The organism is Streptomyces sp. NPDC056503 (assembly GCF_042794995.1).
Taxonomy (GTDB): Bacteria; Actinomycetota; Actinomycetes; order Streptomycetales; family Streptomycetaceae; genus Streptomyces.
The window spans coordinates 1-44,384 of sequence record NZ_JBHTST010000058.1 but is presented as its reverse complement, the minus strand read 5'-3'; the positions used below and the strand labels follow the sequence as shown (position 1 = coordinate 44,384).

Below are 44,384 nucleotides of genomic sequence, written 5' to 3'. Positions count from 1 at the left end.
CCACCTGCCGTCCGGTCCCGCCCCCCGCCCGCCCGACGTCGGCGGGCCGCCGCTCCGACGCGGCCTCGGCCTGACGCCCTGTGAGACGCACGGCGGACTGCCGGGGTTTCCGAGGTGTTGTGCGGCATTTGCTCACTTATGGTGGGGCGGTGGCCACCGATCATGACGCGACCGCCCCCTCCGAAGCCCCGGTACGAATCCTGCTGCCGCAGGTGCTGCCCGCCCTCGTGGTGGGCGTCGGATCGGCCCTGCTGTTCCTCGGCGTCAGCAAGCTCGCCGAGGAGCTCCAGTCGGTGCTCTGGGAGACCGTGCCCGACGCCCTCGACATCGGCCGCTACTCCTCCCTGTGGATGATCATCGTCCTGACGGCCACCGGTATCGCCGTCGGGCTGGTGATCTGGAAGGTGCCCGGCCACGCCGGGCCCGACCCGGCCTCCGAAGGGCTCGGCGGACCGCCGCTGGCGCCCGGCGTGGTGCCGGGGCTCCTCCTCGCCAGCACCCTCGCCCTCGCGGGCGGCGTCAGCCTCGGCCCCGAACAGCCGACGATCGCCTCCGCGATCGCCCTCACCGTCTGGCTGGGACTGCGGTCCCGGCCGAACGTGCCCGGCGCCTTCTGGGTCTCCCTCGCCACCGCCGGCACCTTCGGCGCCCTCTTCGGCACGCCCGTCGCCGCCGCCCTCGTCCTCTCCGAGGCACTCGTCGGCCGCCCCGGCCAGGGCTCGCTCTGGGACCGGCTCTTCGCGCCGCTCGTCGCCGCCGGCGCCGGCGCGATGACCACCCAGCTCCTCTCCTCCCCCAGCTTCGACATGGGCCTCCCGCCGCTGACCGACCCCGGCTGGGAGGACCTCCTCGCCGCCCTCGTCGTCGCCACCCTCGGCGCCCTCTTCGGCCTGCTCGGCTGCTGGGCCTTCCCCTATCTCCACCAGGCCTTCGGCCGGCTGCGCCACCCGATGGTGATGCTGCCCGCCGGCGGCCTGATCCTGGGCCTGCTGGGCGCCCTGGGCGGCCACCTGACCCTCTTCAAGGGCCTCCACGAGACCGAGGAGCTCGTCGCCTCCATCGGGACGTACTCCTCCGGCGAGCTGACCAGAATGGCCGTCGTGAAGCTCGCCGCGCTGCTGATCGCCGCCGCCTGCGGCTTCCGCGGCGGCCGGGTCTTCCCCGCGGTCTTCATCGGCGCCGCCTTCGGCCTCGTCGCCCAGGCCCTCGTCCCGGAGATCCACCCGGCGGTCGCCGTCTCCTCCGCGGTCCTCGGCGTCCTCCTCGCCACCACCCGGCAGGGATGGGTGAGCCTCTTCGTCGCCGCCGTCCTCGCCGCCTCCCCCGCCATGGTGTCCCTCCTCTGCCTGGCCACCCTGCCCGCCTGGCTGGTCGTCACCGGCCGTCCGCAGCTCGAACTCGACCACCAGGGCCGCGCCCTGCGCTGACCCGCCCGCCCCACCGCGACACGCCGCGGTCCGCCGCGGCCCGCCCCAGAAGGAGCTCCCGATGGCCCCCCTCCACAAGGGATCCGACGACACCGACAGCAAGCACTTCCGCCGGCTCGCCCTCAACCCCTTCTACGGCGAGGCCGACCCCGTCGGCGGGATGACCGAGGCCCCGCCCCGCCACCGGATGCCCGAGCGGCCGCTGGCGCCGTCCAGCGCCTACCAGCTGGTCCACGACGAGCTGATGCTGGACGGGAACTCCCGGCTCAACCTCGCCACCTTCGTCACCACCTGGATGGAGCCCCAGGCCGGTGTCCTCATGGCCGAGTGCCGCGACAAGAACATGATCGACAAGGACGAGTACCCGCGCACCGCAGAGCTCGAACGGCGCTGCGTCGCCATGCTCGCCGACCTCTGGCACGCCCCCGACCCGACCGCCGCCGTCGGCTGCTCCACCACCGGCTCCAGCGAGGCCTGCATGCTCGCCGGCATGGCGCTCAAGCGCCGCTGGGCCAAGCGGAACGCCGACCGCTATCCGGCGACCGCCCGCCCCAACCTGGTGATGGGGGTCAACGTGCAGGTCTGCTGGGAGAAGTTCTGCGAATTCTGGGAGGTCGAGGCCCGCCTCGTCCCCATGGAGGGCGACCGCTACCACCTCGACGCCGCCTCCGCCGCCGCCCTGTGCGACGAGAACACCATCGGCGTCGTCGCCGTCCTCGGCTCCACCTTCGACGGCTCCTACGAACCCGTCGCCGAGATCTGCGCCGCCCTCGACGAGCTCCAGACCCGCACCGGCCTCGACATCCCCGTCCACGTCGACGGCGCCTCCGGCGCCATGGTCGCCCCCTTCCTCGACGAGGACCTGGTCTGGGACTTCCGCCTCCCCCGCGTCTCCTCGATCAACACCTCCGGCCACAAGTACGGACTCGTCTACCCCGGCGTCGGCTGGGCCCTCTGGCGCGGCACCGAGGAGCTCCCCGAGGAACTGGTCTTCCGGGTCAACTACCTCGGCGGCGACATGCCGACCTTCGCCCTCAACTTCTCCCGCCCCGGAGCCCAGGTCGTCGCGCAGTACTACACCTTCCTCCGGCTGGGCCGGGAGGGCTACCGGGCCGTCCAGCAGACCAGCCGGGACGTCGCCCGGGGCCTCGCCGAACGCATCGAGGCCATGGGCGACTTCCGCCTCCTCACCCGCGGCGACCAACTGCCCGTCTTCGCCTTCACCACCGCCCCCGACGTCACCTCCTTCGACGTCTTCGACGTCTCCCGCCGGCTCCGCGAGCTCGGCTGGCTCGTCCCCGCCTACACCTTCCCCGCCCACCGCGAGGACCTGTCCGTGCTGCGGATCGTCTGCCGCAACGGCTTCTCCGCCGACCTCGCGAGCCTCCTCGTCGAGGACCTGCACCGCCTCCTGCCCGAACTCCGCAGCCAGCCCCGCCCCTTCACCCACGACAAGGGCGCCGCGACCGCCTTCCACCACTAGGAGGCGCCCACGGAGGCGTCCTCCCCGCACGCGAGGGGGAACTCCGTCCAGCGGACCCCGTCCCTCGTCAGCTCGTACCGGCACCGCGAGCGCTCCCGCAGCAGCCCGGCCGGGGTCCGGCGGACGTACGCGCCGCCGTCGTCCAGCTCCCGGAAGGTCCGGCCGCCGTCCAGGCTCACCTGACCGGACCGCTGGGTGGCGATCTCCACCCGGCCGCCCGGCCCCGGCACCGGCAGCCCCTCCAGCGAGCGCGGCTCCCGCTCCGCGCCCGTGGTCCACATCCGCTGCCAGGTCCTGCCCCCGTCCAGGGAGCGGTGGAGCGCCCGCAGCGGGTTCTTCACCGGCTCGCCGCCCCTCAGCTCGCCCATCTCCGCCGCGTACACCGCGTCCGGGCCGACCACGACCCGCGTGTACCAGGGCGGGGCGTCGGTCGGGCTCGGCAGCCGGCTCACGGACCAGCTCCGGCCCGCGTCCCGGGAGACCGCGACCACCGGCCGCCCCGTCCCCGGCTCCACGCCCGACACCCACCAGGACCCGTCGGGCTCCGCCGTCCCCGCCGGCCGGGGACGCGCGCCCACCGCCGGCTGCGCCACCAGCTCACGCCGCCGCCCGTCCCGCGGCGAGACCACGACCAGCCGCTCCAGGGCGCACCGCTCCGCCGGAGCACCCGGGTCCCCGACGCACTCGGTGGTGAGCGCCGCGCCCGCGGGTATGTCCGGGGTCCGGCCGGCGGGCCGCTGGTCGACGGACCGCCAACTCCGTCCGCCGTCGCCGGTGAACCAGCCCCGCCGCGGCTCCTCCCCGCCGCCGTCCTCGATCAGCGCGCGCCCCGGGCCGAGGACCAGCAGCCGCGCCGACACCCCTGCCGTGCCCCGCAGTTCGGGCAGCGGCGAGGCGCCCGGCCGCCACCGCTCCGCGCCCCGGTCGAGCACCGCCACCCGCTGCCGGCAGAAGCCGTTCGCCGGCTCGGCCGGGTCGCTCACGCACTCCGCGAGCAGCGCGAAGCCGCTGCCGTCGGCGGCGAGGTCCACACCGGCCGCCCAGCCGGGCAGCTCCGCGCCGTCCCCGATCCGGGGCGGGAGGCCGAACACCCCGCCGTCGGCGGGCCGTTCACCACCCCGGGCGGTCTCCGGGCCGCCGGTGCAGGCGACCAGCAGCCAGGCCAGCAGCAGTGCCACGAGCGCGCGGAGCGGAGCCGGCGCCCGGGAAACGGGAACGCGCATCGGACTTCCCCCTGTCCCTCGGGCGGTTCGCGGTGAACCGTCTGCTTCTGGTACACCGCTCACCGCCTTCGGGTTCCCACCCGGGCGTCACTTTCTTCCCGGCCCGGGCAGGGCCCGCGACAGGCCCCCGGCAGGCCCTCACCGAGGGGGCCGGTTCCCGTTCAGCTCCCGAGGCGCCGGAACCTCCGTACCGCCAGCGGGAAGAACACCGCGAGCAGCGCCAGCGGCCACAGCACCGCCGCCGTCACCCACCCCGGCTCGCCGCCCGGGTTGCCGAACAGCTCCCGGACCGCCGTCGCGGTCGCCGACATCGGGTTCCACTCCACGGCGGCGCCCAGCCAGCCCGGCATCGAGTCCGGCGACGCGAAGGCGTTGGAGAGGAAGCCGACCGGCCAGACCAGGATCTGCACGGCCTGGACCAGCTCGGGCCGCCCCGCCACCAGGGCCAGGTAAATCCCGATCCACAGCATCGCGAAGCGCAGCAGCAGGAGCAGCCCCAGCGCCCCCGCGAAGGCGGCGGGTCCGCCCCGGGCGCTCCAGCCCATCGCGTACCCGACCCCGACCATCACGAGGAGTCCGGCCGCCGACTGGAGCATGTCCGCCGCCGCCCGCCCGACGAGCACCGCCCCGTCGGCCATGGGCATGGAGCGGAAGCGGTCGACGACCCCCTTGTCCAGGTCGCGGGTGACCGCCGTCATCGTCCCTTCGAGCCCGAACACCATGGTCAGCGTGAGCATCCCGGGCACCAGGAAGTCGACGTACTCCCCCTGCACCGCCCGGCCGCCGCCGACCAGGTAGCCGAACATCAGCAGCATCATCACCGGGAAGACCAGCCCGACGAGCACCGCCACCGGCTGCCGCGCCCAGTGGGCCAGCTCGCGCCGGGTCATCGTCCAGCAGTCGCCCAGCGCGTACGCGACGCTCATGCCGCCACCTCCCGCTCCTCCACGGAGCCCCGCCCCGCGGCGGTCCCGGCTTCCCGCCGGGCGGCGGCGCCCTCGCCGGTCAGCCGCAGGAACGCCTCGTCCAGCGTCGGGCGCCGCAACGCCACGTCCTCCGCCTCGATCCCGGCCGCCTCCAGGGCCCGCACGACCTCGGCGAGCGAGGCCATCCGGTCCCGCACGGGGGCGCTGACCAGCCTCCGGTCCCGGTCGACGTCGGTCTCGCCGGGCCCGAAGGGCAGCACCCGCACGGCCTCGTCGAGGCGGGCGGCCTCCCGGACGACCACGTCGATCCGGTCCCGGCCCGCCCGCGACTTCAGCTCCCCGGGGGTGCCCTCGGCGACCACCCGGCCGCCGTCGACCACCGAGATCCGGTCGGCCAGCCGGTCCGCCTCCTCCAGGTACTGCGTGGTCAGGAGCACCGTCGTCCCTCCGTCGACCAGGGAGCGCACCGCCTCCCACACCTCGCCGCGTCCGCGCGGGTCGAGCCCGGTCGTCGGTTCGTCGAGGAAGAGCACCTCCGGTTCGGTGATCAGCGAGGCGGCGAGGTCGAGCCTCCGCCGCATGCCGCCGCTGTACCGCCGGACCGGCTTGCGGCCGGTGTCGCCGAGCCCGAACCGCTCCAGGAGCTCGTCGGCGCGGAGGCCCGCGCCCCGGGCGCCGAGGTGGAAGAGCCGGCCGAACATCTCCAGGTTCTGCCGCCCGCTCAGCTCCTCGTCGAGCGCGGCGTGCTGCCCGAGCAGTCCGATCCGGCGCCGGACCAGGGCGGCCTCCTTCCGTACGTCGTGCCCGGCGACCCGCACCAGGCCCTCGTCGTACCGCAGCAGGGTCGCCAGCACCCGCACCGTCGTGGTCTTGCCGGCCCCGTTGGGGCCGAGCAGACCGTGGACCGTGCCGCGCCGGACGGCCAGGTCGAGGCCGTCGAGCGCCCGCTTGTCCCCGTACCGCTTGCGCGCGCCCTCCATGAGGATCGCGTCGCCACCCATAGCCATCCGTTTCCTCCCGCTATTGCCCTAGTCAAATTTGACCAGCAATCCGGCGGAGAGGGTATGCCCGCCTTCCAGGCTAGTCAAACTTGATTAATCCTCGCGGCCTTCATCGCGGTCGCCACCGCCGTCGCCGCCATCCTCGCCCTCCCCGTCATCCCCGTCATCGGCGCCCGCGCCGCCGCCGTCGGTCGCGTACGGGTTCTCCTGGCCCTCCGCGAGGACGCCCACGAACGGCTCGCCCTCCCCCGCGAAGGTGTACGCACCGGCCTCGATCCGCTCGATCAGCCCGAGCGTCCACTCCCGGCCCGCGTCCGCCGAACGCACCCAGAGGTGCATGATCTCGCCGATGTGCCCGAGCTGCGCCGGACCGCCCTCCGGGGTGTAGTACTCCGTCACCGAGGCCCGCCAGGCGTCCAGCCCCCGCAGCCGCTCGCGCAGCAGCTCCACCGCCTCCGCCCTCGGCAGGTCGACGACGAAGCCGACCGCCGCCGACAGGACGTCCATCTGCTGGTCGTAGGTGGCCAGCGCCTCCCGCAGCAGCCGGAGGTACTCGGCCCGGCCCTCCTCGGTGATCTCGTACTCGACCCTGGGCGGACCGCCCACCGTGCTCGGCGCGCTCTCCTCGGCGCGCAGCAGTCCCTGCTTCGCCATCTGCTTGAGCGCGTGGTAGATCGAGCCCGGCTTGGCGTTGGACCACTCGTGCGCGCCCCAGTACTCCAGGTCGTTGCGCACCTGGTAGCCGTGGGCGCGGCCGTGCTGCTTCACCGCGCCCAGGACGAGAAGGCGGATCGCCGACATCCCCACGTACCTCTCTGGTCGATTCCGACCAGACTAGGCGGGCCGGGACCCCGCGGTCCCCCGGTCAGGCCCCGGTGGACCGCCCGCCCTCCTCCGCGATCAGCTGGAAGGAGCCCTTGCCGTCCAGAGACTCGCGGATCACGTCCGCGTGCCCGGCGTGCCGACCCATCTCCTGCACCAGGTGCAGCAGCATCCAGCGGACCGACACCCGTCCGTCCTCGGGGAACCAGGGCGCGCGGGGCAGCGGGAAGGTGTCGTCCAGGCTCGGCGCCGTACGGACGAACTCCTCGGTCTCCTTCGCCACGCCGTCCCAGAAGGCGAGGACCTCCGGGATCGCCTCGCCGTCGACGAGGCGGAAGGCCTCGCCCCAGGTCTCCTGGGTCCGCTGCCTCTCGTTCTCCCGCTCCTGCGCGAGGCGGAGCCAGTTCAGCTCGACCTCGGCCACGTGCTTGACCAGCCCGGAGAGGCTCAGCTCGCTGGCGCTGGGCCGGCTCGCCGCCTGCTCCTCGGTGAGACCGAGGAGGGCGCGGCGGAGCGCGGCGCGCTGGGCCTCCACGAAGTTGAGGAACGCGCCGCGCTCGTCACCGAGGGCCTCCGCGGGAACAAGAGCCACCATGATGTCCGCCTTCCGTCCACTGCTTTCCGGTGTGCGCCGGAGCTTTCCCGGCACGACGGACACGCTACGGCGGAAGTAGGACAGTTCCCGTCCTAGAAGGCCTAGAAGACCTAGAAGACCTGGAAGACCTGGAGGGCCTGGAGGACTCGGAGGACCCGCGAAGACCCGGAGGACCTAGAAGGGGAACTCGCTGCGACCGTGCTGGATGGAGATCCACTTCTGGGTGGTGAAGGCCTCCACCATCGCGTCGCCGTTGAGGCGGCCGATGCCCGAGTGCTTCTCGCCGCCGAAGGGGACGATCGGCTCGTCGTGCACGGTGCCGTCGTTGATGTGGATCATGCCGGTGTGGATGCGCTTGGCGACCCGCACGCCCCGCTCCACGTCGGCGGTGTGGACCGCGCCGCTGAGCCCGTACGGGGTGCCGTTGGCGATCCGCACGGCCTCGTCCTCGCCGTCGAAGGGGAGGATCAGGGCCACCGGGCCGAAGATCTCCTGGGAGAGGACGGGGGCGTCGGCGGGGATGTCGGTCAGCACCGACGGGGAGACGAGGTTGCCCTCGACACCGCCGCGCAGCAGCGCGGTGGCGCCGGCCGCGACGGCCTGCTCGACGGCCCCGGAGACCGACTCGGCCTGCTGGGAGTTGATGAGGGGGCCGATGTGGGTGGCGGGGTCGGCCGGGTCGCCGACGCGCAGGGTCTTCACCTTCGCCACGAACTTCTCGGTGAACTCGGCCTCCACGCGCCGGTCGACGAGGACGCGGTTGGCGGCCATGCAGACCTGGCCCTGGTGCACGAAGCGGCTGAAGACGGCGGCGTCGACGGCGTAGTCGAGGTCGGCGTCGTCGAGGACGATCAGGGCGCTGTTGCCGCCGAGTTCGAGGACGGCGTGCTTGAAGTTCTGGGCACAGACCGTGGCCACGTGGCGGCCGACCCTGTCGGAGCCGGTGAAGGAGATGACCTTCGGGACCGGGTGGGTGAGCAGCGCGTCGCCGATCTCGGCGATGTCGGTGACGACGACGTTGAGCAGGCCGGCCGGGAGGCCCGCCTCCTCCAGGATCCTCGCGACCAGGGTGCCGCCGCAGATCGGCGTGTTCTGGTGCGGCTTGAGGACGACGGCGTTACCGAGCGCGAGCGCGGGGGCGACCGACTTGAGGGAGAGCAGGAAGGGGAAGTTGAAGGGCGAGATGACGCCGACGACGCCGACCGGGAGGCGGTAGACGCGGTTCTCCTTGCCGTCGACCGGGGAGGGCAGGATGCGGCCCTCGGGCCGCAGCGCCAGCTGGACCGCCTCGCGCAGGAACTCCTTGGCGAGGTGCAGCTCGAAGGCGGCCTTGAGGTGGGTGCCGCCCAGCTCCGCGACGATCGTCTCGGCTATCTCGGTCTCGCGGTCCTCGACGATCCGCAGGGCGCGCTCGAAGACCAGCCGGCGGGTGTACGGGTTGGTCTCGGCCCAGGCGGCCTGCGCGCGCTCGGCGGCCCGGTAGGCACGGTCCACCTCCTCGACGGTGGCCACCGTGATCGAGGCGAGCTTCTCCCCGGTGTACGGGTTGAAGTCGATGATGTCCCAGGAGCCGCTGCCCGGCTTCCACTCGCCGTCGATGAACTGGTGGGCCAGGTCGGTGAAGTGCGACATGGACGGAGAACCCCTCTGCCGGCTGCCGGTCGCCCGGGCGCGCGCGGGCGTCCGGTCGCCGGGGCTACTGATGCGCCGTCATCGTACTGATGTCTCAGGAGAGTTGGAGGAGTCCACGGAGAAGATCACGGGTTTCGGCCGGATCCGGACTGTCCTTCGCCAGCTTCTCCATCACCGTGGCGTACTGGGCGACCTCCTCGCGCTTGTCGAGGTAGAGGGCGCCGGTGAGCTGTTCCAGGTAGACGACGTCGGAGAGGTCGGACTCGGGGAAGCTGAGCATGGTGAAGGCGCCGCTCTCGCCGGCGTGCCCGCCGAAGCTGAAGGGCATCACCTGGAGGGTGACCCCGGGGTGCTCGGACACCTCGATGAGGTGCTTCAGCTGCCCCCGCATGATGCTCCGGTCGCCGTACGGACGGCGGAGCGCGGCCTCGTCGAGGACGACGTGGAAGTGCGGGGCGGACTCGGAGACCAGGACCTTCTGGCGTTCGAGGCGGAGGGCGATCCGGCGGTCGATCTCGGCCTGCGTGGCGCCGGGCATGCCCCGGGAGACGACCGCGTGGGCGTACGCCTCGGTCTGCAACAGGCCGTGCACGAACTGCACTTCGTAGACGCGGATGAGGGAGGCGGCCGCTTCGAGGCCGATGTACGTCTGAAACCAGCCCGGCAGGACGTCGCCGAAACTGTGCCACCAGCCGGCGAGGTTGGCCTCGCGGGCGAGACCCAGGAGCGCGCCGCGCTCGGTCTCCTCGGTGACTCCGTAGAGAGTGAGCAGATCCTCTATGTCCCTGGCCTTGAAGCTCACCCTTCCCAACTCCATGCGGCTGATCTTGGATTCGGAGGCGCGGATCGAGTAGCCGGCGGCCTCGCGGGTGATGCCCCTCGATTCGCGCAGACGCCTCAGTTGGGAGCCCAGCAGGATCCGCCGGACGACGCTCCCGCCCGCTCCGTTCATTTCGCCTGCGGTCACGGCTCCAGCCTTCCCTTCACGGTGACGAGCCCCCGTCGAGCCCCGGATTCTGCCACCAAACGCTTCAGCGCGTACACATCCGATTACGGAAGGGGACGCGAAGGGTCTGCTTCCGGACGGGAACAGGACACGCCACGGTCAAGAAGATTTCCACAGATTCACCACAGGGTCGGACAGGTCCGGCACCTGCCCGCGCGTGCACGTGCATCTGCCCTTGCATCCAGTCGGCGCATTCGGAACCATGGACCCCGCGCAGCCGCGTACTCATTCGCGTTGTCGTGTTGTTGCACCGTTTCGCACCGTTGTCGCACCACCGCCGCGATTCCCGGGAGTGCCTCGCATGGGGACGAATGGATCGACCGTGCTCGAGCCTTTACGGCAGGGTCTCCCGCCGATCGATCCCGGCGCCGTCTCCACCTCCGCCTCCTGCGCCCTGCCCGCCCGGTACGAAGCCGTGCGCGGGGCCCGGAAGTTCACCAGCGCCACGCTGGACAGCTGGGACCTCGGCGACCGCTTCGACGACGTGGCCCTCGTGGTCTCCGAACTCGTCACCAACGCCCTGCGGCACGCCGTCCCGGACGGCGGCTGTCCCGACGACCCGCAGGGCCCGCCGGTGCGGCTGCACCTGATGCGCTGGGCCTCCCGCCTGGTGTGCGCGGTGCGCGACCCCAGCCGGCAGAGCCCGGAGACGCGCGGCGGCGAGGAGGACTTCTCGGCCGAGTCGGGCCGGGGCCTGTTCCTCGTCGAGTCGTTCAGCGACAGCTGGGGCTGGCATCCGCTCGCCGGGACCTTGCAGGGCAAGGTCGTGTGGGCGTTGTTCCGGGTCGGCCCGGAGGAATAGAAGAAGTGTACGGAAAAAGGCCCTGGCGATCACCGCCGGGGCCTTTCCGCCGCCCCTGCGCCGACGCTTCGGACGAGAGGGTCCGCGCCGGACGGGACAGGCCGCGCCGGGCGGGAGAAACCGCTTCGGACGAGAGGGACCGCCTCAGACGAGGTGGTCGAACTCCCCGTCCTTGACACCCAGCAGGAGCGCCTCGATCTCGGCCGGCGTGTAGACGAGCGCCGGGCCGTCGGGGTGGCGGGAATTGCGCACGGCAACGTTTCCCCCCGGCAGTTTGGCGAACTCGACGCACGATCCCTGGGAGTTGCTGTGCCTGCTCTTCTGCCACACGACGCCCCGCAGCTCCGTCGCCGCCATGCCGTTGTACGCGTGGTGCGCGTGATGCACTGGTAGCTCCCCGAGTTGCTTGGTACAGGTGTCAACTTCCCCGGATCATAGCTGCGTTCATATGCCGATGCATGAGCAGATGCACGTGCACGAGGCGTGGCGTAGTCGCTACGCCACTCAGCGTGTGACGGGCCGGGACGGACGGCATGCCGGGGCCGGACGCGCACGGGAACGCCCCCGCGATCTTCCCATCCGGGTGGACGGGAACGCGGGGGCGGTGGTTCCCGACGCCGGTCAGAAGGGCGGGAGGTCGAAGAGGAGACGGCCCGCGCGGTCGTACAGGCGGGGCCCCACGGCGTCCGCGTCGGGGGCGACGGCGTACCAGACGCCCCAGCCGGGCCTGCCCGGCAGCTGGAGGAGCGTGGCGACGGTGGTCCGCCCCTCGGCGTCCACGAGCTCGACCCGGCCGGCGTCGTCCGTGCCGTAGTAGAGGCCGGAGTGGAAGGTGCCCTCGCCCTGGTGGCTGAGGGCGGGCCGGGTCCGGTCGATGTTGCCGTCGACGACGCTGCGGAACTGTTCGAGCCCGTCCTCCCCGCCCTGCCAGTGCTTCCCCCGGGCCGTGAGCCACACCATCCACCCGGGCGCGGCCCGCACCCGCTCCCCCGCCGCGACGGTCCGTACGGGGGCGGGCACCTCGTCCACGTGGCGCGAGGCAGGCGGAACGGACGGCACCGTCGGGGCGGAGGCGCCGGTGGGGGCGGAGGCGGGGTCGGTGGCGGAGGCGGAGGACACGACCGGCGGCGCGGCGAGCCCGGCGGCGGGGTGCGGGTCGCGGACCAGGGCCGTACCGGCGGCGACGGCGGCCGAGACGCCGAGGACGGCGAGGACGGAGAGGGCGACGGTACGGCGCCGGCGGCGCGCGCGGCCCGCCCGGACGACCGCCGCGACGGGCGCGGGTCCCGGGGTCACGTCGTGGGCGGCGCGGGCGAACTCGGCGCGGAGCAGGTCGTCCCACGCGCCGGCGGCGTCGGGCCCGGCGTCGGGTGCGGGGGTCATGGGCGGGCTCCGTAGGGGGTGCGGAGGGACGGGCCGGCCAGCGGCGGAGGACCGGAGGCCAGCCGGGGGTGGGCGCGGAGCGCGGCGAGGCCGCGCCGGGCGTGGGTCTTCACCGTGCCGATCGAGCACTGGAGGACCTCGGCGATCTCCTGCTCCGTCAGGTCGTCCCAGTACCGCAGGACCATCACGGTGCGCTGGCGGGCGCTCAGGTCGGCTAACGCCTCCAGGAGCACGGTCCGTTCCTCGACGTGCTCGGCATGACCGGCGTCCCGGTGCCGGGCGGACTCCGGCAGCACCGGGACGAGCAGATGGGCGACCCGGCGGCGGCGGAGACGGCTGAGGTTGTTGTTGACGAGGGCGCGGCGCACGTAGAGGTCGACGCCGTCGCGCGGCACCTTGCGCCAGCGGCCGTACACCTTGGCGAGGGTCGTCTGCACCAGGTCCTCGGCCTCGTGGAAGTCACCGGTGAGCAGCTGGGCCGTGCGGACGAGCCGGGGCCAGGCCGCGGTGGCGAACGCGGCGAAGTCGGCGTCCGTCTGGGGTGCTGGTGGGTGCGTCACGGTGGCGGACCTCGCGTTCGGGAGGTGGTGCGGCGGGGCCCGCCCCGTGCCGGGCCCCGCCGAGCGTGGTGGACGGTCCGTCAGAAGTCCATCGCGGGCAGCTCGACGAGGAGCCGCCCGTCCCGGGCGTGGAAGGCGACGGAGACGTCACGGTCGGACGGCGCGGTGTGCGCGTACCAGACGCCCCAGCCCGGGCGGCCGGGCAGCTGGAGCAGGGTCGCGCGGGTGACCCGGCCCTCGGCGTCCGTCACGTCGACCCGCCCGGGGGCCACCGGACCGCCGTAGACGCCCGAGTGGAAGGTGCCCTCGCCCTGGTGGCTGAGGGCGGGCCGGGTCAGGTCCAGGTTCCCGTCGACGACGCTGCGGAACTGCTCGAAGCCGTCCGGCCCGGTCCAGTGCTTGCCCTCGCGGGTGAGCCAGAGGGTGTAGCCGCCGCCGGCGTCGACGTGCCGGCCGGGACGGACGGTACGGACGGCGGGGGAGGCAGCCGTGGAGGGGGTGGACGCGGAGGGGGCGGACGCGGAGGGGGCGGACGCGGAGGGGGCGGACGCGGAGGGGGCGGACGCGGCGATCGTGGCCGCAGCGGAGGAGGAGGTCGTGGTGGACGCGGAGACGGTGGCGGGTGCGGCGGTGGCGGGCGCGGCGGTGGCCGGGGCTGCGAGGGCGGCGGCGGCCACGGCGGCCGCCACGGCGGCGCCCGCGGCGAGCAGGTACTTCTTCATGGGACGGCTCCTGGTTCGGCGGACGGTCTTCCACCCTTCTCAACTCCGTCCGCACCGAACCCGGATGACACCCCGTCGGAAGATTTTCCGGCTCAGGCCTCGGCGAGCGCCGCCGACAGTTCGTCCAGGGCGGCCAGGAGCAGCCGGGCCGCCTTCCGCAGCAGCGGGTCGGTGACCTCGGTGTCCCAGGCGGCGACGGTCTCGCGGAGGTCGTCCCAGACGGGGACCTTGCGCTCGCGGACCGCCTTCGCGCCGCGTTCGGTCGCCTCGCCCAGCGCCTCCGCGAGGCCGGCGGCGGCCGGCAGCGGCGGGGCGCCGCGCTCGGGGAGGTGGGCCTCCAGGAGCATGGCGGCCCGCCCGAACTCGGCGATCGCGTGCCCCGCGCCCTCGGCGGCCGCGTGCGAGAGCCCCCGGTGCCGCACCGGCTCGTGGGTGGCCCGGCCCAGGGCGTCGTGCCAGGCCACGCGCGCGGCGCGGGCGGAGAGCAGGGCCTCGCGGACGTCCGGGCTGCCGGGTCCGGCGGGGTCGGCGTACCGGGCGGCGACGGTGGCGGCGTACCGCCCGGACGTGGTGAGCCAGTCGGCGAGCCTGCCGCGCAGCCGGGGCGTCTCCCAGGCGGGGTAGACGGCGTAGGAGAGCATCGCGAGGAGGCCGCCGAGGAGGGTGAGCAGGACCCGGTCCCGTACGGTCTGGGTCACCCCCGAGCCCTCCATGCCGAGGAGGAAGACGACGTACGCGGCGACGCAGACCTGGCTGACCGCGTACCCCGTCTTCATCAGCAGGTACATGCCGAAGGCGCAGAGGACGGCGAGCCCGGCGGAGAGGTACGTCCCCGGGTGCGCGGTCTGCACGACGGCGGAGGCGAGCGCGACGCCGACGAGCGTGCCGCCGAAGCGGGCCACCGAGCGGGAGTACGTCTGCGAGAAGTCCGGCCGCATCACCATCACGGAGGTCATCGGCGCCCAGTACCCGTGCCCGAAGGGCAGCACCAGGCCCAGCAGATAGCCCGCGGCGGCGACCGCGGAGACCCGCAGCGCGTGCCGCAGGATCGCCGACCCCGGCCGCACCTCGGCCCGCATCCGCGCGACCACGAGCGGCAGGAGCCGGAGGAGCGTGGGGCGGGTGCGCGGGACGAGGGCCTTCGGGATCTCCGGGGCCGGGCCTGGGCCTGAGGCCGGGGTCGGGCCTGGGGTCGGGGTCGGGGTCGGGGTCCGGTCCGGGGTCGGCCCAGGGCCCGGGGCCTGGCCCGGGTCCCGGGTCGGCTTGGGGTCAGGATCCTGGCCCTGGCCTTGGCCCTGGCCCTGGCCCTGGCCCGGGTCCGGGTCCGGGGTCGGCTTGGGGTCAGGGCCCGGGTCCGGGGGCGTGCCCGGGCTCGTCTCCGTGCGGGGCTCGGCCGTCTCCACGACGTCGCCGAGGAGGGCGGAGAGGCGGAGGGCGGCGCGGTGGGAGCGTTCGGAGAGGATCGTGCCGGTGTCCGGGGTGCGGAGCGCGGCGACGGCGGCCGGGGGGAGCCGGACGGGTTCGCCGTGCCGGATGGCGTGCGCGGCGGCGTCGAGGATCGCCCCCGCCGCGGCGAGCAGCTCGCGCACCCGGTCGCGCTGCGGCCCCTCGGCGGGGGCGCCGACGGCGGGGTCCGCGAGCGAGGCGAGGACGGGCCGGATCCGCTCGGCGAGCCGCCGGGGCCCGTGGAGTTCGGCGGGCCGGCGGCGGGCCTGGCGCGGGGTGACGGCGGCGGCGCTGCGGGCGGTCATCAGCGGGACCGGGTCGAAGGCCGCGACCGGGTCGTGGCGGAGCCGGCGGGCGTAGTCCGCCTCCGCGGCGAGCGCGTCGGCGAGGGCGTCGCGCTGGACGCCCCAGGGCCGGACGGGCAGCAGCACGACGAGCGCGGCCTGGACGACCCCGCCCGCGAAGATCATCGCGGCGTGCCCGGCGGCGGTGGCGACGGAGGTGGGCAAGGTGATCGTGACCAGCATGATCGCGACGTTGGAGGAGGCGATGATGCCGGCGGTGGGCCCGGCGGCCCAGGCGAGCCCGGAGAGGAAGGTCCACAGGAGCAGCAGCGCGAGGAAGAGGACGAGGTGCGCCCCGGTCAGGTACCCCAGGAAGGTCGAGACGGCGAGACTGCCGCCGGAGGCGAGCGCGAGGGTGGGCCGGGGCCGCCACGACCGCTGGAAGGTGGCGATGGCCGCCTGGAAGGCGCCGAAGGCGGAGGACGCGGCGACCGCGGGCCCGAAGAAGGCGAGCGAGAAGCCGATGACCAGCGCGAGCCCGAGCGCCCCCCGGGCCGCGACGACGGGAGCGAGCCGCCGCCGCTCGACGGTGAGTCCGGAACGGGCGGTCTCCCTCAGCGCCCGGAGCCAGCTCATGATCCGAGCGTAGCGACGATCCCCCTGTAACCCGACATTTCACCCCACGGTTCTAGCCTCGGGCGCGGCGGTCGAGGCGGCCTCGGTCCGGGGTCAGGGTGGCGGACTCGGCGGCGGTGGCACCGTGGTTCCAGCCGTCCTCGTCCCACATCGCGCGGACCCGGGTCGCCCGCGTCTCCGGGAAGAGCTCGTCCGTGCGGGCGGTCACCGCGACCTCGCGGGAGGCGAGGACCGGGAGCAGGGTCGGGGCCTCGGCGGCGACGCGGCGGGAGGTCGCCTCCAGCCGGGCGCCGAGCCGGTTCGCGTACGCGAGCAGGAAGGACTGCCGGAAGGACTTGGTGCGCTTGCGGCCGCCCTTGCGCTGCTCCGCCTCCGCGCGGGTCATCGCGGCCGTCCCCTGCACGAGGAGCGAGGTGTACAGCAGCTCGACGGGGTCGAGGTCCGCCTCGAAGCCGACGACCGTCGAGAAGCCGTACGTCTCGTTCCACACGGCCCGGCAGTGGTTCGCGCTCGCCACCGCGTCGAGCAGGATCGCCTTCGCCTGCTCGTACGGCGGCTCCACGCCGACCCGGACCGCCCCCGGCGTCTGCGCCGAAGGCGCCCCGGCGGCGAGCCCGGCCTCGTCCAGGCTGTGGCGGGCCATCAGCTCCTGCGCCTTCGCCGTCAGCGCCTCGGCCTCCTCCGGATAGCCGGTGGCCTCCGCCTTCGCGAGCAGCGCCCGGATCCGGCCGAGCATCCGCGGCTCCCCGACGGCCGCCGGCGGCAGCGTCTCGCCCGGTACGGGCCCCACCGCGTCGAGCCGGGGCAGCCGGACCAGCAGCCGGTACAGCTCCAGGACGGCCGTCGCGTACGAGAAGCGGTCGGCGGGCCCGTCCCCCTCCTCCAGCGCGTCGAGCTGCTCGCGCCAGCGCCGGGGCAGCGTCGCGTACCGCGCCGTCTCGGCCCGCACCAGGCCGGCGAGCAGCCGCAGATGCTCCTCCGCCAGCTCGCGGCGGACCGTCCGCGCGAGGTCGGCGGGCTGCCAGCCGCGCTCCCACAGGGTCCGTACGAACTCCTCGCCGCGCCGCGCGAGAGCGGCGTCGGCCCCCGGATCGGCGGCGAGCAGGGAGGCCGCCGTGTCGAGCGAGCGGTCGTCGCCCCTGTGCAGCGCCTCCGCCAACGCCCGCCCGACCGTGGACTCCCGCGCCTCCTCCTGCATGACCGCGCCCTCTCCGTACACCTCACGACCGACCTCCTCCGATGGTCTCAGGAGACCGGGGGGACCTGGGGACGGGCCCGGGGGTAGGTCTGGCCCTACCCCCGGACGCCCGGCAGGCGGCGTGACCCGGGGACCGGCGGAACGGTTCGCTGGACCCATGACCAGCACCCTTCCTCCTTCCGCCCCCGCCGCCGCCCTGCGGCTCAGGGGGCTCGTCCGGCGGCACGGGGACGTCCGGGCCCTCGACGGCGTCGACCTCGATGTCGCGGCCGGGACGTTCACGGCCGTCATGGGCCCCTCCGGATCAGGGAAGTCCACCCTGCTGCGCTGCGCGGCCGGACTCGACCGCCCGGACGCGGGCCGCGTCGTGGTGGCGGGCACGGTCCTGGACGGGCTGAGCGAGCGGCGGCTGACGCTGCTGCGGCGGGACGCGATCGGCTTCGTGTTCCAGTCCTTCAACCTGCTGCCGACGCTGACGGCCGCGCAGAACGTGGCCCTGCCGCTGCGGCTGGCCGGCCGTCGGCCGGCGCGCGGCGAGGTCCGGGCGGCGCTCGCCCGGGTCGGGCTCGCCGGCCGCGAGCGGCACCGGCCCGCCGAGCTCTCCGGCGGCCAGTGCCAGCGGGTCGCCATCGCCCGGGCGCTGATCGCCCGCCCCGCCGTCCTCTTCGGCGACGAGCCGACCGGCGCGCTCGACTCCACCACCGGCGCGGAGGTGATGGACATGCTCAGGGCCCTCGTCGACGAGGAGGGCCGCACGCTGGTGATGGTGACCCACGACCCGTCGGCCGCCGCCCGGGCGGACCGTGTCGTCTTCCTCGTCGAAGGCCGTCTGGCGGGCGAACTCACCGCCCCGACGGCGCACGACGTCTCGGCCCGGCTCGCGGCCCTGCGCCCAGCCGGCGCGGGCGCGAGTGCGAGTACAGGTGCGGGCGCGGGTACCGGTGCGGGGGCGGGCGCCGGTACCGGTGCCGGTGCCGCTCCGGCGGCAGCGGCGGAAGGGGCGGGTTCGGCATGCTGAGTCTCGTCGCCGGCGGGCTGCGGGCGCGGTGGGCGTCCTTCCTGGGCGGGTTCCTGGCGCTGGTGCTCGGGGTCGGGCTGCTCACGGCGACCGGTCTCGGGCTCGCCGCCGCGCTGGACCCGCCGCCGCACGCCCCCGAGCGGTTCGCCTCCTCGCCCGTCGTCGTCCTCGGCCACGACCGGTTGGCCGTGGAGGTCCGTCGCGGACCCCGGACCGAGATCGTCCACCACCCGCTCGACCGTCCACAGCCTGTGGACACCGCCGTGCTGCGCGAGCTCCGCGCGCGCTGGGCCCTGACGGAGACCCCGGCGGACGCCACCGCCGACGCCCCGGTCACCGAGGCCCCGGCCACCGACACCCCGCGCACCGACACCCCGGACGCCGTCGGGCTCGACGCGCCCGCCGCACAGGTCAGGGCCCTCGTCGGCGACCGGGCGCAGGTGCTCACCGGCGCCGAGCGCCGCCGCGCGGACCCCGGTCACGAGCGCGACGGCCGCGAACTCACCGGCCTGAACGCCCTCCTCGGCACCGCGGGCGGCGTCGCCGCCTTCGTCTCCGTCTTCGTCGTCGCCTCCGTCTTCGCCTTCTCCGTGGCGCTGCGCCGCCGCGAGTTCGGGCTGCTCCGCACCGCCGGCGCCACCCCCGCCCAGGTCCGCCGGCTGCTGCTCGCCGAGGCCGCGGTGCTCGGCGTGACCGCGTCCGCGGCCGGCTGCGCGCTCGGCGCCCTCGCCGCGCCGCCGATGGCGCGGGCCCTGGTGGCCCGGGACCTGGCGCCCGCGTGGTTCGCGACCGCGACCGGCGGGAGCGCCGGATGGCCGTACCACCTGGCCTTCTGGACGGGGCTCGGCGTGGCGCTCGCCGGCGCGGCCGCCGCCGCCCACCGCGCCGGGCGAACCGGCCCGACGGACGCGCTGCGCGAGGCGGACGTCGACCGGGACGTCCTGCCGCCGGGCCGGGCGCTGCTCGGCGCCGGGCTGCTCGCCGCCGGTCTCGGGCTGCTGGTCTGGACGTACGCGACCGAACCCGCGGCGCTGCTCAAGCGGAAGACGTACACGACCCTGCCGATGCTCCTGACCGGCGGCGCGGCCCTGCTCGCCCCGCTCCTCGTGCGTCCCGCCGCCCGGCTGCTGCCGGTCCCCGGCGGCGGCGCGGTCGGGCTCCTCGTCCGGGCGAACGGCGCGGCCGCCGTGCGCCGTACCGCCGCCGTCGCCGCTCCGGTCCTGGTGACCGTGACACTGGCGGGAACGCTCTTCGGCGCGTCGGAGAGCGTGGCGCGCGCCAAGGAGACGGAGGCGCGGGACCGGACGGCGGCCGCGCACGTGGTCGAGGGGCCGCGGGTGCGGCTCCCGGAGCCGGTCGAGGGCGCGGTCGTCGCCGCCTCCGGACCGACCTCCCTCTTCGTACGGGACGGTGCCGAGGCAGTCGTGAAGTACCGGGCCCGCGCGGTCGCCGACCCGGCGGCCTTCGCCGAACTGGCCCGGCTCCCGGTGGTCGCGGGCGACCTGCGGGACCTCGACGACCGGTCGATCGTCGTGAACGAGGAGTTCGAGCGGCGGCGGGTCGGCGAGGAGGTGGAGGTGTGGCGGGCGGACGGCAGCGGACCCGTACGGCTCCGCGTGGCGGCCGTCCTCGCGCGCGGCACCGGCGACAACGGGCCGTACGTCACCCGCGCCCAGGCGCCCGGCGCCACCCTCGACCGCCTGGAGTCGAACCGCCCCCTGCCGACGGCGGGCACCCCCTCGGCGACCCCGCCGCCACCCGTGAACCAGGCGGCTCGGGCCGGCCTGCGCCTGCTCCTCGTCCTGGTCCTCCTCTACACCGTGATCGCGCTGGCGAGCACCCTGCTCATGGCCACGTCGGTGCGCGGCGCCGAACTGGCCTCGCTCAGGCTGGCCGGTGCCACCCGGGCCCAGGCCCTGCGGGCGGTCACGGGCGAGGCGCTGCTCGCGGTGGGCATCGGCACGCTCCTCGGGCTCGCCGTGACGGCCGCGGTCCTCGGCGCCGTCGGCGCGGGCCTCGCCGCCCTCTCCGCCCCGGTCACACCGGCCCTGCCCTGGGCGTGGACGGGCGCGGCGGCGGGCGTCTGCGCCCTGGTCGCCGTCGCCGCCTCGGCCCTCCCCGCGTGGCGCCTCACGCGCTGACCGGCGATGGTGGGACAGGGCGGTGGCCGGGGTCGGAGCCGGGCCACCGCCCCTCCCCACACCGCCGCACACCCTGGGCACCGCTCCTCCCCCCATACCGGCCGCCCGACCCGGGCACCGGCCCTCCCCCACACCTGCCGCACGCCCCTGGCACAGTCCCTCCCCCACACCGGCCGCCCGACCCGGGCACCGGCCCCCCCTGACGGCCCCCGCCCCTGACGGCCCCCGAGCCGACGGCAGCACCGCACGGGGCTCGCACGGCAGGTGCCTCCGCGGCGGCCCGCGCCGGAACGCCCTACGGCACCAGCACCAGCTTTCCCCGGACGTGACCCGTCTCGCTGAGCTCCTGCGCCCGCGCCGCCTCCTTCAGCGGCAGCGTGTCCGCGTGCCGCAGGCGCAGCGTGCCCGCGAGGACGCCCTCCGCCTGTGCGGTCAGCCAGGCACGCACCCGGTCGAAGTCCGGACCCGGAACGCTGAACGCGATGCCGTGCTCGGCCGCGTCCGTCGCGGCGATCGTCGCGATCCGCTCCTTGGGCGCCACGCCCTCCCCGCCGAGCAGCCCGATGGCGACCGGCAGCACCCCGTGCCCCGCCGCGTCGAAGACCGCGTCGACGCCCCGCGGCGCGGCGGCCCGCACCCGGTCGGCGAGCCCGTCGCCGTACTCGACCGGGATCGCCCCGAGTCCGCGCAGGTAGGCGTGGTTGGAGACGGAGGCCGAGCCGACGACCGTGACGCCGGCGGCGACCGCCAGCTGGACGGCTATGGTGCCGACGATGCCGGCCGCGCCGTGCAGGAACAGCGTCTCGCCCTCCCGTACCCCGATCTGCTCCAGGACCCGGGCCGCGGTCTCGCCGGCGACCGGCAGACCCACCGCCGCCTCCCAGGACAGGCCGGCCGGCTTCGGCAGGACGTCGGTGGCGAGGGCGTACCGGGCGTACCCGCCGGACTTCGCCCAGCCGAACACCTCGTCGCCGACGGCGAGTCCGGTGACGCCCTCGCCGATCGCGTCGACCGTGCCGGCCACCTCGATCCCCGGCACGGCGGGGAAGGTCGTCGGGTAGATCGCCTCCATCAGGCCCCTGCGCGTCTTCCAGTCCACCGGGTTGACGCCCGCCGCGGCCACCCGCAGCCGCACCTCGCCGGGGCCCGGTTCCGGCACCTCCGCGCCGGTCTCGTACCGCAGCACCTCGGGGCCGCCGAACTCCTCGAACACGATCGCTTCCATCGTCGCCATGTCGTCCTCCGTATCAGCGCGTTCGCTTCTCGACGTGACCAAGACTCCGCCCGGCGACACCGGTTCCCCGCCCTCCCTCCGGCCAGTCCCGCCTGTCCGAAAGACCAGCCGCCCCCGTCCGCCCGCTGACTAGGCTGGCCGTCATGGACGCGCTCACGCTGACCACCGCGTACGAGATCCTCCGCATGCCGCTCGACCGGCTCCTCGCGCAGCTCTCCGCCACGCTCGCCCCGTTCGTTCCGCACGTCGGAGCGGCCGAACTCTCCACGCACTGCGCGCACTCGCCGTTCAAGAGGACCGGGGAGGCCGACGGGTTCACCGCCGCCGACCTCGCGCCGCTGCTCGCCGCGGGGGTGCCCGGGGAGCCCTGGCAGGGGACGGCCCCGCTCGGGGGACGCACGCGCACGGTGCTCGCGGTGACGAGCGGCGCCACCGCCCGCCACTCGCTCCTGGTCCTGCTCCGCGAGGACGGCTCCGCGCCCGTGGGACCCGGCGAACTCGCCCTGGCGCAGGCCCTGTGGGACCTGGTGACCAGCCATCTCGACCGGTTCGCGGTCGAGGCCATGCCGGGGGCGCTGGCCCGTTCCCGCACCGCCGCCGACACGCGCGCGCGTGTCATCGCCGAGCTGACCACCTCCCACGCGGCGGCCGTCTCCGGCGTCCTGTCGGTGCTCCGCAGCCGGACCCTGGACGACGCGACGGCCCGGGCGGCCGCCACCGACCTCGCCGCCACCGCGCTCCTGGAGATCCGGTCCGCCCGGCAGCAGGACCGCGCGGTCGCGGAGGAGTCCGCGCGCGCCGCCTTCGGCCGGCTCGCCGACGAACTGCGGACGGTCTTCCGGCACCACGCGGTACGGCTCGAACTCGGCCCGCCGGACAGCGGCCCCTCGCTCCCCGCCGACCTCGCGCACAGCGCCCGCGCGATCGTCCGGGCGCTGCTGCCGATCGTCCTGGAGCAGGAGGGCGTGAGCCGGGTGCACGTCGGCTGGCGGCTCACCGGGCACGAACTGCTGGCCACCGTCCGCGACGACGGCCCCGGCGTCCTCGCCGCCTGCGACGTCGGCGCGGGCACGGTGCGGGACCGGCTGGACGTCCTCGGCGGCCGGATCGAGCTGGAGACCGTACCCGGCTGGGGCACCACCATGACAGCGGTCCTGCCGCTGGCCACGCCGGACGCCCCGGCCGGGGCGGCGCATCCGCTGACGACCCTGGGCGAGCGGGAGATCGAGGTCCTGCGCCACCTGGCCCTCGGCCACCGCAACCGCCACATCGCCGGGGAGCTGCACATCAGCGAGTCCACGGTGAAGTTCCACGTGGCGAACATCCTCGGCAAGCTCGGCGTCGCCTCCCGCGGCGAGGCGGCGGCCCTCTTCCACGCGGCGGCGTAGTCCCCGAGTGGGTGCCTCGGGTGGACGTCCCGGGCGGGCGTCCCGGGTGAGTGCCTCGGGCGGGTGTCCCAGGTGGGCGGCCCAAGTGAGTGTCCCGGGTGGGCGGCCCAAGGCAGCACCCCCAGACCCCGCCCCAAGACCCCGCCCCGGGACCCCCGCCCGGAACGGCGCGTCCCCGCCGGATGTCGTGGCCCTCCCCTGTCAGTGGCGGATGCCAGACTCGCACCCATGAGCGAGAGGTGGGCGCTGGCCCCGGAGCCGGAAGGGCAGGGTGAGGGCGTCGTCCTCGTCCCCCTCCGGCCGGACGGCGCGCCCGCCGGGGAGGTGCGTCGCGAGGCCGACCTGGTCGCGGCCGTGCGGGCCCGGCCCGAGGTGACGCGCTGGGTGTGGCGGTCGACGGCCGAGGTGTACCCGCGGCTGCTCGCCGCCGGCGTCCGCGTCGAGCGGTGCTACGACGTCGAGGACGCCGAGCAGCTGCTCCTCGGCCACGAGGGCCGTCTCGGCGAGCCCCGCTCGGCCGCCGCCGCGTGGGCCCGGCTGCGGAACGCGCCGGTGCCGCCCGACCCGCCGCAGCGCATGGCCGAGCCCGGTTCCCAGGACTCCCTCTTCGAGCCGAGGCCGGTCGCCTCCGTCCCCTTCGACGGCCTCCTCGCGGTCTACGCGGAGCAGCAGCGCCGGCACGACCGGGCCGAGCACCCGGGCAGGATGCGGCTGCTCACCGCCGCCGAGTCGGCCGGGATGCTGGTCGCCGCCGAGATGCACCGGGCCGGGCTGCCGTGGCGGGCCGACGTGCACCGGGACCTGCTGCACGAGCTGCTGGGCGAGCGGTACGCGGGCGGGGGCGAGCCGCGCCGCCTCGCGGAGCTGGCGGACGAGGTGTCGGCCGCCTTCGGCCGCCGGGTCAGACCCGACCTGCCGGCGGACGTGGTGAAGGCCTTCGCCGGGGCCGGCATCCGGCTGCGGTCCACCCGCCGCTGGGAGCTGGAGGAGATCGACCATCCGGCGGTGAAGCCGCTGATCGCCTACAAGAAGCTGTACCGGATCTGGACCGCGCACGGCTGGTCCTGGCTGGCGGACTGGGTGCGCGACGGCCGGTTCCGGCCGGAGTACCTGCCGGGCGGCACGGTCAGCGGCCGCTGGACGACCAACGGCGGCGGGGCGCTCCAGATCCCGAAGGTGATCCGGCGGGCGGTCGTCGCCGACGAGGGCTGGCGGCTCGTGGTCGCGGACGCCGACCAGATGGAGCCGCGGGTGCTCGCCGCGATCTCCCGCGACCCGGGCCTGATGGAGGTCGCCGGCCACCCGGACGACCTCTACACCCGGCTGTCCGACCGGGCGTTCTCCGGCGACCGGGACCACGCCAAGATCGCCCTGCTGGGCGCGGTCTACGGCCAGACCAGCGGTGACGGCCTGAAGAACCTGGCGGCGCTGCGCCGCCGCTTCCCCCGCGCGGTGGCCTATGTCGACGAGGCGGCGAAGGCCGGCGAGGAGGGGCGGCTCGTCCGCACCTGGCTGGGCCGCACCAGTCCGAGGGCGGCCGGCGCGGGCGACGACGGCGAGGCGGGCCTCCCCCAGGAGGGCCCCGAGCAGTCCGCCTCCGAGGACGGCTTCACCCCCGGGTACGCCTCCGGCAACGCGCGGGCCCGCGGCCGGTTCACCCGTAACTTCGTCGTCCAGGGCAGCGCCGCCGACTGGGCCCTGCTGATGCTGGCGGCCCTGCGCCGCACGCTCTCCGCCGCCGGCATGCGGGCCGAGCTGGTCTTCTTCCAGCACGACGAGGTGATCGTGCACTGCCCGCGGGAGGAGGCCCCCGCGGTGGCGGAGGCGATCCGGGCGGCGGGCGACGAGGCGGGCCGGATCGCGTTCGGGACCACCCCGGTCCGCTTCCCGTTCACGACGGCGACGGTGGAGCGGTACGCGGACGCCAAGTAGCGCCCGGGCACCGCTCGTTCCCTCGTGGGAACCCCGTCGTCGCCCCTACTTCGCGGGCAGCTTCGCCCACTTCGGGTCGAGGGCGATCGTCTTCAGCTGCTCCAGGGTGAGCGCGGGCTCGGCCCGGGTGGCCGCCTCGTGCTGCGCGCCGGTGTTGAAGGCGGAGACGACGACCCGGAAGCCGTCCTTCGTCATCGTGTCGGCGGTCCACCAGACGACGCCCTCGCCGCCCTTCTCGCCGGGCTGCCGGGTCAGCTTGACCCTGCGGCCGTCGGGGAGGGTGGTGACGTCGCCGGAGCCGTAGAGCTGGTCGGCGACGTCGTCCATGCCGTACTGGACGTTGACCTGGACGAGGCTCTTGCCCTTGCCGTCGTCGACGACGACGAAGGCGAAGTCGCCCTCCCCGCCCTTGTCGACGACCTTCAGCCCCTTGGGCAGCAGGGCGCCCAGGGTGGCGGGGACGCCGTTGCCGACGATCTGCGGCGGCGCCTTGCGGACCACGCCGGGCTTGCCCGGCCGGGCGGGCGCGGTGGGCAGCTGCGGGATCTGCTCCAGGAGGGGCCGCCACGCCTCGGTGGTGACGAGCGCCTTGAGCTGGGCGGCGGTGAAGGGCGGGGTCTCGCGGCTGATCGCGGCGCCCTTCTCGGCGGGGGCGTTGTACTCGCTGGCGTCGACGAGGAAGCCGTCCTTGGTGAGCAGCACGGCCCGCCAGTTCTTGGTCTCCTCGCGCCCGTCGGAGTACTCGTACCCCTGGAAGACCATCCACCGGGAGCCGTCGCCGAGCCGTCCCGTGTCGCAGTCGTCGAAGCGGACGTAGGCCCTCTCGGGGCAGGTCACCATGTCGACGCCGGCGTCGGGGGCGCGGCCGGCCCGGGAGAGGAAGACGCCGACGGCGGCTTCCCCCTTGCCGTCGTCGAAGTACCCGCCGACGCCCTGGCCGGTGCCGTCGAGATCGTCGAACCGCCACTGTCCGGCGGGGGTGTGGGCCTTGAGGACGTCCGCGATCCGGGAGAGCGGGATCTCGGCCTCGCCGGGCTTCAGCGTCCCGGCGTCCGGCTTCGCGGTCTCCCCGTCCGCCTGCGCGGTCCCCCCGGTCGGCTTCGCGGTCTCCCCCGGCGTCCCGCCGCGCTCGGGCGCCGCCGCCACGGACGCCTTGCCGGCCGGGCCCTCGGGGGTGACGACGGTGCCGGCGTACACGCCGCCGACGCCGATGGCGGCGAGCGCGAGGGCGCCGCCGGTGACGGCGAGCCTGCGGCGCAGCAGCCGGCGGCGGCCTCGGGCGAGACCGCCGGAGACCAGCCCGGGCCGGCTGTCGACGGGGAAGCTCTCGCCGGTGGTGCGCAGGGCGGAGCCGAGTTCGCCGAGGAACTCCGCCTCGGAGTCGTGGTGTTCGTGCTGGGGCATGACGAGGTAGCCCTCTCTGCTTCGGAAGTACGGGAAGGGGAAAGGAGGTTGCCTGGACGAGCCGGTCAGGACGCCGGGACGCCGTTACGCCGGGACGCCGTTACGCCGGCACCTCGACCCGGCGGCGGCGCGGTGACCGGGTGACCGTCGGCACGGCGGCCGACCCGCCGACCCGTCGGCACGGTGGTCGTCCGCCCGGTGGCCGCCGGGGCTCAGTGGGTGGCGAACTCGGCGATGCTGCCGCCGAGTCGACGCCGCAGCTTGCCGAGCGCCCGCGTGGAGCGGGTGCGGACGGCCGCCGAGCTGGTGTGCAGGACGTCGGCGGTCTCCTCGACGCTGCGGTCCTCCCAGTAGCGCAGCACCACGACCGCCCGGTCCTTCGGGGGCAGTGCGGCGAGCGCGTCGAGGAGGGCGATCCGCAGCAACGGGTCGCTGCCGTCGTCCGGGGTGTGGTCGGGCAGTTCACCCAGCGGGCGCTCGGTCGCGGAGCGTCGCCGCTGGTGGCTGAGGAACGTGCGGACGAGCACGGTCTGGGCGTACGCGGCGGGGTTGCCGATCCGGGACACCCTCCCCCAGAGTGCGTACATCTTCCCCAGCGTCTCCTGCGTGAGGTCCTCGGCGAGGTGGACGTCCCCGCTGGTCAGCAGGCAGGCCGAGCGAAACAGCTGGCCCGTGCGCGCCGAGGCGAACTCCAGGAACTCGTCCGCGCGGGACGTTCTCATGCCCCTCCTCTCCCTTGGCGGTCGGTCGCGAGCGGTCACCGGGGGTCGCCCTGCGCGACCGCCGCGCTCGCTGTCGTGCCGTACACCCCTTCGACGCGGCGGAGGCGGAGAAATGTTTCATCGAACTCGCCCCGAAACGCATCCGAAGAAGCGGAATCGGGTAATCCTGTTGGTATGAACACTCTCAGCGCGGAGATCCTGGCCGCTGGGGTCTGGCAGTCAGGTCTGGGTCAAGTACTCGGCGGCCTCGTTCTCGTCGCCATCCTCATCGCGGCCTTCTGGCTCGGTTACCGGGTCCGCACCCGCGAGTCCCGGCCACCGCAGCCCGACGAACAACCGCACCGCCCGGACACCGGGGCGATCCCCGGCGAGATGTCCGAGTACCGCCGGGGGACCGAGATGCCGCACACCGACGGCGAGCACCGGCTCATGCCGTACCAGCTCAAGGACGGCGGCGGCACCGAGACCTCGCCGACGCCGCCGACCGAGGAGAAGCGCAAGTGGGGCGGGATCTCCAGCGGCGGCTTCGGCAGCGGAGGCACCGGACACGGCGACTGACGTGCACACCACCACACGGGACCGGCTCCGGGCGATGGCCCTCGGCCTGCTCGGCTCCGCCCACGAGGCGGACCGGGCGGTACGGACCACGGAGCGCGTCCTCGCCTCGTACGGCCCCGGCCCCGGAGCACGCCGGGGCCCCGGCCCCGTGCCCGACCCGGGCCCACCCCCGGAGGCCGTCCTGGCCCGGGTCTGCCTCGGCAGGCTCCGGGCCCGCGAAGCGCGCCGCACCGACCCCTGGGACCCCTGGGCGGACACGCCGGACACCCTCGGACCGACCCCGGCGGAGCGTCTCGTCCTCGTCCTCCACGACCTCTTCGGCGTCCCGTACGAGACCCTCGCCATCGTCCTGGAACGCGCCCCGGCGGCCGTCCGCCAGATCGGCGCCCGTGCCAGGGCCCGGGTCCGGGGCACCGAGGAGATGCCCGCCGCCGACCCGGTGCGCCTCCGCGCCGCCGTCGACGCGGTCCTCGCCGCCGCCAGGGAAGGCGACACGGCGGCCCTGCGCGCCCTCCTCGACCCCGACGCCGTCCTGCGCGCCGACTCGGGAGCCGTACGCGGCGGGGTCCGCCCCGCCCACGGCGCCCCGGCCGTCGCCCGCGTCCTCGCGGCCCGCGCGGCGGTGGCCCGCCCGATCCTGGTGGACGGCGCCCCGGCCCTGGTCGCCGCCCCCGACGCGGTCTACGTCTTCACGGCCCCGGCCGGCCCGATCACCTCGGTGGACGTCCTGGCGGACCCGCCCCACGTCTCCCGCCTGGCGATCACCACCTGACCGTCGGCCGCCCACCTGCCCGGCGGCCGACACCACCCGCCGCCACCGCCTAGTCGGCGGCCGACCCGTCGACCCTCCGCCCGGCCCGCTCGGCGATGTGCCCCGGTACGGCCCCGGCCAGCCCGACCGGCAGCGCGGGATCGGGCACCGGCGTCCCGAAGGTGGTCACGACCGGCAGCACCCCCGCCCACAGCCCCAGCCCGGCGTCCTCGGAGTCGCCGTCGTCCGGCGGTCCGCTCCGCGTCTTCACCGACGCCTCGGCGAGATCGAGCGCGAGCAGCGAGGTGGCCGCCAGCTCCTTCCGGCTGGGCTGCCGCACGTACTCCCACTGCCCCGGGCTGCTCTGCTCGGTCAGCGCCCGCAGCCCCCGCAGCTTCTCCTCCGGGTCGGTCACCACCTCGGGAACGCCGTAGATCATCGCGCACCGGTAGTTCACCCCGTGCTCGAACACCGACCGCGCCAGCACCAGCCCGTCCACGTGCGTCACGGTCACGCACACCGTGCTCCCCGGGGCCCGCACCAGACTCCGGCTGGCCACCGACCCGTGCACGTACAGCCGCTCGCCGTCGACCCCGTAGGCCGTGGGCACCACCATCGGCACGCCGTCCACGGTCACCCCGAGGTGACAGAGCCACCCGGCCGCCAGGACGGCGTCCAGGTCCTCCCGCCGGTGCGACCCCTTCTCCCGCATCCGCCGCAACCGAGTCCGCTCGGTCGCCGCGATCTCTCCCTCGCCCACGCTTCCCCCCAACTCCCGACACGGGCCGCTCGCGCTCGGCTGCGGCGCCGCGTCCCCGGAACCACGAAACCCCAGGTCGGATGAGATCCGACCTGGGGTTCCACGTGAGCCGCCTTCGGGATTCGAACCCGAGACCTACGCATTACGAGTGCGTTGCTCTGGCCAACTGAGCTAAGGCGGCGCGTTGCGCAGCACCATGGTGGTGCAGCAGCGTCGCCAAGTCTACACAGTTTCCGGGGGTGCTTTGACCAGGGGCGGAGGGGGTGGGGGCGGGGGTCAGGAGCAGCGCTTGGCGGGGGCGGGCGGGGTGCCTTCGAGGAGGTAGGCGTTGATGGCGGTGTCGACGCAGGCGCTGCCGCGGCCGTAGGCGGTGTGGCCGTCGCCCTCGTAGGTGAGGAGGGTGCCGGAGGAGAGCTGGTCGGCGAGGGACTCGGCCCACTTGTAGGGGGTGGCCGGGTCGCGGGTGGTGCCGACGACGAGGATGGGGGCGGCGCCGTCGGCGGTGATGCGGTGGGGACGGCCGGTGGCCCGGGACGGCCAGTAGGTGCAGTTCAGGGCCGCCCAGGCGAGACCCGTGCCGAAGACCGGGGAGGCCTGGTCGAAGGAGGGGGCGGCCCGCCGCGCACCGGCCGGGTCCCGGTAGGCGGGAGGCAGGTCGAGGCAGTTCACGGCGGCGTTGGCGAACATGAGGTTCGCGTACGAGCCGTCCGGCTCCCGCTCGTAGTAGCTGTCGGCGAGCGCGAGCAGCGCCGAGCCCTCGCCGCCGATCGCCCGGGTCAGGGCCTCCCGCAGCTGCGGCCAGGCGCCCTCGTCGTACATGGCCGCGATGACGCCGGTGGTCGCCAGGGACTCGCCGAGCTCGCGGCTCTCGCCGGTGGGCACGGGCGTGGTGTCGACGTCGCGGAAGAACTTCCTCAGGGCCTCCCCGGCCGCCGCCGCCGACCCGGTGCCGAGGGGGCAGTCGGGCAGGGTGACGCAGTCGGCGGCGAAGGCGCGGAACGCGGTCTCGAAGCCGGCCGTCTGGTCCCGGTTGAGGTCGAGCGCCGAGAGGGACGGGTCCATCGCGCCGTCGAGGACGAGCCGGCCCACCCGCCCGGGGAACAGCTCGGCGTAGGTCGCGCCGAGGAAGGTGCCGTACGAGGCGCCGACGTAGTGCAGCTTCGCGTCGCCCAGCACCGCCCGCAGGATGTCCATGTCACGGGCCGTCTCCACGGTGGAGACGTGCGGCAGGACCGCGCCGGTGCGCTTCTCGCACCCGGCCGCGAACCGCTGGAACGAGGCGGCCAGCGCGTCGACCTCCGCCTGGTCGTCCGGCGTCTGGTCGACCTGGGTGTACGCGTCCATCTCCGGGCCCGTCAGGCAGTCGACCGGCTCGCTGCGGCCGACGCCGCGCGGGTCGACGGCCACCATGTCGTAGCGGGCCCGCACCGGCTCGGGATAGCCGATCCCCGCGTATCCCTGGAGGTAGTCGACGGCCGAGCCGCCCGGCCCGCCCGGATTCACCAGCAGCGAGCCGATCCGCTCCCCGGGCCCGCTCGCCCGCACCCGGGAGACGGCGAGCCGCACCTCGGGCCCGTCGGGCTTCGCGTAGTCCAGCGGGGCCCGCAGCGTCGCGCACTGGAAGTCGGGGACGCCGCAGTCCCGCCAGGACAGCTTCTGGCCGTAGTACTTCCTCAGCGCCTCGGGCGAGGGCGAGGGCGAGGCGACCTGCCGCGCCGGTCCGGACCCCGGGCCCTCGGGGGCGGCCGCGCCGCTCCCGCCCGTACAGCCGGAGAGGATCAGTCCGGCCGCGGCCAGCGCCGTGGCGGAGATGCGGAGGAGACGCCTGGAGTCCATGTCCCGGAGCGTATCGGGACGAGTACGGAACGTGTCCAATCGTGTGCGGCGGGTGTCACCCGCCCCCGCGGCACTCCCCGGCACCCCCGCCGCCCCCGGCACTCAGTCGCGCAGCGCCATCGTCATCGCCTCCACCGCGAGCAGCGGCGCCACGTTCCGCTCCAGGGCGCGGCGGCAGGCGAGGACGGCCTCCACCCGGCGCAGGGTCCGCTCCGGGGTGGTGTCGCGGGCGATCCGCTCCACCGCGTCCCGCACGTCCTCGTTGGCCAACGCCGAGCGGGTGCCCAGCTGGAGCGTCAGCACGTCCCGGTAGAAGCCGGTCAGGTCGGTGAGGGCGAGGTCCAGGCTGTCGAGCTGGGTGCGCCGGCCGCGGCGCTTCTGCTTCTCCTCCAGCTCCTTCATCATCCCGGCGGTGCCGCGCGGCATCCGCCCGCCCTGGACGGCCCCGAGCGCCGCCTTCAGCTCCTCGGTCTCCTTGGTGTCGACCTCCTCGGCGACCTGCTTCGCGTCCTCCGCCGCCGCGTCCACCAGCTCCTGGGCGGCTCTGAGGCAGCCGCCGATGTCCGCCACCCGCAGCGGCATCTTGAGGACGACGGCGCGGCGCGCTCTGGCCCGCTCGTCCGTGGCGAGCCGTCGGGCCCGGTCGACGTGCCCCTGGGTGGCCCGGGCCGCGGCGTGGGCGGTCTCCGGCTCGATGCCGTCGCGCCGGATCAGCACGTCGGCGACGGCCTCGACCGGCGGGGTGCGCAGGGTGAGGTGGCGGCAGCGGGACCGGATCGTCGGCAGCACGTCCTCGACGGAGGGCGCGCAGAGCAGCCAGACGGTGCGGGGGGCGGGCTCCTCGACGGCCTTCAGGACGGCGTTGGCCGACTTCTCGTTGAGCCGCTCGGCGTCGGTGACGAGGATGACCTGCCACCGGCCGTTGGCCGGGGAGGTGAAGGACTTGCGGACCGTGTCGCGCATGTCCTTGACGAGGATCTCGGTGCCGACGGCGGAGACCGTCGTCACGTCGGCGTGCGTGCCGATCAGCGTGGTGTGGCACCCGGTGCAGAAGCCGCAGCCCGGCGCCCCGCCGAGCGCCCGGTCCGGGCTCACGCACTGGAGGGCGGCCGCGAACGCCCGGGCGGCGTCGACCCGGCCCGCGCCGGGCGGGCCGGTGAAGAGCCAGGCGTGCGTCATCTTCGACGCCTCGGGGTCGGGCTCGCCGGCGGCGTGGGCGGTGACCAGCGCGTCGGCGTCCCGCGCGGCGGCGGCGAGCTGCTCCTCGACCCGCTCCTGTCCGACCAGGTCGTCCCATACGGCCATGTCTGCCCCTCCTGAAGGTACGCCCTCCATTGTGGGGCAGCCGACTGACAACCCGGTCCTGCGCGCGGCCCGCCCCGGGCGGGCCCGGGGCCGGGCGGCGGATCGACCCCGACCCCACGCCCCGGCCCCGGCCGGAAACCGGCTAGTCGTCCGACTCGTCCTCGTAGCCGCCGAACAGCTCGTCGGCGAGGGTCGGCAGGTCGTCGAGCGGGGTCTCCTCGGCCCAGTCCGAGCGGCGGCGCGGCCGACCCTTCTCGTCGAGCTGCGGCAGCTCGCGGGTGACGTCGTTCGCCCCCGCGCCGCCGGCGCCCCGCGCGTCCCGCTGCTCCCGGGCGTCCCGCTCGTCCCGGAAGAACTCGCGCGGCACCCGGTCCGCCGGGTCCGTCCGCCGCTCGTCCCGTACGGGCGGGAGCACGGCGGTCTCGTCGGCCGCGCGGTCGCGGACCTGCGGCAGGACCGCCGTCTCGGCCTCGGGGCGGCGCGGGTCCTCCGGGCGGACGACCGGCGTCGGCACGGTGACCTCGTTCGGCGAGACGGCGGACGCGCCGCCCGCCGCCGGAGCCGTACCGGAGCCGCCCCCGGAGGTCGTGCCGGAGTCCTTGTCGAGCTTCACGACCGGCGTCTGGACCGTGATCTCATTGGCCGACTCCTCGGCGGCGGCCCGCTCGGCGGCGGCCCGCTCGGCGGCCGCGCGCTCGGCGGCGGCCTTCCGCGCCGCCGCGGCGGCCTCGGCGGCGGCCCTCGCCGCCGCCTCCTCGGCGGCCTTCGCCGCCGCGGCCGCTGCCGCGAGGCGACGGGCCTCCTCCGCGCGGAGCAGGGCCTCCTCCGCCTTGCGCTGCTTCTCCTGGCGGAGCGCCTCGGCCTCGGCGCGGAGCCTGGCCTCCTCCTCGGCCTGCTTGCGGAGGCGTTCCTCCTCCTCGCGGCGGGCCTTCTCCTCGGCCGCGATCCGGCGGGCCTCCTCCTCGGCCGCGATCCGGGCCTCCTCGGCCTTCCGCCGGGCCTCCTCCGCCTGCCGCTCGGCCTCCAGGCGGCGCGCCTCCTCCTCCTCGCGGCGCTTGCGCTCCTCCTCCTCGGCCCGCAGCCTGGCGAGCTGTTCCTGGCGCTCGCGCTCCAGGCGCTCCTCCTCGGCCTTGCGGGCGGCCTCTTCCTCGGCCTTGCGCCGCGCCTCCTCCTCGGCCTTGCGGCGGGCCTCCTCGGCGGCCTTCACCTCGGCCTCGGAGAGGGGCAGCATCCGGTCGAGCCGGTGGCGTACGACGGTGGTGACGGCCTCGGGCTCCTGACCGGCGTCGACGACGAGGTAGCGGCTCGAGTCGGCGGCGGCGAGGGCGAGGAAACCGGCCCGCACGCGCGCGTGGAACTCGGGCGGCTCCGACTCCAGCCGGTCCGGCGCCTCCGTGAACCGCTCCCGGGCGGTCTCCGGCGAGACGTCGAGGAGGACCGTCAGGTTCGGTACGAGACCGCCGGTCGCCCAGCGGGAGATGCGGGCGATCTCGGTCGGGGAGAGGTCGCGGCCGGCGCCCTGGTAGGCGACGGACGAGTCGATGTAGCGGTCGCTGATGACGATGGCGCCCCGCTCCAGGGCGGGCCGGACCAGCGAGTCGACGTGCTCGGCGCGGTCCGCGGCGTACAGCAGCGCCTCGGCGCGGTGGGAGAGCCCGGCCGAGGAGACGTCGAGCAGGATCGAGCGGAGCCGCTTGCCGATGGGGGTGGCGCCGGGCTCGCGGGTGACGACGACCTCGTGGCCCTTGGCGCGGATCCAGTCGGCGAGCGCCTGGACCTGGGTGGACTTGCCGGCGCCGTCGCCGCCCTCCAGGGCGATGAAGAAGCCGGTGGCGGCCGGGGCCTGGGCGGGGTCGGCGCCGCGCAGCGCGTCCCGCAGGTCGCGGCGGAGCGGCACGCCGGCGCGGTCGTCGGTCTTGGCGAGGACGAGCGCGGCGACGGGCAGCAGCAGGGCGCCGACGAGGGCGAGGGTGAAGGCGGCGCCGCCGTGGTCGAAGACGAACGTGCCGGAGTCGGAGACGAGCCGGTGCGGGCCGATCGCCGCGGCGAGCAGCGGCGCGGCGAGCGCGCCGAGGGCGATGCCGACGCGCGCGGTCGCCTGGAGGTGCGCTGTGGTGCGCTCCCGCCGCGGCTCCTCGGTCTCCTGGTCGATCAGGACGTGGCCGGTGTTGGCGGCGACGCCCGCCGCGTATCCGGCGAGGGCGGCGAGGAGCAGCACGGTCGCGGTGTCGGGCACGAGGCCGACCGCGATCAGGGCGACGCCGGTGACGGCGACGGCGAGGGCGAGCAGCCGGCGCCGGGAGAGCACCGGAAGCACGGAGCGGGCGGTGCGGATGCCGACGGCGGTGGAGCCGCTGAGCGCGAGGACGAGCAGCGCGTAGGTGACGGGCCCGCCGCCGAGGTCGAAGGCGTGCAGCGCGGCGAGCGAGGCGGCCGCGGCGACGGCTCCGGCGACGGTGGCGCAGGCCAGGACGAGCAGCGGTACGGCTCCGGTGCGGCCCTTGTCGGCTCCCGTGCCCTTGCCGGCGGGGCGGCGCAGCCCCTCCAGCGGCGAGCGCGGGCGCGGGGTCTGCCCGCCGGGCAGGGTGATCGCGGCGAGGACGCTGACGGAGGCGGCGAAGAGGCCGGCGGCGACGTAGGAGCCGAGGGCGGCCTGGTGGAGCGAGAACCACTCGATGCCGGAGCCGAGCAGGTTGCCGATCAGGGTGGCGGCGAGCAGGACGGCGGCGGCGGCCGGGACGGCGAGGAAGGCGGTGCGCTGGGTGAGCGTGCGCAGCGCGCCGAGGTGGTCGGGGAGCGGCCGGACGGCGTCGCCCTCGACGGGCGCGGCGGGCAGCAGCGCGGGGGCGGCGCCGTCGCGGCAGACGGTCCAGAGGCGCTCGGCGGCACCGGTCAGGAAGACGGTGCCGAGCAGGAACCACAGGGCGTTGCCGGGGGTCCAGTCGATCCACAGGGGCGCGACGACGAGGAGCGCGATCCGCAGCCCGTCGGCGCCGATCATGGTCCACCGCCGGTCGAGGGCGGCGCCGGGCGCGGTCAGGGTGGTGAGCGGGCCGAGCAGCACGGCGCCGAGGAGGACGGTGGCGAGCAGCCGGGCGCCGACGACGGCGGCCACGGCGAGGGCCGCGCCCCGGTACCCCCCGCCGAACGCGCCCTCGGTCAGCGCGGCCTGGAGGCCGAGCAGGACGAGGACGAGGAGGCCGAGGGCGTCGCCTACCCCGCCGACGACCTGTGCGCTCCACAGCCGGCGCAGCGGCTGGTGGCGTACGAGGGCCTTCACGGCCCGCTCCCGGGAATCCGCGACGAGGGCCGCGTCGAAGACGGGGGCGGCGCCGGGGGCGGGTGCGGCTTCGGAGTCGCCCAGAAGCTCTGGCTGCTCTGCTCGCGTCATCCGTCCACCCTATCCGGACGGCCTGGCTCACCGGGTCCACAGCCGAACAAACGTAGGAAGGGCGGGAGCCTCGGCTCCCGCCCTTCCTCACGACCCCGCCGACCGTCCGGACCGCTCCGGCTCGGCCGCCGCGGTCTACTCCGGCTTGGCCGCCGCGGTCTTCTTCGCGGCGGCGGTGGTCTTCTTCGCGGCCGTCGTCGTCTTCTTCGCGGCGGTCTTCTTGGCCGTGGTGGTCTTCTTCGCCGCCGTCTTCGTGGCGGTGGCCTTCTTCGCCGGGGCCTTCTTCGCCGGGGCCTTCTTGGCGGTCTTCTTCGCCGGGGTCTTGGCGCGCTTCTCGGCGAGGAGCTCGTAGCCGCGCTCGGGCGTGATCGTCTCGACGCTGTCGCCGGTGCGCAGGGTCGCGTTGGTCTCGCCGTCGGTCACGTACGGGCCGAAGCGGCCGTCCTTGACGACCACGGGCTTCTCGCTGACGGGGTCGGTGCCGAGCTCCTTCAGCGGCGGCTTGGCGGCGGCCCGGCCACGCTGCTTGGGCTGGGCGTAGATCGCCAGCGCCTCCTCCAGCGTGATGCTGAAGAGCTGGTCCTCGCTGGTCAGCGACCGCGAGTCGGTGCCCTTCTTCAGGTACGGGCCGTACCGGCCGTTCTGCGCGGTGATCTCGACGCCCTCGGCGTCGGCGCCGACCACGCGCGGCAGCGACATCAGCTGGAGGGCCTGCTCCAGGGTGACCGTGTCGAGGGCCATGTCCTTGAAGAGGGAGGCGGTGCGCGGCTTGACCGCGTTCTTGCCGGTCTTCGGGGTGTCCTCGGGCAGGATCTCGGTGACGTACGGGCCGTACCGGCCGGCCTTGGCGACGATCTGGTGGCCGCTGACCGGGTCGGTGCCCAGCTCGAAGTCGCCGCTCGGCTTGGCGAGCAGCTCCTCCGCGTACGCGACGGTGAGCTCGTCGGGCGCGAGGTCCTCGGGGACGTCGGCCTTCTGGTAGCCCTCCTGCTCCCGCTCGCCGCGCTCGACGTAGGCGCCGTAGCGGCCGACGCGGAGCACGATGCCGTCGCCGACGGGGAAGGAGGAGATCTCGCGGGCGTCGATGGCGCCGAGGTCGGTGACGAGCTCCTTGAGGCCGCCGAGGTGGTCGCCGTCGCCGTTGCCGGCGTCGGCGGCGCCGCCCGTCGCGGCCCCTTCGCCCTCGCCGAAGTAGAAGCGCTTCAGCCACGGCACGGACTGGGCCTCGCCGCGGGCGATGCGGTCGAGGTCGTCCTCCATCCTGGCGGTGAAGTCGTAGTCGACGAGCCGGCCGAAGTGCTTCTCCAGGAGGTTGACCACGGCGAAGGAGAGGAAGGACGGCACGAGGGCCGTGCCCTTCTTGAAGACGTAGCCGCGGTCGAGGATGGTGCCGATGATCGAGGCGTACGTCGACGGGCGGCCGATCTCGCGCTCTTCCAGCTCCTTGACCAGGGTGGCCTCGGTGTAGCGGGCGGGCGGCTTGGTGGCGTGGCCGTCGGCGGTGATCTCCTCGGCGGCGAGCGCGTCGCCCTCGGCGACCTGCGGGAGGCGCCGCTCGCGGTCGTCGAGCTCCGCGTTCGGATCGTCGGCGCCCTCCACGTAGGCCTTCATGAAGCCGTGGAAGGTGATGGTCTTGCCGGAGGCCGAGAACTCGGCGTCACGGCCGTCGGCGGAGGTGCCGCCGATCTTCACGGTGACCGAGTTGCCGGTGGCGTCCTTCATCTGAGAGGCGACGGTCCGCTTCCAGATGAGCTCGTAGAGGCGGAACTGGTCGCCGCTGAGGCCGGTCTCGGCCGGCGTGCGGAAACGATCGCCCGAGGGACGGATCGCCTCGTGCGCCTCCTGCGCGTTCTTGACCTTGCCGGCGTAGACGCGCGGCTTCTCCGGCAGGTAGTCGGCGCCGTACAGCTGCGTCACCTGGGCGCGCGCGGCGGCCACGGCGGTGTCGGAGAGCACGGTGGAGTCCGTACGCATGTAGGTGATGAAGCCGTTCTCGTACAGCTTCTGCGCCACCTGCATGGTCGCCTTCGCGCCGAAGCCGAGCTTGCGGCTGGCCTCCTGCTGGAGGGTGGTGGTGCGGAAGGGCGCGTACGGGGAGCGGCGGTACGGCTTCGACTCGACCGAGCGGACGGTGAAGCGGGTGTCGGCGAGGGAGGCCGCGAGCGCGTGGGCCTTCTCCTCGTCCAGGTGGAGCACGGCCTCGCTCTTCAGCCGGCCGTCGGCACCGAAGTCACGGCCCTGCGCGACGCGCTTGCCGTCGACCGCGGCCAGGCGGGCGGTGAGGGAGGAGGGGTCGGAGGGGTCGCCGGCGCGGCCGGTGGAGAAGGTGCCGGTGAGGTCCCAGTACTCGGCGGAGCGGAAGGCGATGCGCTCGCGCTCTCGCTCGACGACCAGCCGGGTGGCGACGGACTGCACGCGGCCGGCGGAGAGGCCGCGCATGACCTTCTTCCACAGGACCGGGGAGACCTCGTAGCCGTAGAGCCGGTCGAGGATGCGGCGGGTCTCCTGGGCGTCGACCATCCGCTTGTTCAGCTCGCGCGGGTTGGCGACGGCGGCCTGGATCGCGTCCTTGGTGATCTCGTGGAAGACCATCCGGTGGACGGGGACCTTCGGCTTGAGGACTTCCTGCAGGTGCCACGCGATGGCCTCGCCCTCGCGGTCCTCATCGGTGGCGAGGAAGAGCTCGTCGGACTCGGCCAGCAGGTCCTTGAGCTTCTTGACCTGCGCCTTCTTGTCCGCGTTCACGACGTAGATGGGCTGGAAGTCGTGCTCGACGTCGACGCCGAGGCGGCGCACCTCGCCGGTGTACTTCTCGGGCACCTCCGCGGCACCGCTGGGGAGGTCGCGGATGTGCCCGACGCTCGCCTCGACGACGTAGCCGGGGCCGAGGTAGCCCTTGATCGTCTTCGCCTTGGCAGGCGACTCGACGATGACGAGTCGGCGGCCGCCGTGTGCGGTCTCGCTGGTCGGGGACAACTTCGCTCTTCTCTCCGGTCGACGCGGTCTGCGCTGGCACGCACGTCAGCGACACGCACGGTGACGCTGGCGTCGCTGCGGAGTGTGACGGTACAACCCGCCCCCGTGTCAAACAGGGAAAGCCCGCAACGGCCACTCGAACGGTAACCCGACTCCTGCCCTTCCTGCCGCCCGGACTGCCGGACCGGCGGGGCGACCGGGTGTGGAGCGCGTCTCAGCCGGTGTCGCTCGCGGCGGCTCAGAGGCGGCCGAAGCACCAGACGCCGAGGGCGAGGAAGGCCGCCCCGGAGAGGCCCGCGAAGGCGGCGGCGGCGCGGGGCGCGACGCCGAGCGCGACGGGCTCGCCGTGCCGGACCCGGACCGTGGTCCACAGCAGCAGAGCGCCTCCGAACAGCGTGAACGCCGTTCCCGCGAAGATCGCCGGCCCGCTCTCCATGCCCGTACCCGCTTCCCGTCCCGGCGCCGTACCCGCGGGGTGTTCCTCTCCCCGAAGTGTCCTGAGGAGGAGGCTGACAGCTTCCGGCGTCGAGGACGCGAATTCCGGGTGAACGACGCGGGCCGGGCCGTCCGGTTTCACGAAGATGGCCGGTAGTGCCCCACTACTCCAGGATCCCTCCGGGCTCTTCCGGAGGGATCCTGGAGCACTCCGGGGCTCTTCCGGAGGGATCCTGGAGCACTCCGGGACTACTCCGCGGCGCGCTCCCCCTCCGGAAGGAGGGACTCCGGCGTGAGGAAGCCCTCCTCGACCAGGAGGCGGATGGCCTGCGGGGTGCGGTCCCGCAGCACCACCGGGTCCTCGCCCATGAGCTGGGCGATCGCGTCGAGGATCCGGCCGGCGCTGAGGGAGCCGTCGCAGACACCCGCGAAGCCGGCGCCCACGTGGTCGACCCGGGTGGCGCGGCGCATGCCCCGGTTCTGGCGGAGGACGACGTGCTCGGGGTCCTCGGCGCCGGGCAGCCCGACCTGCTCCTGGACGACCTCGGGGGCGAGGGTGAAGCTGTCCGCGAGCAGGGCCGCGTCGTCGTGGGTGCGCAGGTAGTCCTGGCGCTCGAAGTGGGCGCGGACCGTCGGGCCGAGCGGCTGCTCCACGGGGTGCGGCCACTCCTCGATCACGATCGACGGCTCGGCCTTCCCGGCGGCCACCGCCGGGTCGCGCCGCAGCGTGATCCAGCCGAAGCCGATGGACCGGGTCCCGCTCGCCTCGAAGGCGTCCAGCCAGCGGTCGTACGCCGCCCGGTAGGCCTCGGGGTCGCCCCGGTGGTCGCCGCTGTCGCGCAGCCACAGCTCGGTGTACTGGGTGATGTCCTGCACCTCGCGCTGGACGATCCAGGCGTCGCAGCCGCGCGGCACCCAGGAGCGGAGCCGGTCCTGCCACTCCTCGCCGTCGACGTGCTGCCAGTTGGCGAGGAACTGCGCGTACCCCCCGTCGTTCAGCCGCTCGCCGGCCTGCTGGACGAGGGCCCGGCACAGGTCGTCGCCGCTCATCCCGCCGTCCCGGTAGGTGAGTCCGGCACCGGGGGAGATCACGAACGGCGGGTTGGAGACGACCAGGTCGTACGTGTCGCCGTCCACCGGCTCGTAGAGCGAGCCCTCCAGGAGCTCGGCCTCGCGGGCCCCGGAGAGGGCGAGCGTCAGCCGGGTGAAGTCCAGCGCCCGGGAGTTGAGGTCGGTAGCGGTGACGAGGGTGGAGTGCCGGGAGGCGTGCAGGGCCTGGATGCCGGAGCCGGTGCCGAGGTCGAGCGCGGCCGCGACCGGGGTGCGGACGGTGATGCCGGCGAGGGTGGTGGAGGCGCCGCCGACGCCGAGGACGACCCCCTCCTCCTTGCTGCCGATCCCGCCGGCGCCCCCGACGGCGCAGCCCAGGTCGGAGACGATGAACCAGTCCTCGCCCTCCGGGCCGCCGTACGGCCGCACGTCGACGGTCGCCCGTACGGCACCGTCCTCCGCCACCACCCAGCCGTCGGCCAGGGCCTCCTCCAGCGGGAGGGCGGCGGCGGCGCGGGCGGACTCGACGGCCTCCTGGAGCAGGAAGAGCCGGACGAGGGTCTCCAGCGGGGAGTCGCCGCGGGTGGCGCGCAGGGCGGGCACGGTCTCGCTGCGGGCGAGCGCCGCGTAGGCGGGGGCGCCGAGCAGGTCGAGCAGACCGTCGGCGGTGAAGTCCGCGGCGAGCAGGGCCTCGCGCAGTCGGGCGGCGTGCGCGGGCACCGGAAGGCTGGTGGTCAGGCTGGTCGTACTCACGTGCTCCATTGTGACGGCCGCCACCGGCAACCCGGCCATCGACAGCCCGACGGCCGGCCGGGGAGTGCCCGGAACCGGCCGCGGCCCGTACGGCTTCCGCGGGTGCTGCGACTCCGTGGGTTCTACGACTCCGCGGAGGCCGAGGCCTTCGCCTTCGGCGAGGCAGAGGCGGGGGCCTTCGCCTTCGGCGAGGCGGAGGTGGTGGGCGCGACCGTGGCTCCCGCCTTCGGGGAGGCGGAGCCGGACGGCGTCTTCGGGACCGCAGGGGTCGGCTTCTGGCAGCCCGGCTGCTTGGCCATGGCCTGGCCCAGCTCGCCGTCCTCCAGGTTGGCCAGCGCGTTCTGGTCCATCTTCTCGATCTTGGTGAGGCCGTCGGCGACGTTCTTCAGGCCCTCGGCGAACTTCTGCTGGTTCGTCGGGTCGAGCGCGTCGACCTGCTTCTTCAGCCCGTCGTAGGCGACGGCGGTCGCGTTGAGCTCCGCGATGACGTCCTTCTGGACCTTCTCGCCGTTCTCGACCGGCGGGACGCCGGCGCTCTCCACGGCCTTGGCCAGCGCCCGGTCGGCGTCCGCGATGTCCTTGAACGCCTTGGAGTCGGCGGCCTGGATCTCCGCCGGACGGCTGTCGGCCGCGGTCGAGATGATGATCTGGTGGGCGTCGGCCCGCTTCTGGATCTGCGGCTTCGCCTGGTCGCAGAACGACTTGGCCCAGTCGTTGACCTTGTCGCCCTCGTCGTCGCTGCAACCGGACAGCACGAGCACCAGTACCGCACCGCCGGACAGCGCTGCCGCAAGCTTCTTGTTCACCGGATCGGTCCCTTCCAAGACTCTCGGCCCCGGAACATACACGCCGCGCGGGTGACTTCCACCTTTCGTACGATGGATTCATCCCGTGTTGAATCCGTTTGACCCAAGCGGCGCCCGGCCTCCGGGCGGTCCTCCCGTCCGGGAAATGAGACGGACGCCACGTCAGGCGACGGCCACCGGACGCCGCTTGGAGGCACGGACCGCGAGGGTCACCACGAGCAGCGCCAGGACGGCGATCCCGGCCCTCACCCAGGGGTTCGCGTCCTCTCCGTGGCCGAAGCGCACCACGGCGGGGGCGATCAGCAGCGCCACCAGGTTCATCACCTTCAGGAGCGGGTTGATCGCCGGCCCGGCGGTGTCCTTGAACGGGTCGCCGACGGTGTCGCCGATCACCGTCGCCTCGTGTGCCGGGCTGCCCTTGCCGCCGTGGTTCCCGTCCTCGACCAGCTTCTTCGCGTTGTCCCACGCGCCGCCGGAGTTGGCGAGGAAGACCGCCATCAGCGCGCCGGTGCCGATCGCCCCCGCGAGGTACGCGCCGAGCGGGCCGACGCCGAGCGCGAAGCCGACCGCCACGGGGGCGGTGACGGCGAGCAGCCCGGGCGTGGTGAGCTCGCGCAGCGCGTCCTTGGTGCAGATGTCGACGACCCGCCCGTACTCGGGGGTCTCGGTGCCGTCCATGATGCCGGGGTGCTCGCGGAACTGCCGCCGCACCTCGTACACCACCGAACCGGCCGACCGGGAGACCGCGTTGACGGCCAGTCCGGAGAAGAGGAACACGACGGCCGCGCCGAGGATCAGCCCGACCAGGTTGTTGGGCTGGGAGATGTCCATGGAGAGTGTCAGCTCCCCGGCCTTCGCGCCGACCTCGGCGACGGAGGTGGCGATGGCGTCCCGGTACGAACCGAAGAGCGCGGCGGCGGCGAGGACGGCGGTCGCGATCGCGATGCCCTTGGTGATCGCCTTGGTGGTGTTGCCGACGGCGTCCAGCTCGGTGAGGACCTGCGCCCCGGCGCCCCTGACCTCCCCGGACATCTCCGCGATGCCCTGCGCGTTGTCGGCGACCGGCCCGAAGGTGTCCATGGCGACGATCACGCCGACCGTGGTGAGCAGCCCGGTTCCGGCGAGTGCGACCGCGAAGAGCGCCAGCATCACGGAGGCGCCGCCGAGCAGGAAGGCCCCGTAGACGGCGAGGGCGATGAGCAGCGCCGCGTACACCGCGGACTCCAGGCCGATGGCGACGCCGGCGAGGACCACGGTGGCGGGGCCGGTGAGCGCGGAGCGCCCGATGTCCTGGACGGGCCGGCGGCCGGTCTCCGTGAAGTAGCCGGTGAGCCGCTGGATGAGCGCGGCGAGCACGATCCCGATGGCGACGGCGACCAGGGCGAGGACCCGCGGGTCGCCGTCGTGCTCGTTCAGACCCGGTTCGGTGACTCCGGCCAGCTCGGCGTAGGAGGACGGCAGATAGACGAAGGCCGCGACGGCGACGAGCACGAGGGAGACGACCGCGGAGACGAAGAAGCCCCGGTCGACGGCGCGCATCCCGCCGCGGTCGGAGCGCCGGGGCGCGACGGCGAGGACGCCGATCACGGCGGTGAGGACGCCGATCGCGGGCACGATCAGCGGGAAGACCAGGCCGTGGTCGCCGAAGGCGGCCTTGCCGAGGATGAGGGCGGCGACCAGGGTGACGGCGTACGACTCGAAGAGGTCGGCGGCCATGCCCGCGCAGTCGCCGACGTTGTCGCCCACGTTGTCGGCGATGGTGGCGGCGTTGCGCGGGTCGTCCTCGGGGATGCCCTGCTCGACCTTGCCGACGAGGTCGGCACCGACGTCGGCGGCCTTGGTGAAGATGCCTCCGCCGACCCTCATGAACATGGCGATGAGGGCGGCGCCGAGGCCGAAGCCCTCCAGGACCTTGGGCGCGTCGGCGGCGTAGACGAGGACGACGCAGGCGGCGCCGAGCAGCCCGAGTCCGACCGTGCACATGCCGACCACCCCGCCGGTGCGGAAGGCGATCCGCAGGGCCCGGTGGGCGGCCTCCACGGGGTCCCGGCCCGGTTCGCCGGGGGCCGGCGCGGCCTCCCGGGCGGCGGCCGCGACCCGGACGTTGGCCCGGACGGCGAGCCGCATCCCGACGTAGCCGGTGAGCGCCGAGAACAACGCCCCGACCAGGAAGAACAGCGAGCGGCCGGCCCGCTGCGACCACGAGTCGGCGGGCAGCGCCAGGAGCAGGAGGAAGACGATGACGGCGAACAGCGCGATGGTGCGCAGCTGGCGGGCGAGATAGGCGTTGGCGCCCTCCTGCACGGCGGCGGCGATCCGCCGCATCGCCGGGGTGCCCTCGTCGGCCTTGAGGACCTGCCGGCCGAAGAGCCGGGCGGTGAACAGCGCGGCGAGGGCGACCCCGGCGATGACGGCGACGATCGTCCGGTTCCCGCTGGTGAGCACCGCCGCGGCGAGGACGGCGGGGGCCTGGGCCATTTCCGGTTCCGGGTGCATGGGCACGGATCATAGGGATCCGAACCATGACGAACCGCCTTCCGGAGGCGGCACCCCGGCGGAATCCATCGATTGCTTCGAAGGCGGACGAAAACAGCGCGTAGGGCAGGCGCGGCGTACGGCAACGGGAAGCAGGGCCTACGGAAGACGGGGCGTACGGGAGGCGGGGCGTACGGAAGACGGGCTTAGAGGTCCTAACAGAAGCTGTTGATCATGTGACTGTCGGCTTGGTTGCTCGTTGGTCTCTTCGTGGCGAAGAGGAGCTCCCGGCCGTGGATCGTG

At 74.7% G+C, this 44,384-nt stretch carries 34 protein-coding genes and 1 tRNA gene; 9 read left to right on the top strand and 26 right to left on the bottom strand.

The genetic code is table 11. The features are described 5' to 3' along the window. Nucleotides 1–149 precede the first annotated feature (149 nt). Both ACFQ8C_RS19145 and ACFQ8C_RS19140 read left to right on the top strand, forming a co-directional pair. Nucleotides 150–1,427, top strand: a complete 1,278-nt coding sequence (locus ACFQ8C_RS19145) for an ion channel protein (RefSeq protein ID WP_383458718.1) — start codon at nucleotides 150–152, stop codon at nucleotides 1,425–1,427. A 61-nt stretch (nucleotides 1,428–1,488) separates the two neighbouring features. Then, nucleotides 1,489–2,910: a glutamate decarboxylase gene (locus ACFQ8C_RS19140; protein WP_383458715.1), complete on the top strand. Its 1,422-nt coding sequence runs from the start codon at nucleotides 1,489–1,491 to the stop codon at nucleotides 2,908–2,910. Here the strand turns inward: ACFQ8C_RS19140 and ACFQ8C_RS19135 are convergent. The 7 genes from ACFQ8C_RS19135 to ACFQ8C_RS19105 all read right to left on the bottom strand — a co-directional run bounded on the left by ACFQ8C_RS19135 (nucleotide 2,907) and on the right by ACFQ8C_RS19105 (nucleotide 10,076). Continuing rightward, nucleotides 2,907–4,133 (bottom strand): exo-alpha-sialidase, encoded by a 1,227-nt coding sequence (locus ACFQ8C_RS19135; protein WP_383458714.1) that lies wholly within the window; start codon nucleotides 4,131–4,133, stop codon nucleotides 2,907–2,909. The two genes, ACFQ8C_RS19140 and ACFQ8C_RS19135, sit on opposite strands and share 4 nt — an antisense overlap. 161 nt (nucleotides 4,134–4,294) lie before the next feature. Next, nucleotides 4,295–5,059, bottom strand: coding sequence for an ABC transporter permease (locus ACFQ8C_RS19130; protein ID WP_383458712.1), 765 nt, complete (start codon nucleotides 5,057–5,059; stop codon nucleotides 4,295–4,297). Beyond that, nucleotides 5,056–6,066 carry an ATP-binding cassette domain-containing protein gene (locus ACFQ8C_RS19125; RefSeq protein ID WP_383458709.1) on the bottom strand — a complete coding sequence of 337 codons (1,011 nt, stop codon included), beginning with the start codon at nucleotides 6,064–6,066 and terminating at the stop codon, nucleotides 5,056–5,058. The genes ACFQ8C_RS19130 and ACFQ8C_RS19125 overlap by 4 nt, the downstream gene beginning before the upstream one ends. A gap of 87 nt (nucleotides 6,067–6,153) precedes the next feature. Further along, nucleotides 6,154–6,861 carry a PadR family transcriptional regulator gene (locus ACFQ8C_RS19120; RefSeq protein WP_383458706.1) on the bottom strand — a complete coding sequence of 236 codons (708 nt, stop codon included), beginning with the start codon at nucleotides 6,859–6,861 and terminating at the stop codon, nucleotides 6,154–6,156. A 64-nt stretch (nucleotides 6,862–6,925) separates the two neighbouring features. Beyond that, on the bottom strand, nucleotides 6,926–7,477 hold the full coding sequence (locus ACFQ8C_RS19115) for a DinB family protein (protein ID WP_383458704.1): 552 nt from the start codon (nucleotides 7,475–7,477) through the stop codon (nucleotides 6,926–6,928). A gap of 174 nt (nucleotides 7,478–7,651) precedes the next feature. Continuing rightward, nucleotides 7,652–9,109 carry an aldehyde dehydrogenase family protein gene (locus ACFQ8C_RS19110; RefSeq protein ID WP_383458701.1) on the bottom strand — a complete coding sequence of 486 codons (1,458 nt, stop codon included), beginning with the start codon at nucleotides 9,107–9,109 and terminating at the stop codon, nucleotides 7,652–7,654. A gap of 94 nt (nucleotides 9,110–9,203) precedes the next feature. After that, the gene (locus tag ACFQ8C_RS19105; protein WP_383458698.1) at nucleotides 9,204–10,076 is read right to left on the bottom strand and encodes a helix-turn-helix domain-containing protein; all 873 of its coding nucleotides are present in this window, start codon (nucleotides 10,074–10,076) and stop codon (nucleotides 9,204–9,206) included. A 340-nt stretch (nucleotides 10,077–10,416) separates the two neighbouring features. Here ACFQ8C_RS19105 and ACFQ8C_RS19100 point away from each other — a divergent pair, with 340 nt between their 5' ends. Then, on the top strand, nucleotides 10,417–10,917 hold the full coding sequence (locus ACFQ8C_RS19100; protein WP_383458695.1) for an ATP-binding protein: 501 nt from the start codon (nucleotides 10,417–10,419) through the stop codon (nucleotides 10,915–10,917). 144 nt (nucleotides 10,918–11,061) lie between these two features. Here ACFQ8C_RS19100 and ACFQ8C_RS19095 read toward each other — a convergent pair whose 3' ends face one another. From ACFQ8C_RS19095 to ACFQ8C_RS19070, 6 genes are all read right to left on the bottom strand, one after another. After that, on the bottom strand, nucleotides 11,062–11,274 hold the full coding sequence (locus tag ACFQ8C_RS19095) for a DUF397 domain-containing protein (protein ID WP_030219358.1): 213 nt from the start codon (nucleotides 11,272–11,274) through the stop codon (nucleotides 11,062–11,064). A gap of 264 nt (nucleotides 11,275–11,538) precedes the next feature. After that, nucleotides 11,539–12,300, bottom strand: coding sequence for a hypothetical protein (locus ACFQ8C_RS19090; RefSeq protein WP_383458692.1), 762 nt, complete (start codon nucleotides 12,298–12,300; stop codon nucleotides 11,539–11,541). Then, nucleotides 12,297–12,860 carry a SigE family RNA polymerase sigma factor gene (locus ACFQ8C_RS19085; RefSeq protein WP_383458690.1) on the bottom strand — a complete coding sequence of 188 codons (564 nt, stop codon included), beginning with the start codon at nucleotides 12,858–12,860 and terminating at the stop codon, nucleotides 12,297–12,299. Before ACFQ8C_RS19085 ends, ACFQ8C_RS19090 begins: the two co-directional genes overlap by 4 nt. 80 nt (nucleotides 12,861–12,940) lie before the next feature. Next, nucleotides 12,941–13,582 (bottom strand): hypothetical protein, encoded by a 642-nt coding sequence (locus tag ACFQ8C_RS19080; RefSeq protein ID WP_383458688.1) that lies wholly within the window; start codon nucleotides 13,580–13,582, stop codon nucleotides 12,941–12,943. 92 nt (nucleotides 13,583–13,674) lie between these two features. After that, a complete protein-coding gene (locus ACFQ8C_RS19075) occupies nucleotides 13,675–15,948 on the bottom strand; it encodes an FUSC family protein (RefSeq protein WP_383458685.1) in 2,274 nt (757 codons plus the stop codon). A 52-nt stretch (nucleotides 15,949–16,000) separates the two neighbouring features. Next, entirely contained in the window at nucleotides 16,001–17,146 is a 1,146-nt protein-coding gene (locus tag ACFQ8C_RS19070) for a DUF2786 domain-containing protein (RefSeq protein WP_383458727.1), read from the bottom strand. A 157-nt stretch (nucleotides 17,147–17,303) separates the two neighbouring features. Between ACFQ8C_RS19070 and ACFQ8C_RS19065 the strand changes: the two genes are divergently transcribed. Both ACFQ8C_RS19065 and ACFQ8C_RS19060 read left to right on the top strand, forming a co-directional pair. After that, complete coding sequence (locus tag ACFQ8C_RS19065; RefSeq protein ID WP_383458682.1) at nucleotides 17,304–18,164, top strand: ABC transporter ATP-binding protein; 861 nt, start codon at nucleotides 17,304–17,306, stop codon at nucleotides 18,162–18,164. Then, nucleotides 18,158–20,305: an FtsX-like permease family protein gene (locus tag ACFQ8C_RS19060; protein WP_383458680.1), complete on the top strand. Its 2,148-nt coding sequence runs from the start codon at nucleotides 18,158–18,160 to the stop codon at nucleotides 20,303–20,305. The genes ACFQ8C_RS19065 and ACFQ8C_RS19060 overlap by 7 nt, the downstream gene beginning before the upstream one ends. Nucleotides 20,306–20,600: 295 nt before the next feature. Here ACFQ8C_RS19060 and ACFQ8C_RS19055 read toward each other — a convergent pair whose 3' ends face one another. Next, nucleotides 20,601–21,530 (bottom strand): NADP-dependent oxidoreductase, encoded by a 930-nt coding sequence (locus ACFQ8C_RS19055; protein WP_383458724.1) that lies wholly within the window; start codon nucleotides 21,528–21,530, stop codon nucleotides 20,601–20,603. 152 nt (nucleotides 21,531–21,682) lie between these two features. Between ACFQ8C_RS19055 and ACFQ8C_RS19050 the strand changes: the two genes are divergently transcribed. Next, nucleotides 21,683–22,927, top strand: a complete 1,245-nt coding sequence (locus ACFQ8C_RS19050; RefSeq protein WP_383458677.1) for a LuxR C-terminal-related transcriptional regulator — start codon at nucleotides 21,683–21,685, stop codon at nucleotides 22,925–22,927. Between the two features lie 228 nt (nucleotides 22,928–23,155). After that, the gene (locus ACFQ8C_RS19045) at nucleotides 23,156–24,859 is read left to right on the top strand and encodes a bifunctional 3'-5' exonuclease/DNA polymerase (RefSeq protein WP_383458674.1); all 1,704 of its coding nucleotides are present in this window, start codon (nucleotides 23,156–23,158) and stop codon (nucleotides 24,857–24,859) included. Nucleotides 24,860–24,904: 45 nt separating this feature from the next. On the opposite strand, the gene ACFQ8C_RS19040 is transcribed toward ACFQ8C_RS19045, so the two are convergent. Together ACFQ8C_RS19040 and ACFQ8C_RS19035 are read right to left on the bottom strand one after the other, a co-directional pair. Then, complete coding sequence (locus tag ACFQ8C_RS19040; protein ID WP_383458672.1) at nucleotides 24,905–26,263, bottom strand: hypothetical protein; 1,359 nt, start codon at nucleotides 26,261–26,263, stop codon at nucleotides 24,905–24,907. 212 nt (nucleotides 26,264–26,475) lie between these two features. Further along, nucleotides 26,476–26,985, bottom strand: a complete 510-nt coding sequence (locus ACFQ8C_RS19035; protein ID WP_383458669.1) for a SigE family RNA polymerase sigma factor — start codon at nucleotides 26,983–26,985, stop codon at nucleotides 26,476–26,478. A gap of 174 nt (nucleotides 26,986–27,159) precedes the next feature. Between ACFQ8C_RS19035 and ACFQ8C_RS19030 the strand changes: the two genes are divergently transcribed. Together ACFQ8C_RS19030 and ACFQ8C_RS19025 are read left to right on the top strand one after the other, a co-directional pair. Further along, nucleotides 27,160–27,543: a DUF6479 family protein gene (locus tag ACFQ8C_RS19030; protein WP_383458667.1), complete on the top strand. Its 384-nt coding sequence runs from the start codon at nucleotides 27,160–27,162 to the stop codon at nucleotides 27,541–27,543. Between the two features lies 1 nt (nucleotide 27,544). Then, nucleotides 27,545–28,315 carry an RNA polymerase subunit sigma-70 gene (locus ACFQ8C_RS19025; RefSeq protein WP_383458666.1) on the top strand — a complete coding sequence of 257 codons (771 nt, stop codon included), beginning with the start codon at nucleotides 27,545–27,547 and terminating at the stop codon, nucleotides 28,313–28,315. Nucleotides 28,316–28,364: 49 nt separating this feature from the next. On the opposite strand, the gene ACFQ8C_RS19020 is transcribed toward ACFQ8C_RS19025, so the two are convergent. The 10 genes from ACFQ8C_RS19020 to ACFQ8C_RS18975 all read right to left on the bottom strand — a co-directional run bounded on the left by ACFQ8C_RS19020 (nucleotide 28,365) and on the right by ACFQ8C_RS18975 (nucleotide 44,102). Further along, nucleotides 28,365–29,006: a pyridoxamine 5'-phosphate oxidase family protein gene (locus ACFQ8C_RS19020; protein ID WP_383458721.1), complete on the bottom strand. Its 642-nt coding sequence runs from the start codon at nucleotides 29,004–29,006 to the stop codon at nucleotides 28,365–28,367. A 155-nt stretch (nucleotides 29,007–29,161) separates the two neighbouring features. After that, a tRNA-Thr gene (locus ACFQ8C_RS19015) sits at nucleotides 29,162–29,235 on the bottom strand. 95 nt (nucleotides 29,236–29,330) lie between these two features. Further along, complete coding sequence (locus ACFQ8C_RS19010; protein WP_383458663.1) at nucleotides 29,331–30,890, bottom strand: alpha/beta hydrolase; 1,560 nt, start codon at nucleotides 30,888–30,890, stop codon at nucleotides 29,331–29,333. Between the two features lie 102 nt (nucleotides 30,891–30,992). Next, nucleotides 30,993–32,195 (bottom strand): DNA polymerase III subunit delta', encoded by a 1,203-nt coding sequence (locus ACFQ8C_RS19005; protein WP_383458660.1) that lies wholly within the window; start codon nucleotides 32,193–32,195, stop codon nucleotides 30,993–30,995. Between the two features lie 142 nt (nucleotides 32,196–32,337). Further along, on the bottom strand, nucleotides 32,338–35,586 hold the full coding sequence (gene tmk / locus ACFQ8C_RS19000) for a dTMP kinase (protein WP_383458657.1): 3,249 nt from the start codon (nucleotides 35,584–35,586) through the stop codon (nucleotides 32,338–32,340). Nucleotides 35,587–35,721: 135 nt separating this feature from the next. Continuing rightward, complete coding sequence (gene topA / locus ACFQ8C_RS18995; RefSeq protein ID WP_383458654.1) at nucleotides 35,722–38,562, bottom strand: type I DNA topoisomerase; 2,841 nt, start codon at nucleotides 38,560–38,562, stop codon at nucleotides 35,722–35,724. A gap of 238 nt (nucleotides 38,563–38,800) precedes the next feature. Then, nucleotides 38,801–38,998 (bottom strand): hypothetical protein, encoded by a 198-nt coding sequence (locus ACFQ8C_RS18990; protein ID WP_383458651.1) that lies wholly within the window; start codon nucleotides 38,996–38,998, stop codon nucleotides 38,801–38,803. A 248-nt stretch (nucleotides 38,999–39,246) separates the two neighbouring features. Further along, on the bottom strand, nucleotides 39,247–40,809 hold the full coding sequence (locus ACFQ8C_RS18985; RefSeq protein WP_383458648.1) for a methyltransferase: 1,563 nt from the start codon (nucleotides 40,807–40,809) through the stop codon (nucleotides 39,247–39,249). A gap of 113 nt (nucleotides 40,810–40,922) precedes the next feature. Continuing rightward, complete coding sequence (locus ACFQ8C_RS18980) at nucleotides 40,923–41,606, bottom strand: small secreted protein (RefSeq protein WP_383458645.1); 684 nt, start codon at nucleotides 41,604–41,606, stop codon at nucleotides 40,923–40,925. 162 nt (nucleotides 41,607–41,768) lie between these two features. Next, nucleotides 41,769–44,102: a sodium-translocating pyrophosphatase gene (locus ACFQ8C_RS18975; RefSeq protein ID WP_383458641.1), complete on the bottom strand. Its 2,334-nt coding sequence runs from the start codon at nucleotides 44,100–44,102 to the stop codon at nucleotides 41,769–41,771. Nucleotides 44,103–44,384 lie beyond the last annotated feature (282 nt).

Excerpts from the sequence above, each read along its gene's own strand:
- ACFQ8C_RS19140 (WP_383458715.1), top strand. The coding sequence starts at position 1,489 with ATGGCCCCCCTCCACAAGGGATCCGACGACACCGACAGCAAGCACTTC.
- ACFQ8C_RS19135 (WP_383458714.1), bottom strand. The coding sequence starts at position 4,133 with ATGCGCGTTCCCGTTTCCCGGGCGCCGGCTCCGCTCCGCGCGCTCGTG.
- ACFQ8C_RS19130 (WP_383458712.1), bottom strand. The coding sequence starts at position 5,059 with ATGAGCGTCGCGTACGCGCTGGGCGACTGCTGGACGATGACCCGGCGC.
- ACFQ8C_RS19125 (WP_383458709.1), bottom strand. The coding sequence starts at position 6,066 with ATGGCTATGGGTGGCGACGCGATCCTCATGGAGGGCGCGCGCAAGCGG.
- ACFQ8C_RS19120 (WP_383458706.1), bottom strand. The coding sequence starts at position 6,861 with ATGTCGGCGATCCGCCTTCTCGTCCTGGGCGCGGTGAAGCAGCACGGC.
- ACFQ8C_RS19115 (WP_383458704.1), bottom strand. The coding sequence starts at position 7,477 with ATGGTGGCTCTTGTTCCCGCGGAGGCCCTCGGTGACGAGCGCGGCGCG.
- ACFQ8C_RS19110 (WP_383458701.1), bottom strand. The coding sequence starts at position 9,109 with ATGTCGCACTTCACCGACCTGGCCCACCAGTTCATCGACGGCGAGTGG.
- ACFQ8C_RS19100 (WP_383458695.1), top strand. The coding sequence starts at position 10,417 with ATGGGGACGAATGGATCGACCGTGCTCGAGCCTTTACGGCAGGGTCTC.
- ACFQ8C_RS19095 (WP_030219358.1), bottom strand. The coding sequence starts at position 11,274 with ATGGCGGCGACGGAGCTGCGGGGCGTCGTGTGGCAGAAGAGCAGGCAC.
- ACFQ8C_RS19090 (WP_383458692.1), bottom strand. The coding sequence starts at position 12,300 with ATGACCCCCGCACCCGACGCCGGGCCCGACGCCGCCGGCGCGTGGGAC.
- ACFQ8C_RS19080 (WP_383458688.1), bottom strand. The coding sequence starts at position 13,582 with ATGAAGAAGTACCTGCTCGCCGCGGGCGCCGCCGTGGCGGCCGCCGTG.
- ACFQ8C_RS19075 (WP_383458685.1), bottom strand. The coding sequence starts at position 15,948 with ATGAGCTGGCTCCGGGCGCTGAGGGAGACCGCCCGTTCCGGACTCACC.
- ACFQ8C_RS19070 (WP_383458727.1), bottom strand. The coding sequence starts at position 17,146 with ATGCAGGAGGAGGCGCGGGAGTCCACGGTCGGGCGGGCGTTGGCGGAG.
- ACFQ8C_RS19065 (WP_383458682.1), top strand. The coding sequence starts at position 17,304 with ATGACCAGCACCCTTCCTCCTTCCGCCCCCGCCGCCGCCCTGCGGCTC.
- ACFQ8C_RS19060 (WP_383458680.1), top strand. The coding sequence starts at position 18,158 with ATGCTGAGTCTCGTCGCCGGCGGGCTGCGGGCGCGGTGGGCGTCCTTC.
- ACFQ8C_RS19055 (WP_383458724.1), bottom strand. The coding sequence starts at position 21,530 with ATGGAAGCGATCGTGTTCGAGGAGTTCGGCGGCCCCGAGGTGCTGCGG.
- ACFQ8C_RS19050 (WP_383458677.1), top strand. The coding sequence starts at position 21,683 with ATGGACGCGCTCACGCTGACCACCGCGTACGAGATCCTCCGCATGCCG.
- ACFQ8C_RS19045 (WP_383458674.1), top strand. The coding sequence starts at position 23,156 with ATGAGCGAGAGGTGGGCGCTGGCCCCGGAGCCGGAAGGGCAGGGTGAG.
- ACFQ8C_RS19040 (WP_383458672.1), bottom strand. The coding sequence starts at position 26,263 with ATGCCCCAGCACGAACACCACGACTCCGAGGCGGAGTTCCTCGGCGAA.
- ACFQ8C_RS19035 (WP_383458669.1), bottom strand. The coding sequence starts at position 26,985 with ATGAGAACGTCCCGCGCGGACGAGTTCCTGGAGTTCGCCTCGGCGCGC.
- ACFQ8C_RS19030 (WP_383458667.1), top strand. The coding sequence starts at position 27,160 with ATGAACACTCTCAGCGCGGAGATCCTGGCCGCTGGGGTCTGGCAGTCA.
- ACFQ8C_RS19020 (WP_383458721.1), bottom strand. The coding sequence starts at position 29,006 with ATGCGGGAGAAGGGGTCGCACCGGCGGGAGGACCTGGACGCCGTCCTG.
- ACFQ8C_RS19010 (WP_383458663.1), bottom strand. The coding sequence starts at position 30,890 with ATGGACTCCAGGCGTCTCCTCCGCATCTCCGCCACGGCGCTGGCCGCG.
- ACFQ8C_RS19005 (WP_383458660.1), bottom strand. The coding sequence starts at position 32,195 with ATGGCCGTATGGGACGACCTGGTCGGACAGGAGCGGGTCGAGGAGCAG.
- tmk (WP_383458657.1), bottom strand. The coding sequence starts at position 35,586 with ATGACGCGAGCAGAGCAGCCAGAGCTTCTGGGCGACTCCGAAGCCGCA.
- ACFQ8C_RS18990 (WP_383458651.1), bottom strand. The coding sequence starts at position 38,998 with ATGGAGAGCGGGCCGGCGATCTTCGCGGGAACGGCGTTCACGCTGTTC.
- ACFQ8C_RS18985 (WP_383458648.1), bottom strand. The coding sequence starts at position 40,809 with ATGGAGCACGTGAGTACGACCAGCCTGACCACCAGCCTTCCGGTGCCC.
- ACFQ8C_RS18975 (WP_383458641.1), bottom strand. The coding sequence starts at position 44,102 with ATGCACCCGGAACCGGAAATGGCCCAGGCCCCCGCCGTCCTCGCCGCG.